Source organism: Streptomyces sp. NPDC017993 (assembly GCF_044328065.1).
GTDB lineage: Bacteria > Actinomycetota > Actinomycetes > Streptomycetales > Streptomycetaceae > Streptomyces.
This window is the reverse complement of the sequence record NZ_JBIRGO010000008.1, coordinates 279,199-335,109: the sequence shown is the minus strand read 5'-3', so window position 1 is coordinate 335,109 and position 55,911 is coordinate 279,199. Positions and strand designations below refer to the sequence as shown.

Below are 55,911 nucleotides of genomic sequence, written 5' to 3'. Positions count from 1 at the left end.
CCGGCTGCGTGGGGTGCATACGCTGCGAACCCTCGACGACGCGCGACGCATCCGCGCCGCGCTCGTCCCCGGAGCCCGGCTCGTGGTGGTCGGAGCCGGGTTCGTGGGCGCTGAAGTCGCCTTCACCGCCAAGGAGTCGGGGGTCGACGTCACCGTACTCGAAGCCGCGCCGACGCCGCTGGTCCGCGCGGTGGGCAGCGAGATGGGCGCGGTACTCGGCGGTCTGCTCGGCCGCCGCGGGATCGCGCTGCGTTGTGGCGCCGCCGTCGAGGAGCTCCAGGGCACGGACCGGATCGAGTCGGTCCGCCTCGCCGACGGCACCACCCTGCCCACCGACCTGGTCGTCGTCGGGATCGGAGCCGATCCGGCCACGGACTGGCTGGCCGGATCGGGCCTGGAGCTCGACGACGGCGTGGTCTGCGACCGCCACCTGCGCACCAGCGCACCCGGCGTGTACGCGGCCGGCGACGTGGCCCGCTGGTTCAACCCCGTCCTCGACCGCACGGTCCGCCTGGAGCACTGGACGACCGCGGCCGAACAGGGTGCGCTGGCCGCTCGTAACGCCGTGGAACCCACGACGGACACCGTGTGCTCGACCGTCCCGTACTTCTGGTCGGACTGGGGCGAGCACCGCATCCAGTTCGTCGGGGACCCGCGGGCCGACGAGGTGAGTGTCGTCCTCGGCGACGCCGGTTCCGACAGCTTCCTCGCCCTCTACCGGCGCGGCGAGCGAGTGATCGGCGCGCTCGGAGTGGACCAGCGGCGCGCCGTCATGAGGCTGCGCACCGCCATCGCCCGACGGGCCACCTGGGCCGAGGCCCGGGCCGACCTGGTCGACTCCGCCCGCGCCAGGGACTGACCCGCACGATCCGAGGGATCCACGGTCCCGGCCGAGAGTGATCCGCAAGGCCGAAGGAGACATCAGTGCCCACGCGTCAGTCAGTCGACCATCCTCCCGGCGCTTCCCGGGCCGGGAGGCGCGAGTGGATCGGCCTCGCGATGCTCACCCTGCCCGCCATGCTCGTGTCGATGGACCTCACCGTGTTGCACCTGGCGGTCCCCGCGCTGAGCATGGAACTGGGCCCGAGCGGCTCCGAACTGCTGTGGATCGTCGATGTCTACGGCTTCATGATCGCGGGCTTCCTGGTCACGATGGGCACCCTCGGGGACCGGATCGGCCGCCGGCGGCTGCTCCTCATCGGCGCCGCCGGGTTCGGCGTGGCCTCGGTACTCGCCGCGTTCGCCACCAGCGCGGAGCTGCTCATCGCGGCCCGCGCCCTGCTCGGCATCTCCGGCGCCACGCTCGCCCCGTCGACGGTCTCCCTGATCCGTCACATGTTCCACGATCCGCAGCAGCGGACGAGGGCGATCTCCCTGTGGTTCATGAGCTTCATGGCGGGCTCGGCCATCGGGCCGCTCATCGGAGGCGCGCTCCTGGAGTTCTTCTGGTGGGGCGCGGCGTTCCTGATCGGCGTGCCGGTGATGCTCATCCTGATCCTGGCGGGGCCCATGGTGCTGCCCGAGTACCGTGACCCGGCGCCCGGGCGGCTCGACCTGACGAGCGCCATGATCGCCCTGGTGGCGGTGCTCAGCGGGATGTACGGCCTCAAGAAGATCGCGGAGAGCGGACTGACCCTGTGGCCGGTCCTGGCGATGGCCGTCGGTGTGCTCGGCGCTCTGCTCTTCGTACGGCGTCAGCGCACCACCGCGAACCCGCTGATCGATGTCACGCTGTTCCGCCGGAGCACGGTCCGCGTCTCGCTGCTCGCGCTCACCGTCGGGGCGGTCGCCATCGGCGGAATCGGCTATCTGACGTTGCAGCATCTGCAACTCGTCATCGGCCTGACGCCGTTCGAGGCCGGTGTGTGGACGCTCCCGCCGTTCCTGGCCGGTGCGGTGACGACGGTACTCGTCCCGAACCTCGCGAAGCGGACGGGCGAGGCCCCGGTGATCGCGGGCGGCATGGCGTTGGCCGCGCTCGGACTCGCCGTACTGGCGCTGCTCGGCGGAAGCGGTTCCGGGCTGGTGACCGTGATCGTCGCCCTGGTGTTCCTCTTCGGCGGTCTCATGCCCGTACTGGCCCTCGGCGTCGACGTCGTGGTCGGGGCCGCACCGGCCGAACGCACGGGCGCCGCCTCCGCGATCTCCGAGACCACGCAGGAACTCGGTATCGCCCTCGGCATCGCACTCCTCGGCAGCAGCGCGAGCTTCGTCTACCGACGGGGCATGGACGGCGTGCTGCCGCACGGCGCCGAGCGGTCGGAGGCGGCGGAGGCCGCCCGGTCCACGCTCGGCGGCGCCAAGGGGGCGGCCGGTGAGCTGCCCGCCGAGGTCCTGACGGCGGCCGGGCAGGCGTTCACGGACGGACTGCGGGTGGCGGCGGCGGTGGGCGCAGTGGCGCTGGTGGCCGGTGCCGTGGCGGCCGCGGTCGTACTCCGCCGGGCCGGGGCGGAGCCGGTGGCGGAGGAGCCGGGGCCGGCGAGCCCGGCCCGCACCTGACGCCCCGGACGCAACGGCAGTCATCGGACCACTCGATCCCCGATCCTTCACCCTCGATTCGTCGATCTCCCCTCGACGAGGCGAGCCTGGCCAAAAGCCGTATACCACACGCGAGTTGGAGCAGATCATGACGTTTTCACAGCTGAAGTCCGTGGACGAACGCGTAGAGCGGCTCGTCCACCGCACGGAGGTCGCCGAGCTCCTCGACCGCTATCTTGTCGGCCTCGACGAGCAGCGCCTCGACGACGGCTGGGCCGAGTCCCTCTTCACCACCGACGCCTGTGTGGAGTTCCCCGTCGGCCGGCACGAAGGGATCGCCGGGCTCGCGGCGTTCCATCGCACGGCGATGGCGAAGTTCGCACGGACGCAGCATCTGAACTCCGGCGCGGTCGTGGACATCGAGGGGGAGCGCGCCACCGTGCGCGCCAATCTGATCTCCACCCAAGTGCTGTCGTCGCAGGCGCTGTTCACCACGGGCACCTTCGCCCGCGGCGAGGCCCGGCTCGGCGCGGAGGGCTGGCGGTTCCAGCGGCTCTCCTTCGCCCTGGTGTGGTCCTCCGGAGAGCCCCCGGCGCTCCGCACCTGACAGGCCGTCGGCGCCGAGCACCCCAGGAGACCCATGTCCAGTCCCACGCCCCTTTCCGATCCCGGTCACGCCCCGCAGGGCCGGTCCGGGGGAGTACGACGCATCACCCTGGACGCCGCCGGCGCCACCCTGTCGGGCCTGCTCGCCGAGCCCGAGGACCGCACGCCCCTCGCCGCGGTGATCGCCCTGCACGGCGGCGGGATGACGGCCGGCTACTTCGACGGCCAGGCCGGCCCCGGACTCTCCCTGCTCACCCTCGGAGCGCGCCTGGGCCTGACGGTGCTCGCCCTCGACCGCCCCGGCTACGGAGACTCCGCTCGCACGTTCCCCGAAGGGCAGACCCTCGCCGAGCAGTCCACGACCCTGCACGCGGCTCTCGACGCGTTCGCCTGCCGGTATGAGACGGGCGGCGGCCTGTTCCTCCTCGCCCACTCCTACGGCGGCAAACTCGCTCTGACCGCGGCGGCCGACGACCTCCGCGGCCGGCTGCTCGGCGTGGACGTCTCGGGCTGCGGACACCGCTACGCCGTCACCCCGGAGGAACTCCCGGGCGCCCACGGCAGGGTCGACTGGCGCCGGAGCTGGGGCCCGCTGCGCCTCTACCCGCCGGGCACCTTCCGCTTCAGCCAGGACCTGGTCGCCCCGATGCCCGCCCGCGAACGGGCGGAACTCCTCACCTGGCCACGGCTCTTCCCCGAGGTCGCGGCCCGTATCCGGGTCCCGGTCCGGCTGACCTTCTCCGAGCACGAGTCGCTGTGGCGGCACGACGACGAGGCCCTGGCCGAACTCCGGGCGCTGTTCGCCGCGCCAAAGGTGGTCGTCGAGCGGCAGAGCGGAGCCGGGCACAACATCAGCCTGGGCTGGACGGCGCGTGCCTACCACCTGCGCGCGCTGGCCTTCCTCCAGGAGTGCCTCGTCGCGCACGAGACTGCGGCCGCACCCTGCTGACCATGGACAAGAAACCCACCGGCACCTTCCGCGCCCTGTCCGTACGCAACTTCCGGCTCTTCGCGGCCGGACAAGTGGTGTCCGCGGCCGGCACCTGGATGATGGTCATGGCCCAGGACTGGCTCGTCCTGTCGATGACCGACGATTCGGGTACCGCGCTCGGCGCCGTCACCGCGCTTCAGTTCGCCCCGCTGCTGCTGTTCACGCTCTACGGCGGCCGGCTTGCCGACCGTCACGACAAGCGCCGGCTGCTGATCGCCGCCAACCTGGTCTCCGGCACCCTGACCTGCCTACTCACGCTGCTCGTGCTCTCCGACGCTGTCCAGGTCTGGCACATCTGTCTGTTCGCCCTGGGCCTTGGCACCGTGAACGCCGTCGAGGTCCCCACCCGGATGTCGTTCGTCGGCGAACTGGTCGGCGCCGAGCTGCTTCCCAACGCCTCGGCGCTGAGCGCGGCGTACTTCAACATCGCCAGGGTCGTCGGCCCGGCGGTCGCCGGGCTGCTCATCAGCGTGGCCGGCATCGGCCCGGTCATGCTGCTCAACGCGGTCAGCTACCTGGCCACCGTCCTCGTGCTGCGGATGATGCGGCCGGCCGAACTGCACCTGACGGCCAAGCCGTCCGCGAGGCCCCGGATCGTGGACGGCCTGCGCCATGTGACGGGCCGCCCCGATCTGCTGCTGCCGATGGCGCTCGTCGGCGTGATCGGCCTCTTCGGACTCAACTTCCAGCTGACCCTGCCGCTGATGGCCAAGACCGAGTTCCACACGGACGCCTCCAATTTCGGCCTGCTGACCACCGCGTTCGCCGCCGGCTCACTGCTCGCCGCCCTCGCGACCACCGCACGACGCGGCCGCCCCTCCAGCCGTACGGTGACCACCGCTGCCCTCGCCTTCGGCCTGGTCACCACGGCCGCCGGAGGGGCTCCCGACCACCTCACCGCCGCGGTGCTGCTCGCCCTCACGGGCTTCGCCGCCCTCTACTTCGCCCAGGCCGCGAACCATCGCGTGCAGCTCGGCAGCGATCCCGCCTACCGCGGCCGGGTCATGGCCCTCTACACCCTGGTGCTCCAGGGCTCCACACCTTTGGGCGCCCTCCTGGTCGGCCGGCTCTCCCAGGAGTTCGGCGCCCGGTCCGGGCTGTACGTCGGAGGGATCGTCTCGCTGACCGCCGCGGCCGGCGCGTACGCCGTGCAACGCACCCGGCGCAGGCGCACGGGGCCCGCGCTTCCGCCGCCGTCCCCCCGGCCGTCGAAACCCGAGGGGCCGGGCACCGCCGACGTATCCCGTGCTCCTGAAGAGAGGCAAGGTTCCCATGGCAGTTGAGCCCTTACGCCGTGGCGGCGCGGCCCTCACCGTCGGCCCCGGCGAGCTGCACCTGTGGGCGCTGCGCAGGCCCTGGACAGGGGAGGAGCCGCCGCCGATGGCGACCGGTGAACTCGACGCGAACGAACGGGAACGGGCCGCCTCCTTCGTACGGCCCCAGGACCGCCTGCTGTACGTATCGGCGCACATCGCGCTGCGCCGCGTCCTCGCCCGCTACCTCGGGATCGAGCCCGCCCGGATCGTCTTCGGCCGGGCCCCGTGCCCCGGCTGCGCAGGACCGCACGGCAGACCGGTGCTGCTCAACGCCCCGCGGCCGCCGCACTTCTCGCTCTCGCACAGCCAGGGACTCGCGCTCATCGCCGTCGCCGGGGTGCCGGTGGGCGTCGATGCGCAGCGCGTTCCGTCGCTGGAGACCACCGACCTCTGTCTGCCCGGCATGCATCCGCGGGAGCAGAAGGAGATCGCCGAACTGCCCCTGGAGGAACGTCCTTCGGGGTTCGCCGAGCTGTGGACCCGCAAGGAGTCCTACCTGAAGGGCCTGGGCAGCGGACTCGGCCGTGAGCTCACCGCCGACTACCTGGGCTGCGACATCCTCGCCCGGCCGGCCGGCTGGACCGTGGCCAACGTGCCCGGCGGCCCCGGACATGCTGCCGCGGTCGCGCTCCTGACCGGCGCCGACCACCGAGCCACGGCACGCACCCTGCCCACGCGATGTCTGTACGCCGACGACGCGACCGATCTGATCGCCACCGCCGGGCCCGCGGAACACCTCCCGCTGCCGGCTTCGCGGACGCGGCGGCCCGCCAGGGAAACGAAAGGGAACGAGTGACGCCATGACCACGACCTCTTCTTCCGCCGGGGTCCAGGACCGGCTGCGGGAACTGCACCAGCTGAAGCAGCTGGCCCACGAAGGACCGGACCCCAAGGCGACCGAGCGGCAGCATGCGAAGGGCAAGCTGACCGCCCACGAGCGGATCGAACTCCTCCTGGACAAGGGGAGCTTCGCCGAGGTGGAATCGCTGCGGCGACACCGCGCGAGCGGCTTCGGCCTGGAGGGCAAGCGGCCGTACTCCGACGGTGTCGTCACCGGATGGGGCACCGTCGAGGGCCGCACGGTCTTCGTCTACGCCCACGATTTCCGGATCTTCGGCGGCGCGCTCGGCGAGGCGCACGCCACGAAGATCCACAAGATCATGGACCTGGCCATCGCGGCCGGAGCCCCGCTGGTCTCCCTGAACGACGGCGCGGGCGCTCGCATCCAGGAGGGCGTCTCCGCCCTCGCCGGCTACGGTGGCATCTTCCAGCGCAACACCAGGGCCTCCGGCGTGATCCCGCAGATCAGCGTCATGCTCGGCCCGTGCGCGGGTGGCGCCGCCTACTCACCCGCCCTGACCGATTTCATCTTCGCCGTCCGGGATATCTCGCAGATGTTCATCACCGGCCCGGACGTCGTGAAGGCCGTCACCGGCGAGGAGATCACCCAGAACGGCCTTGGTGGCGCGGACGTGCACGCGGGAGTCTCCGGGGTGGCCCACTTCGTGTACGACGACGAGGAAACCTGCCTCGCGGAGGTCCGCTATCTGCTGTCCCTGTTGCCGTCCAACAACCGCGAACTGCCGCCCGGCGTGCCCGGCCAGGACCCCACCGACCGCCCCTGCGACGCCCTGCTCGACCTGGTCCCGGCCGGCGGGAACCACTCGTACGACATCCGGGCGGTGATCGACGAACTCGTCGACGACGGGGAGCACATGGAGGTGCACGCCACCTGGGCGCCCAACCTGGTGTGCGCGCTGGCCCGGCTCGACGGACACGCCGTGGGCATCGTGGCCAACCAACCCGCGGCCATGGCCGGTGTGTTGGACATCAAGGCCAGCGAAAAAGGCGCGAGGTTCGTGCAGTTCTGCGACGCGTTCAACATCCCGCTGATCACCCTGGTCGACGTGCCGGGCTTCCTGCCGGGCGTGGACCAGGAGCACGAAGGCATCATCCGGCGTGGCGCCAAGCTGCTCTACGCGTACTGCAACGCGACCGTGCCGAGGATCTCGGTGGTGCTGCGCAAGGCGTACGGCGGTGCGTACATCGTGATGGACTCGCGCTCCATCGGCGCGGACATCGCCCTGGCCTGGCCCACCAACGAGATCGCGGTGATGGGCGCCGAGGGCGCGGCCAACGTGGTCTTCCGCCGGGAGATCGCGGCGGCCGACGATCCCGAGGCGATGCGCGCCCAGAAGATCGACGAGTACAAGCGCGAGCTGGTCCACCCCTACTACGCGGCCGAGCGTGGCCTCGTCGACGACGTCATCGACCCCCGCGACACCCGCTCCGTCCTGGCCCGCTCGCTGTCGATGCTGCTCTCCAAGGACGCCGATCTGCCGCGCCGCAAGCACGGAAACCCACCTCAGTGACAGGAGACAGGCACATGCAGGACACGTCCCTACTGCGCGTCGAGAAGGGCAGCCCGAGCCCGGAGGAACTGGCCGCGATCACCGCGGTGCTCCTGGTCCGCTCCGCCGCCGGGGCCGAGCCGGACGACGACTCCCGCCGCGAACGGGCGGTGGCCACCTGGCGCCGCCCGGAGCGCGCGCCGGGTTTCCACGGCCCGAGAACCTGGCGCCGCGGCACCTGACCCGACGCTCCCCAACGCTGAGCCCCCGTAGCCGACGCACGGGTGCGGGGGCCAGCCGCGTCAGCCGACGTGCTGCTGCGCGTCCCAGGGACTGTCCGGGCGTCCCAGGGACTGTCCGGCGGATCATGCGACTGGTTCGGGCCGGGGTCGTTGCGCCCGTCGGGATCTGCCTGCACGTCTCGGCAAGTGGTAGACCGTCCACGAACCCGTCCATGGCCGGCGGAAGAGGTATCTCAGCAACTTCACGGATGGGCACAGCACTCGCTGCGCCCATCCGTGTGTCGTACCACGGACCGGTCGGACGCTGTCGCCTGCGACGAGGACGGGAGCCGGAAGCGACGCTGGTCTGCTTCTCCCCGGAAACTTCCCAGAAGCCTCAGGGCGCCTGGGAACGCGCGCCGGGGCGCCGGCCCGAGCAAGCGGCTTGGGTGGCCGCGCCGTCAGCCGAGGGAGACCGAGCCTCCCTTGACGTTCACCTTGGCGGCCGACAAGGCCCTGGTCGCAGGCCCGTCCTTCACGCTGCCATCGGTGATGTCGAACTTGCTGCCGTGGCACATGCAGTTGATGGTGCCCCCGGAGATCTCGCCGACGAGGCATCCCGAATGGGTGCAGACCGCGGAGAACGCCTTGAAGTCCCCGTCCTGCGGCTGGGTGACCACGACCTTCTCGGCCTTGAAGATCTTGCCGCCGCCCTTGGGGATGTCCGTGGTCTTCGCGAGTTCGCTGCCGCCGCCCCCGGCGGTGCCGCCATCGCTCTCACCCGCGGCACCGTCGCCCGCCGCACCGTCGTCCGCGCCCTCGTTGGCCGAGGGCGCGTCCTGGCCGGAGTCTTCCGCTCCGCCGGCAGCCGGGACCTCCGGTTGGCTCCCGGCCTCCTTCGTGCCGCCGCCGCAGGCGGCGAGGGCGGCGGTCAGTCCGGCCGCGCCGACCGCCGCGACGATGGCGCGCCGCGCCGTGCCACGCCCTGTCCCCTGTCCCGCCCCGGGTACGGCCACGGGGAGCCTTCCGGGTGGGGCTTGCGCCGCGGTCGCCACTTCCTGGTCCGGCCCCCGCTCCGGCTCCGTCTCCGCTGTCACGGCCGTCTCAGCCGTCACATCCGTCCGCACCGATGCTGCGTGTCGAGCCATGGTGTGCCTCCGGTTCGGGTCCTCGTCCGCTTCTGCTGCCTTGTGCGTGGTGCCTGTTGCCTGTTGCTGTCGGCGGTGTGCGGGTGCGCGGCCGGCGGTCCTCATGCCGTCACGTGCAGGCCGTACGGCCCGGTGCCGTATGGCCTCACGGCTTCACGGCCCTGAGGAGCCTGTCGCCGGTCGCCTGGCGCTTGGCGACTTGCCGCGCACCCGCCACCCAGCGCCCATGAGGGTGTGCGCTCCCCGGGGTGCTGAACGGGGCCGGCCTCAGCCGTGGGCGCCATGGACGCTGCGCAGATGAATACGGCCGGCCCGTCGCCCGTGTTCAATCCGGCTTGAGGAAAACCGGATCGGCCGGCGAACGGGACCGCGACGGGGAGCGTAGGGAGTGGGGCGACGGGGCGGACGGCGAAGCGGCAGAAGCGTGCTCGCATCGAGCCGGTTGCCACCGCGCGCGCTGTCCTGGCACGCGGCGGGTGGTGCATCCGTCGGCCCCGTCTCACCCCTCGGCGCCGCTCTCCTCGATCTCCCCCTCGGATGCCGCTCGCGCCTCCGGGCCGGTCAGGCCGCCCAGCGCCTCGCGCAGGAACATCAGCTGGTGGTGCAGCAGGTTCTCGTTGACGGCGTCGTCGGAAGGCGAGTGCGTCGCGCCGGGCAGCGGCAGCACGCTGTGCGGCTTGCCCGCCGCGAGCAGCTCCGCCGAGAAGCGCAGGGTGTGCGCGGCCGCCACGTTGTCGTCCGCGAGTCCGTGGACGAGCAGCAGCGGCCGGCGCAGCAGGTGACCCTGTCCGACCAGGGAGGAGCGTGTGTAGTTCTCCGGCTGTTCGTCCGGGTGGCCCAGATACCGCTCCTTCCAGTGGGTGTCGTAGAGCCGCTGATCGGTGGGCGGGGCGCCGGCGACCGCCGCGTGGAAGACATCGGGATGGTGCAGTACGGCGGCTGCCGCCAGAAAGCCGCCGAACGACCAGCCGCGGATCGCCACCCGCTCCAGGTCGAGATCTCTGAACCGGTCGCCGGCTGCCCGCAGCGCGTCCACCTGATCCTCCAGGGCGGGCGTGAGCTGGTCGCCGTGGATGGCCTTTTCCCACGCGGGGCCCCGCCCCGGAGTCCCGCGCCCGTCGACCACGAGAACCGCGAATCCCTGCTCGGCGAACCACTGGGACACACACGCGAACCAGCCACGGGCCCGCACCGCGAGCTGCATGGCGGGCCCGGCGTACGGATCGAGAAGGACCGGCAGTTTCCCGGAGCCTTCCTTGTGCCAGGACGGGAGGTAGAGAACGCCGCGCAACTCGCGCTCGCCGAGCGTCAGATGGAGCTGCCGCGGAGTGAGGACGGGCTCCTCGGCGAGCGAGGCGAGGACGCCGAAGGGGGTGCCGTCGGCGTCTGCGTCGCGCGCCAGGAGCACTTTGTCGCCGCGCGGTGTCATGCCCTCCAGTACGACCGTGCCGCCGCGCCCCACGCCCCGATACACGCCGGGGTCCCGGCTCAGCCGGTGGATGCCTTGCACGGGGTCATAGCGCCAGACATGGGTCTCGGTGGGGTCCTCGCTCGCCGCGAACAGCACCTGCTCGCCGTCGACGCCGAGCACCTCGCGCAGCTGCAGCCCGTCCGGGGTGACCCGCCGGCCGTCGACGGTCAGATGGCGGGTGCCGTCCGTGTCCTCGGGCAGGACGAGGGCTCCGGACGCGGTACGGGCCGGAGTGCCGGGTACGATCTCCACCCATGCCGGGTCGGTGCGCTCGTGCAGCACCTCGGTGGCACCGGTCGCGGGGTCGACCGTGAGTGTACGGAGCGTGCGCTGGTCACGGCTCTGGACCGCGAGGTACGGGCCGTGTGCGTCCCATCCCGCGTCGACGAGGTATTCGTATGCCTTGCGGTCCCATTCCACGTCGACACGGTCGCCGTCGAGGGACAGCAGCTGGAGGGTGACCTCCGCGTTGGCCGTGCCCGCGGCCGGATAGCGGATCGCCTGCGGCGGCTTCGTCGGGTCGGAGGGGTCGCTGATGAACCGCCGTTCCACCGGGCCGGTGTCGACCCTGGCCACCAGGACACGGCGGCTGTCCGGCGCCCACCAGTAGCCGCGCGACCGGTTCATCGACTCGGCCGCCGTGTATTCGGCGAGCCCGTAGGTGATCTCCGGGCCTTCCGCGCGGGCCGGCTGCCGGTCGGTGCCGTCCAGGCTGACGATGTGGAAGGACCGGCGGCTCACATAGGCGATGTGCCGGCCGTCGGGGGAGGGCCGGGGGTCGACCACGGGACCGGCCGCCGATACGGAGAACGGCGCGCCGCCGTCGGTACGCACCGCCCACAGGGCGCCGGACAGCGCAAAGGCCACGAGGCGGGCCGCGTCGTCGGCCGCGTACGTCACCACGCCCACGGACCGCTCGCGGGCGCGCTCCCGCCGTAGCCGCTCCTCCTCGGGTACCGCCCCCGGACGGGCTCCCACCAGGAGCGTCGGATCGGCCAACAGGCTTTCCACACCGTCTTCGTACTGCCACAGCCTGCCCACCGGATCCGTGCCGGACCCCGTACGGACGAAGAGGACGCGGCGCCCGTCCGGGGAGAGGGTGACATGCCGTGGGACACCGAGGGAGAAGCGGCGGCTGCGCGCGAACTGACGGGGAAAGGCGGCGGCGTTCGGGATGGGCTTTTCCAAGGTGCGGTCCTCCGAGGTGGTGGGTCCATGGGGCGGTATGGCGTCAGGTACGGGTCAGGCGTGCAGCGGCATCGGGTAATGCCTACGCGAAAAAGAAGGTGCTGCAAAGACTTCTTCTGTGCAGCGCTACGTGCCGGTACGGGACCGGGTGAAGTGGAAGGGTGCGAGTGGTGCCGCCGCAGCCCGGGGGCGGGCCGAACTCGCCGTGACGAGCGGTGTCACGCCCTTGCGCGGGCGGATCGCTGCCGGCGTCGCCGAAGCTGAGCTCCGGGTACGCGGTACATATATCACGAAGGTTGGTGTCATGCCCGTGACCTGTGGCCCGTGACCGGTGGCCCGCTCACCCACGGCCCATCGCCCCCCGCCGCCCCTTCCGTCCCACCTCGGCGGCGCCCGATCGGCACTCCCCGCGCACCGGTTCCTCCCGCCGCGCAGCGTCTTTTGTTCGAACCATTGACGAATTACCAGGGCGGTCCTAGCTTCATCGCGTCGTACTTCGTACGTCATATATGAGACGCGATACGCCAGATCTGAGGGTGCCCATGACGTTCGCCCCGAGTCCGATTCCTTCGCGGACCCAGTACGTGCTGGAGGCGATCAAGCACGCCATCCTGACCGGGAGTCTCCGTCCGGGGCAGGCACTGGTCGAGGTCGAACTGGCCGCGCAGTTCGGGGTGTCCAAGACTCCGGTGCGGGAGGCGCTGAAGACTCTCGCGGGCAGCGGGCTCGTCGTCATGAGCCAGTACAAGGGGGCGACCGTGCGCACGGTCGACGCCACCATGGCGCGCGAGGTGTATGACGTCAGGCTGCTGCTCGAACCCGAGGCGCTCAGGCGCACCGTGCGGCGCAAGGTCTCCCTCGAATCCGCCCAGGAAGCATTGATCCGCGCCGACGGAGCCGAGGACCGGGCCGAACGCTCGCTCGCCAACCGCGAGTTCCACCGCGCGCTCTACATGCCCTGCGGGAATCCGCTGCTGGCCCGGATGCTGGACGAGGTCCGTGATCAGGCGGCCCTCGTCTCCGCGGTGGCGTGGGCGGCGGAGCCGTCCTGGGAGCGGGAGGCCGCCGAACACCGGGACATTCTGCGCCGGGCGCTCGAAGGCGATGCCGAGCGGGCGTCGCTCGCCCTCCACCATCACATCGCCGGCTTTGTCCGGCGGGCCTTCCCGGAAGGGGACGAAGAATGAACCATCAGCGCCTGCGGGCCGCCCTCGCCGACGTCGTCGCCATCCCCGTCACACCCTTCGGCGCTGACGGCGCCATCGATTTGAGTGCCTGTCGCGCGCTGCTGCGCAGGCTTCTCGACGGTGGTGTGCGCACCCTGACGCCGGGCGGCAACACGGGTGAGTTCTACGCCCTGACATCCGAAGAGCGCCGCACCGTAACCGAGTTGACCATCGAGGAGGCGGGGGAGCGGGCGGCCGTGCTGGTCGGTGTCGGGCACGACCTGCCCACCGCTGTCGCCACCGCGAGGCACGCCCGTGCGGCAGGCGCACAGATGGTGATGGTCCATCAGCCCGTCCATCCGTATGTCTCCCAGGACGGCTGGGTCGACTACCACCGCGCCATCGCCGATGCGGTGCCCGAGCTGGGTGTCGTTCCCTATCTCCGCAACGCGCAGCTCGCCGGTGACCGGCTGGCCGAGCTCGGCGCACTGTGCCCCAACGTGATCGGCGTGAAGTACGCCGTCCCGGACGCCGCGCGCTTCGCCGCCTTCGCCCGGGAAGCCGGCCTCGACCGGTTCGTCTGGGTCGCCGGCCTCGCCGAGCTGTACGCCCCCGCCTACTTCGCGGGCGGTGCGACCGGCTTCACCTCGGGCCTGGTCAACGTCGCCCCTGAGGTGTCCTTGAACATGCTGGACTCGTTGCGGGCAGGGGACTACCCCTCAGCGATGAAGGTCTGGGAGCAGATTCGCCCCTTCGAGGACCTGCGCGCCGCCCAGAACTCGGCGAACAACGTCACCGTCGTGAAGGAAGCCCTGGCGTCGCTCGGCCTGTGCCGCCGCGACGTCCGGCCGCCCAGCCGTGTCCTCGAAGAGCCGCAGCGCGCCGAGGTCGCCGCACTCGTGGCGGGGTGGGGGATATGACCGTCTCCCGCAGAAGCCCCGAGCAGCTCCGCAGCCATCAGTGGTACGGGACCGACGGCCTCCGCTCCTTCAGCCACCGGGCGCGTACCCGGCAGCTCGGCTACCTCCCCGAGGAGCACCTGGGCAAGCCGGTCATCGCCATCCTCAACACCTGGTCCGACATCAACCCCTGCCATGTCCATCTGCGCGACCGGGCGCAGGCGGTCAAGCGCGGGGTGTGGCAGGCAGGGGGCTTCCCGCTCGAATTTCCGGTGTCCACCCTCTCGGAGACCTTCCAGAAGCCGACGCCGATGCTCTACCGCAATCTCCTCGCCATGGAGACGGAAGAGCTGCTGCGTTCCTATCCCGTCGACGGGGCCGTCCTGCTGGGCGGCTGCGACAAGTCCACCCCCGCGCTGCTGATGGGCGCGGCCAGTGTCGATCTGCCCGCTGTCTTCGTCCCCGCCGGACCCATGCTGCCGGGCCACTGGCGCAATGAAGTGCTCGGCTCCGGCACCGACATGTGGAAGTACTGGGACGACAAGCGGGCCGGGCTGATCGGCGACTGCGAGATGACCGAGCTGGAGAACGGGCTCGCCCGCTCGCCCGGTCACTGCATGACCATGGGCACCGCGTCCACGCTCACCGCCGCGGCAGAGGCCCTCGGCGTCACCGTGCCCGGCGCCTCCTCCATCCCGGCGGTCGACTCCGGGCACGACCGGATGGCCGCCGCCTCCGGGCTGCGCATCGTCGAACTCGTGCACCGGGACCTGAAGTTGTCGCAGATCCTCACGGCCGACGCGTACGAGGACGCCGTCGCCACCGTCCTGGCTCTCGGCGGCTCCACCAACGCCGTCATCCATCTCATCGCGATGGCCGGCCGCTCCGGCGTACGGCTCACCCTGGACGACTTCGACCGCGTCGCCCGCACGGTTCCGGTGCTCGCCAACCTCCGACCCGGCGGCCGCTACCTGATGGAGGACTTCCACTTCGCGGGCGGACTCCCGGGCCTGCTGTCCCGTCTGACGGATCTGCTCCACCTCGACCGTCCCACCGTTGCGCACGACACCTTGCGCGAACAGCTGGGCGGCGCCCTCGTCCACAACCCGGACGTGATCCGTCCGCGCGAGAACCCGCTCGCCGAGGAGGGCGGGGTCGCCGTCCTGCGCGGCAACCTCTGCCCGGACGGGGCGGTCATCAAGCACATCGCCGCCGAACCGCAGTTGCTCAAGCACACCGGGCCCGCCATCGTCTTCGACGACTACCGGGCCATGCAGCAGAGCATCGACGACCCGGCCCTCGGCGTCACCCCGGACCATGTGCTCGTGCTGCGCAACGCGGGGCCCAAGGGCGGACCCGGCATGCCCGAATACGGGATGCTGCCGATCCCCGGGCACCTTCTCCGGCAGGGGGTCCGCGACATGGTGCGGATCTCCGACGCCCGGATGAGCGGGACGAGTTACGGCGCGTGCGTGCTGCACATCGCGCCCGAGTCCTACGTCGGCGGCCCGCTCGCGCTGGTGCGCACCGGAGACCTCATCACGCTGGACGTCGAGGCCCGGTCGCTCCAACTGCAAGTGTCTGAGGAGGAGTTGGAGCGACGCCGGGCCGAGTGGAAGCCGCCGCAGGCGCGGTACGAGCGGGGTTACGGCGCGCTCTACAACGACCAGATCACCCAGGCCGACACCGGCTGCGACTTCACGTTCCTGGCTCGGCAGGGCACGGTGCCCGACCCGTACGCCGGCTGAATCGCCGGCGCGGCTGAACCGGCGGCAGCGACCGAGCCGTCGGAAGGGCTTCATGGCCGGGCGTGTGGCCGGCCGCCTCACCGATCCGCTCCACCCGATCCACCTGTGATCCGCGCTGTCCGCGGCACCTGTCCCACCTGAGCGAACCGTTCTCCCGCGTCACCCGTGCTGCCTGCCCCATCCGTGCACCACTCTCGCGCACACCACCCGGCCCCTTCTGTTCGATACCTCGAATGCCATGCGGTAAGCGCTGTGCAGCTGCCACGCTCCTCCGCCCCACGCCCGCCCGGCCGCACCAGCCCGCTCACAGCACGGAGATGCGTCCTGGCCCGAGCCGCAGCCGTGGTGAAGCCGTCGCGGGGTCGGCCGCGTGGCCGCACCGGAGCCGTCCTCCGGCCGACGGCGCGCCCTGAAGGGTGAAACGGGCAGCGCACGACCGCGTGTCGCGGGGCAGGATCCACGCGGCGACCTAACGTTCTAATCACCCCCATGTGTTCAGGGGGAACCGAATCCAATGTCTCTGGTGAAGGTGAACCCCTCCGCACGCCGGAGATGACGCGCAGAGCGCCCCCGCACCGGAACTCCGGTGCGGGGGCGCTGCCGTACTCCCGCACAGGCCATCGCCACCCGATGACCTTCCGCCTCAACACGGCACGTCATGCCGCACAGCTTTCGGGCCACGACGTCGAGAGGGCCCGCTGCGCGGCGCATCCCCGAGCACGGCCCGCGAAGACCAGCACTGAGGAGGAGAGTCCCATGGACGTCGGTACCCCGCGCCCGGAAAGGCCGTTCAAGGCAACCGTCCGCCGCCGGTGCGCTCGCCGCCGGACGGCTGAACCGCGTCCGAGTCCGCTGTGGCACGACCTGGTGCGCGGCGCCGCGTACACGGCTGGTTGCAGCCTGGTCACCCTGCTCACGGCATGGATCCAGACCTGGCGCTGACATCTGACGCAGGGCGGTCGGGCTGCACGGGGGTGGGGGAGTGGTGGGCGACGGGGCCCAATTTGCTTCTGAGGAACGGTGGTTGGAGGAGTCGCTGTCAGGTGATCGAGGAGCGGGCCCGGGGGCGTAGCCTGCCCCCGAGCCCTCGAATGCCACCGCACTACGCACGCCGGCTCGGTGAAGAGCGCGGGTCAGTCATCATGTCGTCGTGTTCTGCCTTTGAACTACCGCGCATCGAAAAGGAGCTGCACGGGCCGGACTTGAACCGGCATCCGACGACGCGGGCCCGGCCCGGTCGATCCGGCGATCGGTGGCGAATACTGAGACTGGAGCAAGAGTCTGAGATTGATCGCGGTCTGCCTCTGCCGAGTTGGGCTACCGCGGCCTCGTGAATGCCGCGGGGAGGACTTGAACCCCCACTGAAAACCGCGTTCGTCACGACAAGCTTCAGTTTCAGCTTGCGCTCCTCGCGCACCCCGGCCGCGCGTAGGCGCCCGGGGAGTTGTAGACGCTACCCGAACAGGTAGCCGAAGACGAGCTCACCCACCCGCTCATCGGTGATCTCGATGGAGTTCGCCTCCTCGCGGGCGAACTTCACCGCCTGCTGCAACTTCTCCACCCTGTCCAGCAGCTCGTTCACCCGCCGAGCGGGAAGCGCGCCGGAGAACTTCACGGTCGTCCAGTAGCCGACCGGAACGTCCTCGTAGTAGACGTCGACCTGGGCCGGGTGCTTGTCGGTGGCCTCCGCCTTCACGTGGTTGCGGGGGACCTTCTTCGTCCGCACCGTCCGGACCGGCTCGGTCTTCCAGGCATCCGTCGAGGGGTCCTGCACCCAGGATTCGGACGCGTCCAGCACCGGCAGTTTGCGTATCAAGGTGTTGACGTCGGTGAGCTGCTTCTCCAGGAACAGCAGGTACGACACCGGTACCTGGCTGAGCAGCGTACGGCCGTCCACCTTCACGTCGGCACGCGCAGTGCAGTTGGCCCAGTCCTTGGTGGCGGTCACGTCGAAGAGCCGCGTCAAGGTCGCGGCCGTCTCGCGGAGCACGTCCTCCGCCTTCACCTGCACCCGGGTGGACTCGGGCGGCAGTTGCTCGCCCTCCTCGTCCTTGGGCTGGTACGTACGGGAGATCCCGGCCAGCAACGCCGGCTTCTGCAACCCGTGCTGAGCGGACGTCAGGTCCTGGTGGGTCTTGGACTTGACGCCCTTCTCCACGGCAATGATCTGGTTGAGTTTCGCCACTCCGGCAACGTACCAGCGGTGATCACCGCCGGCCGAATGCTTTTTCGAGTTCGCCTCCCGTGCCGCGGGGCGACGCCCGTGGGCCGGCTCGGACGCTCCGCCGGAGCGACGCGCGGCGGAGCGTGGACCAGCGTCGGCAAGGGGCCAGCGTCGGCAAGGGACCAGCGTCGGCAAAGGATCAGCGGCGGCAAAGGATCAGTGACGACAAGAATCGGTGCGCCGGTCAGGAATCAGCTCCGACGAGGATCACCGGCGGGAAGAACTCCCCCTACCGGTCCGGCGAGCATTCCCGGATTCCCCCTTTCCACCGGAGGAAACAAGCAGGTTTTCCGGAGTATGCGAAGTCGGTGGGGGCACAAGGCTGCTCGGAGGTTGATAACTATGGTTCCCCTGCTACTCGTCCTGCTTCTCGCCCTGCTTCTCTTCGGTGCCGGCTTCGCACTGAAGGCCCTGTGGATCGTCGCGGTGGTGGTCCTGGCCATCTGGCTGCTGGGCTTCGTGATGCGCTCCGCCGGTGCCGGCGGCCGGCGTGGCCGGTGGTATCGCTGGTAGCCAGGCGCCGGACGGTGCCGGGCAATACAGGAATCCAGGGGTGTGGCAACAGAAATTGTTGCCACACCCCGTTTCCCTTTCCGACTCCGCACTATTACCGGCCCGCGCCGGGGGCAGGTGACGCCGGTACCGAATGGCGATTTGATAACGTCGCTCGTGCGGCGAAGCCCCGTTTGTCCCGTCCGCGCAGAGCGATTTCCGGTGGGAATGTCGGATCGAGAGGCGGAGTTCAGGTGAGGCTAGGCACTGTCCGCGACGCTGTCGTCCCGGACGGACGGGCCACCCTCGTCGGCCGCGAGCCGCGCGAACGCCGCGTGAAAGGCTTCCAGGCCGGCCGCGAGCTTGGCGACATCGGCGGGTTCCATCCGCTCCAGGGTCGCCGTGACCTCTCGGCTCCGTGCCGCGCGGTACTCCTCCAGCAGCACCCGGCCGCGCAAGCTCAGCCTCAGCTCGACCTCGCGCCGGCTCGTCGCGCTGGGGCCCCGTTCGGCCAGACCCATCGCTTCCAGGCGGTCGCAGAGTCTGCTCACCGCCGGTGGACGCGAGGCGAGCGCTTCGGCGAGCGTGCGCAGATTCGTACCTTCCCGCTTCTCGATCACCAGGAGGGCGCGGAGCTGGGAAGGGGACACCTCCGCCGAGCGCGCCGCTTCCTGTCCGCGTCCCCACAGAACCTCGAGCAGCTCCGAGGCGGCAAGAGCCGCCGCGCTCGCTTGCTCGCGGGAAGGGGACCGACTGGTGAAACGGGACACACGAACACTCTGTCACCCTGTGCGTCCCGTTGTCAGACCGACCCTGCCCTTGGCCCGGCACGAAGGGGTTCCGCGAAACCATGACTGAGCGTCTCGACGCGGGGAGGGCGCTGCGCGCGTCGGCCCCCCACGCCCTGCTCGACACCGTGCGTGACCACCTCACCACCGTCTACGGGGCCACTTCTGTGTGCCTGTATCTGACGGACTACGGCGGAACGGTCCTCAGCCCGTGGGACCCTTCGGCGGACGGGGGCGGCCCGCTGCCCATCGCCGGCAGTCCGGAGGGGCGTGCGCTGGGCAGCCAGGAACGGCGCGAGCAGCAGGTGCCGCACGGTGACGCCGTCGACCACCATCTGCCCGTGACGGTGCGTGGCGACCGGATCGGCATTCTGACGGTCCGGCTTCCCGGTGACCGTTCCACGCCCGCGGTCCTCGACGAGCTCAGACAGGTGGTCGACCAGCTGGGGCACGAGATCCTCGTCGCCGAGCGGGACACCGACGTCTATCAGCGGGTACGCCGCGTCAGCCGCCTCACCCTGGCGGCGGAGATGCAATGGCAGCTGCTTCCTGCCCGGGCGTGCACCACCGCGCAGTACGCCCTCGGTGCCCAGCTGGAGCCCGCCTACGACGTGCACGGCGACAACTTCGACTGGGCCTCGGACGGCGACGAGCTGACCCTCACCGTCACCAACGGTATGGGGCAGGGCGTCGACGCCTCGCTCCTCACCCACCTTGCCGTTAGCGCCCTGCGCAACGCTCGGCGGGCCGGCGTCAGCCTCGCCGACCAGGCGGCACTGGCCGACCAGGCGGTCTACGGCCACTACCAGGGTGCGTCCCACGTATCGACGCTGCTCGTGCGCGTGGAGCTCGCGACGGGGCGGATGGAGGTCGTCGACGCGGGGTCGCCGCAGTTGTGGCGGCTGCGGGGGAAGTCCGTCGAGCGGATCGAACTGGACAGGCAACTGCCCCTGGGCATGTTCGAGGAGTCCCACTACGCGGCGGAGAGCTTCGTGGTGGCGCCGGGGGACCGGCTGCTCTTCGTGAGCGACGGGGTGTACGAGGCGCCCTCACCGGGGGGCGGAACGTATGTCGAGGCGGCGCTCGCGCGGTCGTTGCACTCCACGCGTCTGCTGCCTGCCGCCCTGGTGCCGGGTGCGGTCCTGCGTGATGTGGCCGAATACCGTGAGGCGGAGACGTTGGATGACGCCTTGGTGCTGTGTTTTGACTGGTTCGGCGACGGTCTCGACTGAGTGCGGGGCGTGGTGCGTCCACTGTCGGTGTCCTTGAGTTCGCCGCCTCCGTGAGCCCCGCCTGCCGGGTCACTCCGCGGGAGGTGGCCTCCGGCCGTGGCCCGGGTCCGTAGCCGCCGACCTGCTACGGACCTTGTCGCCGGTCGCCGCCGTGAGATCACCCACGACGCGCGGCCCGCAGCCGACGACCGGGCCGCCGTACTGCCGGATCTCCGAAAAGTACGGGTCTCACATCCGCTCTCCGGCCGCAACATCACCGCGCTGATCCGGCCTTCCGGCCATTCCCCGCCTCGGCGGGTGAAGAGGGGGCCCGCGGGTTACCGGGCTTGATCGCGCTCGATAACATTTGCCCGAAGGCAACTATCGACGAGCGTGGTCGGCCCGGCCGCACCGCAGGGCGAGCAGTCCGACGGGCACCGAGGGCCGGCCCAGGACCGAGAGGACCGAAGAGTTGGGTTCCGCTGAGGCTGCCGCACGCGAGCGTGTCACGAGCGTGCTGCGCGAAGAGGCCGATGAGATCTCGGACCGCTGGGTGCAGTTGCAGCTGGCGCAGCCGTCGCTGGACGGGGAGGTGAGCGAGGCCGAGCTGGGCGAGGAGGCCGACGCCCTGGTCGGCGCCCTGCTGTCCGGCCTGGAGCTCGGGCTCCCGGTGGAGCGCGTGGTCACCTCGCACGAGCAGATGCACCGGACGGTGTCCGAGATCTCCATGCGCCGGGCCCGCAGAGGCGTCTCCCCCACCGCAACCTCCCTGGCGGTGCTGTCGCTCAAGGAAGCCCTGCTGGAGGCCGTCCAGCGGCGGACCCGCGAAGGGGACGACCTCTTCCGCAGCGCGGTGCTGATCAACCGCCTGCTGGACAGCGCCGGTGCGCTCTCGTTCGAGATCTTCGTCGAGGGCCGCGAGGAGATCATCCGCCGCCAGAGCCAGCAGCTGCTGGAGGTCTCCACGCCGGTCGTCCGGTTGTGGCGCCAGGTCCTGGCCGTGCCGCTGATCGGCACGCTCGACACCGCACGCACTCAGGTGGTGATGGAGAACCTTCTCCAGGCCATCCAGGAGCACGAGGCGCTGGTCGCCATCATCGACATCACCGGCGTGCCCACCGTCGACACCGCTGTCGCCCAACACCTGATGCACACCGTCAACGCGGTGCGTCTGATGGGCGCGGACTGCGTCATCAGCGGCATCCGGCCGCCCATCGCCCAGACCATCGCGCAGCTCGGGATCGACTTGTCGACGATCCTGACCCGCGCCACCCTCGCCGACGCCCTCGGAGAGGCCGTCAAGCTCACCGAGGCGGCCGCAACGGACCACGCGCCGTTGGACAAGCGATGAGCACGCCGGCCTCGGGCGGCGTCCCGATCCTGCGTCTGGGGGACGTGCTGGTCACGGGCCTCCTCAACGAACTCGACGACAAGACCGCCGTGGCGTTCACCGAGGAGCTCACCAGTCGAATCAGCAGCGACGGAGCGCGCGGTGTCCTCATCGACATCTCCCGGCTGGAGATCGTCGACTCCTTCGTGGCCCGTACGTTGATGGAGCTGACCACCATGGCGCGGCTGCTGGGCGCCCGGGTGATCGTTGCCGGGATGCGGCCGCCGGTCGCCATCACCCTCGTCGAGCTGGGGATCCAGCTCACCGGGGTGGAGACGGCACTCAACGCCGAGCAAGGAATGGCTGCGATGGGCTGGCGTCAGAGCCCACGGCCGTCCGGAGGGGGCCGGGGTGAGTTCCGCCCGGAACACTGACAACGCGGTGGCTCTGGCCACCACGGCGCTCGACGCCGCCAACCGGGACGCGCGGACGGACCGGACGGTCCAGGACGTGCGCACCGAAGAAGACCTGCTGACCGTCCGCCACGCGGTGCGGGCGGCCACCCTGCGCGCCGGATTCAGCATCGTCGACCAGACACGGGTGGTCACCGCCGCCAGCGAGCTGGCACGCAACGCCTACATCCACGGCGGCGGGGGAACCGTCACCATCGACCAGCTCACGCTGGGCGGAAACGCCGGGCTGCGGCTGACGGTCAAGGACGACGGCCCCGGCATCCCGGACGTCGAGGCGGCGCTTGCCGACGGCTTCACCACCGGCGCGGGACTCGGTCACGGCTTGGGGGGCGCCCGACGCCTGATGAACGACTTCGATCTGCACACCGTGCCCGGGCAGGGCACGACCGTGATCGCCACGCGATGGGCGGGGCGGTGACTTCCCCCGAGGCCCTGCCGACGGCACACATCGCGGTGGACCACTACAGCGCCGTTCATCTCGCCGCCGAGACCGCCCGTGCGGTCGCCGGGCGCTGCCGCCTGCCGGGTGCGCTGCCCGACCAGGCCGCCGTCATCGCCTCGGAACTGGCCAGCAACCTGGCCAAACACGCGAGCAGCGGGTCGTTGTTCATCCAGCCCCTGCCCCTGGGTGGCGGGATGGAGATCGTCGCCGCGGACCACGGTCCCGGCATCGGCGAACTGCGGCAGTGCCTCGCCGACGGTTACACCACCAGCAATACCCTCGGTGCCGGGCTGGGAGCCGTGAAGCGGATAGCCACCGCCCTCACCATCCGTACGCAGCCCGGGGCCGGCACCCTCGTCTGCGCCCGCCTCGCCGAGCCCGACGCCACACCGCCGGCCGGCCAGGAGGTGGGCGTCATCTGCCTGCCGGCGGATCGCGAGCAGCTCAGCGGCGACGCCTGCGCGGTCGTCGATCAGGGCACCGCCCGCACCGCGGTCGTCGTCGACGGCCTCGGCCACGGCCCCCAGGCGGCCGAGGCCGCGCAGACGGCAATACGGTCCTTCCACCGGGCGCCGGACCTTCCGCTGCCCGATCTGCTCGCCGCCATGCATCGGGCGCTGCGCCGCACCCGGGGGGCGGCGGTGGGCGTGCTGCGCCTACATCCCGGCCGCGCGGAGTACAGCGGCATCGGTAACGTCCGTGTCCTGACACTGTCCCCACTGGAGGTGGGGCACCGCCTGACCGGCCAGCCCGGCATAGCCGGTCTGAACATGACAACGCCGCAGGTGCGGGCCTTTCCCGTACCGCCCGGCGCCACCGCGGTGCTGCATTCCGACGGCATCGACCAGCGATGGGCCCAGGCGCCCTCGGCATTCGTGCACCGGTTGCCGCCGCTCCTGCTCGCCGCGTCCCTCGCCCACAGCCACCGCCTCAGCCGCGACGACGCGACCGTGATCGCCGCCCGACCCAGCCAGAGACTCCCGTGAGCCCCCACACCTTCCACACCCTGCCGGGCCTGCGCCGCGCCGTCCGGGGAATCTGCGAAGCGCACCGGCTTCCGTCCCACAACGGAGCGCGTCTGCTGCTCTCCGTGTCCCGGATTGCCACCGCCGCCTTCGACGCCGGCGGTCCCGTCCGCCTGGAGGCCGTCGAGCACACCGTGCCCGGTGGACAGACGCTGCTGGCCGTCACGCTGCATGCCGGACGGACGCCGGCGTCGCCGAGCACGGCCGACCTGCCGCTGCCCGGGCAGGCCGCGCCGGACGGCACCGTTGCCTGGCGCCTTCCGCTCGACGTACCCGACGAAGGGGAGGGCGTGACGCGTGTCGCCGCGCTGCCCGCGCCACGCGGAGCCGCGTCCGCCCCGGGCGGTACCCGGGAGGCAGCGGGCGCCGAGGCGTACGAGGCGGAGATCGCGGCCCTCGAAAGCGATCTCGGCGTCGCGCTCTCCCGGGTCGACACCCTCAGCACCGAACTGCACCGGCTCAAGGACGAAATCGCCGAGACCAACAGCGGCGTGCTCGCCCTCTACGTCCAACTGGAGGAGAGGGACGAGCAACTGCGCCGGGCGCACGGGCAGATCCTGCGCGAGCTGGAGGACGCGCTGCGGCCCCCGCCGATCACCGTCAGCGGTGTGGATCTCGCCGTTCACTACGCGCCGGCCGATCCGGACGCACCCACGGGAGGCGACTTCTACGACTGGCTCCTGCTCCCCGACGGCTCGGTGCACATCACGGTCGTGGACGCGCTGGGGCACGGCGTGCGCAGTACCCGCAGCGCGCTCAATGTCACGCACGCCGTGCGCACACTGGCCCTCGAAGGCCATCCGCTGGAATCCATCGTGGCCCGTACCCACGACATCCTCGCGCCGTTCGACCCCGACCTCATGGCCACCGTCCTGCTTGCCCGGATTCACCCGGAAACCGGCGCACTGCGGCTGGCCAACGGCAGCCACCCGCCGGCCCTGGTCGTCCGCGCCGACGGGACCGCCGACTATCTGGAGGTCCGCGGCCGGGGCATCGGGTTTCCGCTTCCCGGGAGCGAGTCCGTGCTGCAGGACACGCTGCACGCGGGCGACCTCCTCGTGCTCTACACCGACGGCCTGACCGAGAGCCGACGGGACCCCGTCGAAGGCGAGGCGCGGCTCGTCAAGAGCGCCCAGGCCCATGCCGGACGCCCGGTGCAGGAGATCCCCGGTGCCGTCGCGGAGGACATGCACACCGTCATCCTGCATCCGGACGACACGCTTGCCCTGGCCGTTCGCCGGGCGGAGAATCCGCAGGGCGGGCACCCCTGGCGCGGCAGCCTTGAGCGGCGCACACCGCAGCCGACCGAACACGCTCTTTTCCCGATCGATTGTCTGGGTAGACGCGTCACGGACAGCCGATGAGAACGGGAACCTACGAGTGGGGGGAAGAAGGCCATGCAACGCCAGCTAGCGATTGACGACCATCCGTCACAGCCGGTGCAGCGTGTCTGCCGGCCGGACTCCGCGGCGGACGCCCGCGATTTCGTCCGGAGCTTCGCGGCCCTGCTCCGCCCCGAGCCTCCCGCGCTGACCACGCAGAACCTGCTGCTCCTGGTGTCCGAGCTGGTCGCCAACGCGCTACGGCACGCCGGCGCCGTCACGGCCCTGCACCTCCGCGCGGACCGCGAGAGGATCGAGGTTTTCGTCGAGGACCCCAGCCCCGCACACCCACAGAGGCGCAGCCCCGACCTGTCCGGCAGCGACGGCGGCTTCGGATGGCCCATGGTGCACACGCTGGCCCTCGACGTCGCGGTCCTCCCGGGCCCCGGCGGCGGCAAGACGGTACAGGCGGCTCTGTCGCGCTGAGGCGCTGTCCGCCCGCCGCCGTGCCACGGGCGGCGGCAGGGCCGGGTGATCCGGGCAGCGAGAACGGGATGCGCTCATGCAAGGCGACGGCGCCGAACCGCCGAGCGAGGCGCAGCGCGAGGCTGCGGGAAAGCTGGCTGACGCGGGTGAGGCGATCGCGGACCTGATGAGAGAGGCGGCCGCCTCGGTGGAGCCGCGACTGACTCCTCCCGGTCTGAAGGTGATGTCCGTCGTCTCGGACTCTCCCGGACGGACTCTGACCGCGGTGGCCGCTGCCGTGGGACTCAGCCTGCCGCGCGCCAGCCGCGTCTGTACCGCCTTGGAGTCCGCGGGTCTGCTTCTGCGCCGGCCGGCGGCCACCGACCGGCGTGAGATCGGGCTGGAGGTGAGCCCTGGGGGCCGTGCGCTGCTGGAGCGGTTCCGGGCGAAGCGGCGGGAGCGGATGGCTGCGGTGCTGCGGCGGATGCCGGAGGAGGAGCGGTGCGCGCTGGTCGCAGCGCTGGGAGAGCTAGCCTTCGCGGTCGCCGCCGTCGGCTCCGAGGGGGGCTGACGGATCGGCGTCGATGGCCTTCGCCACGGACTCGTGGAGCGGCAGGACGGTGTCGAGCCCGGTGAGGGTGAAGAGCCGTTCCAGGAAGTCGGAGGGGGCCGCGAGGCGCAGGGCCGGGCCGAGCGCGGCGTGCGCCTGGAGCAGGACGTTGACGGTGGTGGAGTCGGCGAAGGTCACTGCTGACAGGTCGACGACGACCGGGCCGGCACCGTCCTCGGCCGCCTTCCGCAGGGTCTCGCCCAGTGGCGCGATGTTGTCGAGATCGAGATGTCCCGAGACGGCGACGACGAGAGCGTCGCGCTCCTGCCACACGACCAGCATTCTCTCGATCGGTCGGCCTCCACTGGGCTGGGGCGGCACGGTGAACCTCGCTGTCGGGGCTGACGGTTTGAGCAATGCAGCGGTCGGGGCGTTCCACACGGCCACGTGACCAGCTCGGACCAGGATAGAAGCGATAGTTGCCGTTTGACAACATTCGCCATAAGGCAACAATCTGTTCTCGTCACATCGCAAGGCGGCTGCGCCTGGCGTGGCTTGGGACGAAGAAGCGGCCTGAGATCCGCTACACGCTGTCAGAACATGAGCGTGGCCGCCGACCTGCGTGGGCTGTCACCCTCGTTTGCCAAGGGGGAGGAGGCCGCCGCGTGGAACGCATCGAGCCCCGCCACCACGCTGTTGACCGCCTACGGCCCCCTGCGCCCGGCCAGAGCTGCCAACTCCCGCGTACGCGCCACCGGGTGCCACCGGCAGCCGGTGTCCGCCACGCCGCGACATCTTCCGCCGCCGAGCCTGCCGCGCACCGGAAGGGCACGCGGCTGTGACTGCAAGGCCCCCTCCTGGCGGGAGGACTCCCTACCCACCCCTACGCGCCCGCACCGCTTCAAGGCGCGAGGGGCACCCGCCCTATGCCCTCGTCCACGGACGAAGAATGCCTGAGAGACCGTGACCATACGTCGTGAGGTAGAACGAGCTGTGCGGGCCTCGGCCCCGCACGCTCTGGTGGACACGCTTCGTGACGTGCTCGCCGAGCACTACGGGGCCCTCTCCGTGGAGTTGCTGCTCGCGGACCACGGGGCGACGGCACTCGCTCCGTTCGGTGCGGTGGGGGCCGCCGCCGCGCCGATCCCGGTCGCCAACAGCGCCGAGGGCAGAGCGTTCGGCAGCCGGCAGCCCCACCAGCAGACCCGGCACGGAGACGTCGTCGAGCACCACCTCCCGGTGACCGTCCGCGGGGAGCGCACCGGCATCCTCACGGTGCGGCTGCCTGTCGAGCGGTCCGTTCCGGACACCGTCGACGACCTTGTCCACGCGGCCGGCCTGCTCGGCCACGAACTCCTGGTGGCCGAGCGCGACACCGACGTCTACCAGCGGGCGCGACGCATCAGCCGGCTCACCCTGGCCGCCGAGATGCAGTGGCAACTCCTCCCGGCCAGAGCCTGTTCCGCCGACGAGTACGCCATCGGCGCCCAGCTCGAACCCGCCCATGCCACCCACGGCGACAACTACGACTGGGCCTCGGACGCCGACGAGCTGACCCTCTCCGTCACCGACGGCATGGGCACAGGCGTCAACGCCTCGATGCTCACCCACCTCGCCGTCAACGCGCTGCGCAACGCGCGCCGGGCCGGCATCAGCATCGAGGACCAGGCGGCACTGGCCGACCAGGCCCTCTACGCCCAATACCGGGGCGCCGCACACGTATCCACCCTGCTGCTGCGCTTCGACTTTGCGACGGGCCGGGCCCAGGCCGTGGACGCCGGGTCGCCCCAGCTGTGGCGGATGCGCGGACGAGCGATCGAGCGCATAGAACTCGATCCCCAGATGCCGCTCGGCATGTTCGAGGAGACGCACTACAAGGCGCAGGAGTTCGAGGTGCTGCCCGGGGACCGGCTGCTCGTCGTCAGCGACGGCGTGTACGCGGCGCAGTCGCCGCAGGGGGAGGCGTACGCGGAACGTGCCCTGGCCCGGGCCATCCACGCCGGCAGGCTGCTGCCGGCCGCCGCCGTGCCCCGCGCCGTACTGCGTGACCTGACCGACTTCCGTGCCGCGGGATCGCCGGACGACTCGGTGGTGCTCTGCGTCGACTGGCTGGGGAAGCCCGGAGACCGGACGCGCGGGGCGGCGAACGCCGGGGGCGGCGCCCGTTAGAAGCCGAGGATCCGGGTACCAGGGCCAAAGCACCGCTCCGAGGGCGCAGTTGGTGCCGCCAGCAGGAGCCTCGAGCGCGTCGGCAAGCCGATGCGCCGGCTCCCTGCCGTCCCCCATACGGAAAGGCGGAGCATGCTTTTCTTGGTCGTAGCCCTGTTTCTGTTCGGCGCACTGGTAGGGACCGCGGGGCATGTTCCCGTGCCCGTCACGGTCGTCGCCGGAATCGCCATCGCGGCCTGGCTGGTGATCTTCTTCACGAGGGAGCGTCGTAAGGCCGGCAGCACGACGAAGGGAGCCGGCCGATGACCTCCGCTCGCATCCCCCTGAAGACCGGACCGCACCCTCAGGCCGACCGTATGGCGGTCGCCGCGTTCGTCTGCGGCCTGCTGGGCCTCCTGGTGTTCAACATCGTCTTCGGCCCGTGCGCCCTTTTCTTCGGCGCCGCGGCTCTCTACCGCGGGACCATCCGGCGCCTGCGCGCCTACCTGGGGCTGCTGTTCGGCACCGTCGACATCGTGCTGTTGGTGGTGCTGTCCGCCCACAACGGGACCATCAGCTGGCACCTCTGAAGGCCGGCCGCCGGGTCGGGGCCGGGCCCCGTACCCCGGAGCCTCGATCCGCGGGTGGCGACAAAGCACGGCGGCCCTGGCGCTCTGCCAGGGCCGCCGTCGTCGACAGGGTCCGCTTGCGGTCCGCCCCAAGGGAATCGGCCTCCCCTGGAGGTGACCTGGCTATGCAGTGGCCTTGCGCGCCCGGTTACGGGCGGCGCGGCGCCGCATCGCATGGCGCTCGTCCTCACTCATGCCACCGCACACTCCGTACGCCTGACGGGATTCGAGCGCCCACTCCAGGCACTCCTCCATGACCGGGCAGCGTTGGCAGACGGCCTTGGCCTCCTCGGCCTGGAGCAGGGCCGGGCCGGTGTTCCCGATGGGGAAGAACAGCTCGGGATCTTCGTCACGGCAGACGGCGTGTTGACGCCAGTCCATGAGGGGCCTCCGTTCTCCGCGATTACGCGCGGTCATATGTGGGTTGCTGGAACGCGGCGACGGCGTTCGTCGGCTGTCTTTCATTGGACCTGCGGTACTCGCGTGCCCCACAAGGCGGTTGGGATGCGGATCGGGTGGGTGCTTTCTGTCTCGATCCGAGCAAAGGCGGAAGCCGCGGGAGTGCGCAGCCGAGTCTGCGGCACACTTCAGACCCGCAGCCGCTTGGCCAGCCGCTTGAGCCGCTCCGGGCCGAGTGCGACGAAGGCGGCCAGGTAGACCACCGCGAGCCACGGGCGGAGGTTGAGGTACATCCCCTGCGTCAGGGGTGGTCGGGACGAGTGGGTCCGTACGGGTCACCCGGCCGGAATCGGTGGGCGAGCCCCCCTCTCGGGCTGTGGGTCCGGGCCGCGGCCCAGGTGTACTCGGCCGCGGGAGCTCCCGCGACGTGCCGTTCAGCTCGTCGTGGACCCCCTCCGCCGCTCGTGACGCGCCTGTGCGAGGCCATGGGCCTCGCGGAGCAGGTCGCGCACTGCCGACTCGGTCCGCGGGCCCGGGTTCACCACCGCGAGCCAGCCGACGGAGCCGTAGACGGGATGTGCCGTCACGGCATCGGTGACGGCGGGGTCGTCGTCGGGGGCCGACTCGCGCGGCGCGTGGCCGGTCCAGTTGATGAAGGCTTCCTTGCCGGCGGCGATATTGACGCGGAACGTGTCCGGGCGCTCCAGGCGCGATCGCTCGTCGCCGGGGTAGTTCTTCGTCACGATCGTCGCGAAGGGTTGCGCCGCGGTCGGGGTGACGCCGTCAGGAGAGTGGAAGAAGTAGGTGTCTCCCCAGCTGATCTCCGGTGAGCCGTCGCCGGGGCCCGGCGTGACGGCCAGGACTCCCTCAAGGCCGGCCACGAATTCGATGATCTCGTCGATGGTCATGTCCTCAAGCGTCTTATTAAAGTGCTTGTGGAGACTTCGAGCCGGAAGACGGAGGATCAGTGGGTGTCAACTCTCAAGTCATCGGCCCTGCGCACAGTTGATGTCGCGCGACGTGCCGGGTACTCCGTTCAACAGGTCCGCAATCTCGAACGGGCCGGGGCGCTGCCGCCGGCGACACGCACGGCTGCGGGCTACCGTGCCTACGAAGAGGTTCATCTGCACTCCGTGCTGGCCTACCGGGCCCTCGCGGCCGGCACGGGGCCGGTGGAGGCCAAACGGATTCTTCGGGCCGTGCACGAGCGCCCGGCCTCGGAGGCCCTCGCCCTTCTCGACGCGGTCCACGCCCGGCTCGACCGAGAGCGAACGGACCTCGCGCTCGCCCAGGAGGCGGCCGCGGCGATCCGTGCCGAGGCGATCGAGGGCGTCCGCCCTTCGGATGCGATGAGCGTCCGCGAACTTGCCGCCGCGCTCGGAGTGCGCCCGTCGACGTTGCGGCACTGGGACGCCGAGGGGCTCGTTGTTCCTGACCGGATCTCCCCGCGGGGCACGCGACGGTACTCACCGGCCCATACTCGGGACGCCCGGATCGTCCACCAGCTGCGCAGCGCCGGGTATCGCATCGACCCGCTGCGAGCCCTGATGCCGGGCCTGCGGCGCGGGCACCGGTCGGCGGACCTCGCAGCCGCGCTGGCGGCCCGGGACGCGAGCATCGCGGCGCGCTCCCGTGCCCTCCTGGACGCCGCCGTCGCACTCAGCGCGGTCCTCGCCGCACGGAAGCGCGACTGATGCCGAGCCCGGCGGCAGGACGGGCTTCGCCAAGCAGGGCGGCAGGTGCCCTCACCAGCGACGATCCCGCCCGTGTCGACTTCCGGGCGCTCGGCACCACGTCGCGCATATGCTCAATTCCGCCCACGATGTTCTCCTGGACTCTGGAGCACACCATGACCGATCCCTCGCCCACGGACGCCTCCGCCACGCGGACGGACCCGCTCGTCCAGCTGTCGCTGAAGCAGCTGCGACAGCGCACCAGCATGAAATGGCGCGCGTACCCCGAGGACGTCCTCCCGCTGTGGGTGGCAGAGATGGACGTGCAGCCGGCCCCGGCCGTTGCCGAGGCGCTGCGGGCCGCGATGGCTCTCGGTGACACCGGCTACCCCTACGGCACGGCCTACGCCGAGGCGTTCGCCGCGTTCGCCGGTGCACGCTGGCAGTGGAACGACCTGCGCGTCCAGAACACGGCCATCGTGCCCGACGTCATGCTGGGCATCGTCGAAGTGCTCCGGCTGATAACCGACCCGGGCAGCACCGTGGTGGTGTGCTCACCCGTCTACCCGCCCTTCTATGCCTTCGTCGCGCACGATGGCCGCGAGGTCACCGAAGCCCCTCTCGGTCCGAACCTGCGTATCGACCTCGACGCTCTGGAGGACGCCTTCACCCGGGCCCGACGCCACGGCCGCCGCGCGGCGTTCCTGCTCTGCAACCCGCACAATCCCACCGGCGTGGTCCACACCCGCGCCGAACTCGAAGCGGTCGCCGCCCTCGCCCGACGGCACGGCGTGCGCGTGGTCTCCGACGAGATCCACGCCCCCCTGGCGCTGCCCGGGGCCACCTTCACGCCCTACCTCAGCGTCGCCGGCTCCGAAGACGGATTCGCGCTGACCTCCGCGTCCAAGGCGTTCAACCTCGCCGGCCTCAAGGCCGCCCTGGCCATCGCCGGCACCGAATCCGCAGCGGACCTGAGCCGGCTGCCCGAAGAAGTCGGCCACGGCCCCAGCCACCTCGGCATCCTCGCCCACACCGCGGCGCTGCGCGACGGAGGCGAGTGGCTCGACGACCTGCTGCGAGGACTCGACGCCAACCGGCAGCTCCTCGGCGGCCTGATCGACGAGCATCTCCCCGGCGTGGGTTACACCCCGCCCGAGGGCACCTACCTCGCCTGGCTCGACTGCACCCACCTCGCGCTCCACGACGACCACGCCGAAGGGCCGGGCATCGTCAGCGACCTGGCCGGGCCGGCCAAGATGTTCCTCGACCACGCCCGGGTCGCCCTCAGCTCCGGACACGTCTTCGGCACGGGCGGCGCCGGACGCGTGCGCCTGAACTTCGCCACCTCCCCGGACATCCTGCGGCGGGCCCTCACGCAAATGGGAACCGCCGTACGCCGGCTGAACGACGCCCCATAGATACCCGCTCAGCCGCCGCCGGTGCGCAGCCGGAAGCCGACCCCCCATTCCGTCGTCAGGGTCGCGGCCGGTCCTGGCCCCAACTTCCGCCGGATACGGTGGACATGAAGGTCGACGGACCGGCTGTGGCTGCCCGCCCAGTCACCGATGCAGGCCCGCAGTTCGTCCCGCGAGACGACCCGGCCGCTGCTGCGCAGCAGTTCGGCCATCACCTTGAACTCCATACGGGTCAGCGGTATCGAGCGGCCGTTGACCACCATCCGCTGCTCGCCGTGGTCCAGGGTGATGGTGCCGCCCTGGGCGCCGACATACGAACCGGTCATGGTGACACTGTGCGCCACCGGACAGTCCGTCCGCTGCCACGCCTCGAAGCCGCCGATGACATCGGTCGTCCGGTGCAGTCCGAGGTCGTGCAATCCGGCAGCGGCCAGGCTGGAGACATAGCCGCGGGTGCACAGCAGGATCACCCGCAGGTTGTGGTCGGCGGCCTCCGCTATCCGCCACTTGCTGCACGGATCGAGCCGCCATTCCAGGTCGTTGCGGTCGAGCAGGAGCGCGCCGGGGATCTCGCCGGTGAGGCGGCGCGTCGGTTCATGGCGGAGGTCCACCAGGAGTGCGCCGTCCGCCAGTTCGTCGGCGGCCTGTCGTGGGGTGAGCCGGTCGAGCCGGGATCTGGCCGCCGTGAGCAGGTCCTCCACGGAGGGGAAGCGACCTGAGGCGGGGGTGCGGTCGGTGAAGTGGCGCTGGGCGTGGGTGTGGGCGTGCGTCTGGGTGTGGGTCGTGGTGTGACTCGGGGTGTGCTGCATGGTGGTTGCCCCCTGGGGCCCTGGAAACCCGCGGACGACGGGTGGAGCGTCGGTGATGACGGATCAGGGACAGGCGTCAACAACAGCGGGCGGGGCGGCAGATGGCGCCTGCTCCGGACCGCGGTGCGGTGGCGTGAATGCGTCGGTTGATGGCCACCGGCACAGCGTAGGCGACCCGAGTGACGACGGAAGCGCACGTACCGGACTCGTCACGCCACCGTCTCGAAGCTGAAACAGCCCGGCCATTGCGGGCCGTCAGCCGCGGTCGGTAGGAATGACGGCGTGACCGCCGCGACCCCTTTGCTGACGACGCGCAGGCTCCATGTGGACCTGCTGCGGGTCGGCGCGTCCATGTGTCCGGCCGGTCCGGTGGGTACGACGCGTACCGCCGGTATGGCCTCGGTGGCCAGCTGACCCGCCAGGCCCTCCTCGCGCGCCCCACTGTCGCGGCGCGCCCTTCCCACCCCAGCAGGTAACCGCACCACGGATCCCCCCGCCCGGCCTTCGTATGCCGTGTGTCCGTGCGCTGTTCGCCCGTCGCCGGGATGCCCCGATTTCCGCTCCCCCTCACCGCGCGTTCCCCCGATCCCGAAGACACGGAGACACCGTCATGCCCGGACCGGCCATCGGTTCCGACCAGGACAGCCCCGCTGCCCCGCCTGCCCGTACCTGGCGCGAGGCGCTCCCCGACACATCGCGCCGGCGCTTTCTGAGCGCGGCCGGCGCGGGCGGGCTGGCCGTACTGCTCGCCGCCTGCTCGCCAGGCTCCGACGAGTAGAGAAGTTGATGGACGGGGGGAAGGAGATCGCGGAGGCGCCGTCGGAGCAGCGAGCGCGCAGCACCTGAAAAACCGGGTGGCCGGCAGCCGTGCTGCTTCCCTTGGTGCACAAGCCGGTCGGGAAAACCCAGCCTCCTTGTGCGGAGGTGAACGCCCTCACTCACGAGGACGGAGCGCGCCGGACATCGGTGGTGTGACCCGCACCGTGAGAAGAACCACCATGGTCGCGCGCCTGTGCAACGGAACCGGGACGCCTCAGTCCGCCTCTGACCCCACAGAAGTGGCGGGGGTCGCGGACAGGAGGCAGGGTGCTCAACTCAATCCGGTCGACACACGCTTGTACATACGGCACCGCCGTGCCGCCGGCTCGGGTTCTCGTGGTGGTGCCCGCCCGCGTGGTGAAGCGGCGTCAGCCGACGTGCCGATTACGTCTGTCGTACCTCGTGGCGGCGTGGACGAAGCGCCCCGAGGACGAACACCGCCTCCTTTCCGCCGCGTTGGCCGGTCGGGAACCGGAAGCACAGCCACACGCAGTGCGCGATGATCTCCACCGGGTGGCGGTGGTCGGTGTACGACGGCGACGCGCTCTCCACGACAAGCCCCTCCCGCCAGGACCAACGCGAAGATCATCTCGCTCACCGGTCAACTTGACAGCACCCTTTGGCGCCTTCCTGGCCGACGACAGACGGCGGACCACCGCCTGCTCGCCCTCGTCACGTCGCAGCGCCTGCCCCCAAGTGCCGCACCCGCCCCGTCGCCTGCAGCTGCACCCACCGAAAGCGGAACCTGGCACCAAACTTATGGCGGAGATCGTCATGTTTGTGTCCTTGCCGCCAAATGACACGGCGGGCCAAGATGCACAGGTGACACAACGGCGCGTCGTCTTCCTCGTCTATCCGCAGTTTCAGGTGCTGGACCTGACGGGACCGCATGAGGTGTTCGCGCAGACGCAGCGGTGGGTGCCCGAGGAGGATGGCTATGCCGTTGAGATCGTCGCGGGCCGGGCCGGAGCGGTGCGGGCCTGTCACGGAATCGACGTTGCGGCCGGCAGTGGCGTCCAGCAGTGTGAGGGACCGGTTGACACGCTGGTGGTCGTCGGTGGACCGGGCGATCGGGAGGCGGTGAACGATGAAGAGCTCATCGGCTGGCTCAGGGCGGCGGCCGGCCGGGCCCGGCGGGTCGCTTCCGTGTGTACGGGCGCGTTCCTGCTCGCGCGGGCCGGGCTGCTCGACGGACGGCGCGCGGTCACGCACTGGGCGGCCTGCGAGCGGCTGGCCCACGACCACCCGGACGTCACGGTCACCCCGGACCAGATCTTCGTACACGACGGGACGGTGTGGACCTCCGCCGGAATCACGGCGGGGATGGACCTGGCGCTCGCCATGGTCGAGGAGGACCACGGGCCCGAGGTCTCCCGGGCCGTCGCGCGGATGCTGGTGATGTTCGTCCAACGCCCGGGCGGCCAAGCCCAGTTCAGCACCCAGCTCGCCGCGCAGCGGCCCACGCGTGAGCCGCTGCGGGAGGTTCAGGCATGGGTCACCGACCACCTCGCTGACGACCTGACCGTCCGGGTGCTCGCCGAACGGGCCGGTATGAGCGAGCGCAACTTCACCCGGGTCTTCCGCGCCGAGACCGGACTCACCCCGGCCGCCTACGTGGAGACCGTCCGCGTCGAGGCTGCCCGGGCTCTTCTGGAGACGACGGACACCACCATCGACGCGATCGCCCGAGCCTGCGGCTTCGGCTTCGCCGAGACCCTGCACCGCCGCTTCAAACGCACCCTGGGCGTCACTCCGGGCCAGTATCGCCACCACTTTTCCAGAGCCGGGTGAAGGAACGCCTGGGCCTGGCCGTCGCGTTGAGAAGCCCGAGTGCCACCGGCACGTCTCCTCGGTCGCCTTCGGGCACTGCGGGTTGTGGAGCACCGTCAGCCCTCCGCTGACCCGCACGCCGACCTGGTCGTGGGACTGCACGTCACCGGCCGGACCTGGCACGAACAGCACATGGAGCGCACGTTCCGGGCCAGCGACGCGCTACACCACGACCTCGGTCTCATCCAGCCGCGCATACCGCACCCTTCCTTCCGTCCCCCGTCCCGGTACACCGCTGATCGGAGCAGTCTCGATGAACGACACCACGTCGGCGGAGCCCTCCCCGCCCCGGAACGCAACGGCGGGTGGGCATCCGTGGGACGGCAAGTCGAAGGCGGCTGAACACACGCCGGGCCCGGCCCCGGCCGAACCGGCACGGCGACGGTCGGCGACAGCCGGGCTCTTGGAGGTGCTTGGCGACGCTGCCAACGGCTACAGCTGAGTAGCCAGGTCGGTATGAGTTCCGTCCAACTTTGCAAGCCGGACCACTTCGCCTGGCTGATACCACAGAAGCAGGTTATGCAATGGCAGTCTCGTCAGGTTACGACGGCAGCGGCGTAGCGGCAGCTCCTTTCCGGGTGCTCGGGCCGCTTGAGGTGAGCGGCGAGCTGGGGGCCGTATCCGTGGCACCGGGGCGTCAAGAGATCGTCCTCGGGGCGCTGGTGCTCGAACTGAACCGGGTGGTGGAGACGACCCGGCTGGTGGACGTCATCTGGGCTCACCATCCGCCGAAGACCGCACGCGCCCAAGTGCAGATCTGCATCTCCCGGCTCCGCAAGGCACTTTCGGACGGGGGAGTTGACGCCACCATCGAGACCCGTGCTGGTGGCTACATCCTGAGGGCGCCGGCGGATGCGACCGACGTGGGCACCTTCCGTCGCCTGGTAACAGAGGCACATGCGCTGGCCCGTGACGGTCTGAAGATGCCTGCGGTGGACACGCTCCGCTCGGCGATTGGCCTGTGGCGGGGGCGGTGCCTGGCCGGTGTACCCAGCGAAGTCCTGGCCGGTACGGCAGCGCAGTGGGACGAGAGCCGCCTGGAAGCGGTGGAGACCTGCATGCGGCTGTTGCTGGAGCTGGGCCGTCACGAGCACCTGGTCGGCGAGCTGATGCAGCTCGTCGCCGACCATCCGCTGCGCGAGCGGCTGCGGGGGCACCTCATGGTGGCGTTGTACCGTTCGGGCCGGCAGGCGGAGGCGCTGGATGCCTACCACCAGGGCCGCGCGATGCTCACAGAAGAACTGGGCCTGGATCCAGGAAGGGAACTACGCGACCTGGCACAAGCAATCCTGACCGACGACGCTGACCTGGCACTGGCCGAACCGGCCGAACCACGTTCTCTCGCGGCGACGCCGCTCCCCGAGGTGGTGCAAGAGCGCAGCGCCGATCCCGACCCGGTCGTCACCCCAAGGCAACTTCCCGCCGACATCGGCGACCTCGTGGCCGACGACACGATCGTCTCAGCGGTCTGCGAAGCCGTCACCGAGGGACAGGAAAAGGGGCAACTGAACGTGGTCCTGGTGCTTGGCAGACCTGGCGTCGGCAAAAGCACGTTGGCCAGGCATGTGGCGCACCGACTCGCAACCGAGTACTTCCCGGACGGACAGCTCTACTGCGACCTCCGAGGGCCGGGCGGACAACCGGTGGGCCCCGCACAGGCGTTGGGGCGGTTCCTCCGAGCGCTGGGCGTACCGGGCCAGGCCATACCCGACGCGCTTGACGAGCGCGCGGAGATGTACCGCAGTCTGCTGGCCGGTCGCCGGATCCTGGTGTTGCTGGATGACGCGGCGAGCGAGTCGCAGGTGATGCCGCTGCTGCCCGGAACCGGCAGCAGCGGCGTGCTGGTCACCAGCCGCGGCCAGCTCACGGCGTTGCCGGGCACACGCCGGTTCGACTTGGAGCCGCTGTGCCCGGAACAGGCCATCCAGCTCCTGGGGCGGATCATTGGAGAGCGCCGGGTGGAGAGCGAGCGGGAGGCAGCGCGGGTCGTCATACGCTTGGTGGGCGGGCTGCCCCTCGCGCTGCGTATCATCGGCGCGCGCCTGGCCGCGCGCCCGCACTGGTCACTGACCTCCATGTGGCACCGGCTTGAGAACGAGCAGCGCCGGTTGGACGAGCTGGCACACGGCGAGCTGTCAATCCGGGCAAGTCTTTCGCTCAGCTACGACGGCCTGGCGGCGGCCGACCGTCGCCTGTTGTGCCTGCTCAGCCTGGCCGAGGGGACGGAGGCTCCGAGCTGGCTGGGTGCCGCCCTCATCGACGACCGCACGCCGAACCCCGCTGACCTGCTGGAACCGCTGATCGACATGCGACTCCTCGACATCACCGCCATGGACCGGGGCGGGGAGTTCCGATGCGGACTGTCGCAGATCGTACGGATGTTCGCGCATGAACGGCTGCCCGCGGAGATTCCCGAGGCGGAACGCGCCGGAGCGGTGCGGCGTATGGTCGGCGGCTGGATGGCGCTCGCTGAGGGGGCGCACAAAGAGATCCACGGCGGTGCGTACACCATCGTGGCGGGCCGGGGCGAGCGGTGGCATCCGCCGGAGGACCATGTCCAGCGGTGCCTCCGCGACCCGCTCGGCTGGCTGGAGAGCGAGCAGACCAACCTGTTGAACGCGGTCGAGTTGGCGGCCCGGTCCGGGCTGGACGAGTTGTGCTGGGAGCTGGCCACGACTCTGGTGACGCTCTTCGAGGCCCGTGGCTATCCCGAGCTCTGGGAGCGCACACATCGGATAGCGCTGACCGCGGTACAGGAAGCCGGCAATGAACGGGGCCGGGCCGCGGTACTCGGCTCGTTGGGGACCCTGCACCTGTACCGGGGCGAGCACGAGGCAGCAGGCCCCTACCTCAGCACCGCTTTGGAGATCTTCGAGCGGGTCGGGGAGCTGAGTGGCCAAGCGCTGTGTCTGCGTGACCTGGCGCGCATCGAGCGGCACAAAGGTGACGACGATCGGGCGCTGGCCCTCTACGAGAGCGCCGAGCGCAACTTCCTGCGGGCGCAGGACGTCATCGGCCGGGCCTACGTGCTGGGCGAGATGGCACACATCACGATGCGGCGAGCCGACTTCGTGCGAACCCGTTCGTATCTCGACGAGGCTCTCGGGATCTGCCGGTCAGCCGGCTTCGACCGGGGCCAAGCCCTCGTACTGCGGCGGCTGGGCCAAATGCTGATGTACCAGCAGCGGTACGAGGCGGCGGAACGGACCCTGCTCGAGGTCCTCGCCATGGTCGGGGCGAGCGGCGACCTGGTCGGAGAGGGGTATGTGCTGCACGACCTCGGCCGGGTCAATGCCCACCTGCGTCGCGTGGAACAGGCCGTCCAGTACTACTCGCGATCGGCCAGGATTCGGGAGCGGATCCTGGACCACGGCGGGGCCGCTGCCGTACGGGCTGACATCGTTGCCATCCTGGGCAGGTCGATGACGTCGGTCGGCTGATACCAGGAGGCATGCCGGCCCGTCACGTCCACGGTGTGTTGCGGGCGGGTGTTTCGCCGGCCGGCGTCATGGCGACCGGGCCCTGCTCCACGCCGTGCTGATTTCCTAACGCGCCCAGGACCAGCACGACGACGGCTCCTGCGGCAGCCAGCGACTTCTTGATGGCCATCTCAGTTCTCCTCCCTTCGCAACCCGTTTCGCAATCCGTCCGGGTATTGCTGAAACCAGCGTGAACCAGCTGCCCATCGCGGCCGCATGCTCGCGCTATCACCGCCTTATCCCGGCCCCGTCCCGTGGTGGATGCGCCGTGATGCCGGGCCGATAGGGCGACACCGGAGATTGGGTCCTGCCGACCTCGGCGCCCCTTCAGGGGACGGCCTCAAGGAGTGGTCCGAATGACCGTAGTGACCCGGGACGCGGTGACGCCCGCCGCGTTCGGCGTCCCGGAAACCGAATCGCAGCGCAGCACAACCGTGGTTCAGAGGAAGGTGCACGGCTGATGACGATGGACGCGGAGTTCTACTCCCGGGTGGCCGAGCGGTTCGGCGGGTACTTCAGCGATGCGCGGAGCACCGACGTATTCCCCGACGGCCGCCCGGACACCGTCTTCGATGAACTGGCGACTGCACTGGGAGCGCCGCACGCCCGACTGCTGGATGTCGGCTGCGCCGACGGCCGCAGTTTGTTGCGCATCTCTCGTACGTACGGCGCCGTGACCGGGATAGATCTGTCGCCGTCGATGCTGGAATGCGCCGCGGGGTACCGAGCGGAGGCAGGCCTGCCGCACGTCTCGTTTGAGCTGTGCGATGCCGCCCGCACAGGGCTGCCCGATGGGTACGCCGATGTGGTCACTTCCCGCCGCGGTCCGCTGATCGCCGGCGAATTCGAGCGGGTGCTGCGGCCCGGTGGGGTCGTGATGTACATGGGGATCGGGGAGCAGGACGCGCGCGAGCTGAAGGAAGCGTTCGGTCGCGGCCAGAACTTCGACAGCTGGAACGGCACGCCCTTGTCGGAGGAGATTGCTCAAGAACTGTCCGATGCAGGCTTCGTAGTGACAAGAAACCAGGCGTTCCGGTTCGAGGAGTTCTACCACTCGGCGGGAGATCTGGACACTTTTCTGCATCAAGTGCCGATCGTCGACAACTACGATTCCGCGGCGGACCAGGAGGCATTCGATCGGTATGTCGCCGCGGTGACCGTCGATCAGGGCGTCCGGCTGAGTCGGCATTGGTTCATTGTGCAGGCGCAGAAGCCGGCGGCCGTCGAGCCGTCCCACTCCTAGGAAACGGTGCGCCATGGAGCAGGATCTCGTAGTGAACGAAATCTTCGGTCCGACCGTCCAGGGCGAGGGCCGTTCCCTGGGACGCAGGTGCGCGTTCCTGCGACTCGGCGGGTGCAACCTGTCGTGCTCGTGGTGCGATACGCCATATACGTGGGACTGGACCGGAGCCGGTGACAGCGGGGTCGCCCACGATCCGCGTAAGGAGCTGCACCGCCGCCCGGTCGAAGATGTCGTCGCAGAATTGCTCGAATTCGACACCGAACTGATCGTGATCTCCGGCGGTGAGCCCCTGGGTCAGCAAGAGCGACTGATTCCTCTGGTGGCAGCACTGACCGGACGCGGCAAAGAGATCGAGATCGAGACCAACGGGACGCACGCCGCGCACCCCGAACTCATCGCCGCCGGCGTCAGGTTCAACGTCTCGCCCAAACTGTCGCACTCGGGTGACGCCCTGCGGCGCAGGATCGTCCCGGCCGCACTCACCAGTCTTTCGGCACTGCCGGGAAGCACGTTCAAGTTCGTCTGCCAGAACACCCGTGATCTCGACGAAGTGGCCCAGCTGGTTGCCACCTTCGACCTGACATCGGTATGGATCATGCCGATCGGGCGAACCGCCGACGATGTCACCAAGCACATGAGCGAGTTGGCCGACGCGGTGGTACAGCGCGGCTGGAATCTGACGACCAGACTGCACACCTTGTTGTGGGACGAAAAACGCGGCGTGTGAGCAACGGCACGCGCAAAGGAGAAGGGAACTCGCCTCGATGGCATTTCGCATCACGAAGAAATTTGAATTCTCGGCCAGTCATCAGCTCGCCGGCCTTGCTCCTGAGCACCAGTGTGCCCGAATGCACGGGCACAACTATGTGATCGAGTTGGAGCTTGGAGCTGATGATGCGGATCTGTTGCCCGTGGGCTTCGTTCGAGACTACGGAGAATTGTCCGCATTCAAGGTCTGGCTCGACAAACATCTTGATCATCGGCATCTGAACGATGTGATGGACGAAAATCCGACGGCTGAGAACATGGCGGCCTGGGTCTACAAGACATGGTCGATGGAGTTTCCCGAGTTGACCTGCGTGCGTATCTCAGAAACTCCCAAGACTTGGGCCGAGTACCGGCCGTCAGGTCAGTAACTCCGAAGCCCGGACGAAAGGTGACCGCATGTCGGTGACAAAATTGGACCTCGATGGTGACACGTCGGCGTCGAGGACGACCGAGGACCCACTGGTCGAACTCGCCCGCCAACTGCTGAAGGAGATCGGCGAGGACCCGAATCGCGACGGACTGCGCGACACACCTGCGCGGTTCGCCCGCTGGTGGCGAGAGTTCATCAACTACGACCCGGGTTCGCTGGGCACTCTCTTCGAATCCATCGGCACGAGCCAGCTCGTGGTCGTCTCGGACATTCAGCTCTGGTCGCTGTGCGAGCACCACCTCCTGCCGTTCAACTGCTCCGTGACGATCGCTTACCGCCCGACGGGGCAACTGCTCGGCCTGTCGAAGTTTGCCAGGGTCGCCCATCAGTACGCGCACAAACTGCAGGTCCAGGAGCGCCTCGTGGACCAGATCGCGCTGGAGATCAGCACCCTGAGCGGCACCCCGGACGTCGCGGTCATAGCGAAGGGCGAGCACCTTTGCATGTCGATGCGCGGCATCAAGGCTGCCGCGCAGATGACATCGACCGCATATCGGGGGGAGTTCAGCACGGACCCCGAGCTGCGGCGCGAGCTGTTCGACCTGCTCCGGGCGTGACGAGCCGTCCGTCTCGGAAAGTCTGCTCGCGTCGCCCGGGTACTCGGCGGCCGGCACGGCGCTCGGGATGGCGTGACGGTGACCGCGAGCTCACTCTCCGGACCGCCGCGGGGCCGCATTCGGCTTGCTCGCCGTGCCGGCGATCGTGACAGCCGTCGGCCGGACCCGGGTCGGAGAGCGGCGAACGGAAGCCGTTCTCTTCGACACCCCCCATGGGAATCCGGTCCGGTCGACATGAAAGGACAACGATGAACGTAGATGATTCCTCGACGCCTGCGGAAGCGGTTCGGCTGCTCCCCGTGCTGGACGCCGACCGGCTGGTGGCCGACCTCATGACCGCGCGCGACCACCTGTGGGATGAGCAGAGCTCGTACGAGAACGGGCGAGTGTCCAGGTGGGCCGAGCAGGACTGGCGCTGCCTCCCGGTGCGCAGCCCCGATGGTGACAAGACACGCACCGACCCAGGGGGCCCTGGCAGTGCGGAGTTCGCCGACACCGAGTGGCTGGACCACATGCCGTACGTGCGGGAGGTCCTCCGCTCGATTCCCGGACCCCTCTACGCAGCCCGATTCCTGGATCTTGGCCCCGACACCGTCGGATACCCCCATTGCGATGCCAAGTTCGCCCCGGACTGGGGCGTGGCCCGGCTGCACATCCCGGTCATCACCCACGAGGCAGCCTCGCTGGACCTTGACGGAGAGACTTATCGCTGGCAGCCCGGTGAGTTCTGGTTCGGCGACTTCAGCCGCAAGCACCAGATCCAGAACCTCGGTCCCGAGCATCGGGTGCATCTCGTCGTGGACGTGCTCGTCACACCGGAGCTCGCGCAGCTGTTCCCGGCTGACTGGGCCGACTACTTCAACGGCTCGGATGTGCTGTACAACCGTCCGGCCGTGGCCACGACCGACCGAGAGCGGGAAACTGCGCGGTGTTCGTTCGACGCGCCGGCGCACCTGCTGGAGATAGAGGTGTTCGGGTCGCTCACCGGCCCGCAGCCGCAGGCCACCTTCAGCATCGTCGACACCGGCACGGGCCTTGCCATGCGATCTCCCCAGGACCACCTCTTCCCGCTGGTGGCCCTCGGCGGACACGAGTACCGCTTGGTCGGGTGGAGCGAGGAGCGAACAGTCACCACAAGGCTGGACGGTCCGCGGCCCGAAGTCGAACTGACCTACCGCAAGGGCCACCGATCGACCCGGCTGCTCGTCCCGGCCACGCCGGCGCCGTGACGGACGCCCGCACGTCCGCAGCTGTTTCTGTGCACAGCCGACCGCTGCCCTGATCGCTACGTACTGACCCTCCCTCCATTTCCGTCTGCCGGAAGGCGACGCATGCCGAAAACTGTCGCAATCGTGTCCGGCGGCCTGGACTCGGTCACCATGGCCTACCACCTCCAGGCGCAAGGACACACACTCCACCTGCTGTCCGTGAACTACGGCCAGCGCCATCTCGTCGAGCACGAGTTCGCCGCGAAGGCGGCCCGATCGCTCGGGGTGCCGCACCACGTCGTCGATCTCAGCCCCGTCGGCAAGCTCCTGAGCGGCTCCTCGCTCACCGACCCGACCGTCGACGTGCCGGATCACAAGAGTGGGTCGTCCGGTGAGAGCCCGAACGTCGTACCCAACCGCAATGCCCTTCTGCTGTCCGTCGCCTTCGCGGTCGCCGTCGCCGAGAAGGCGGAAGCGGTGGCCGTCGGGGTGGTCGACGACCTGCAGGCCGCGCCCGACAGCAATGCCGCGTTCATCGATTCCTTCCTCGCCATGGAGCGGATCGCGACCCGCGGATACGCGCACCCTGACCTGACCCTGACAGCGCCGCTGGTCAGGCTGCGCAAGAGCGACGTGGTGTCGCTCGGTGAGGAACTCGGCGTCCCCTGGAACGAGACCTGGAGCTGCTTTCGTGGCGACGCGCTGCAGTGCGGACGGTGCGCCGCCTGCAGGGAGCGGCAGGAAGCGTTCCGGGACGCCGGCGTGACGGACCCGACGACCTACCAGACCAGCGATGCGAAGGAGCTGCCATGACCGACCCGTTTCCCGTGCTCGACCTCCGTGACGCCGCCGGTTCGGAAGAAGCCCGGGCAGAGTTCCTGTACCGGTTGCGCAAGGCCGTGCACGAGATCGGCTTCTTCCAGCTCGTCGGCCACGGCGTCGAGGACGCCGACGACATGCTCGAACTCACCCGCCGGTTCTTCGCCCTGCCCGAGGCCGACCGGCTCGCGCTGAACATCCTCGACTCGCCGCTCTTCCGCGGCTACTCCGAACTCGGCCGCGAACACACCCGGGGCATACCCGACCAGCGCCGGCAGCTGGACATCGGGCCGGAGCAGCCCGCGAGTCCGCCCGCGCCCGGCGAACCCGCCTACCGGTGCCTGATCGGCCGGAACGAGTGGCCCGAGGCGATGCCCGAGCTGCGCCCGGCCATCGAGTCCTGGATCACCCGGCTGACCGATCTGTCACATCAACTGCTACGGCTGATGCTGGAGTCGCTCGACGCCCCCGCCGGGTTCCTGGACGACGTGGTCGATCCGGATCCACAGATCCACCTCAAACTGCTGCACTACCCCGGCCCCACGCAGACGAGCGAGAACGCCGGCTCCGACCAGGGGACCGGCCTTCACAACGACCTCGGGCTGCTCACCCTGCTCGTCCAGGACGACAACGGCGGTCTCCAGGTCGCGGTCGAGGACGGCCAGTTCGTCGACGTGCCGGTGATCCCGGGGGCATTCGTGGTCAACCTGGGAGAGCTGCTGGAGGTGGCGACGAGGGGCTACGTGCGTGCCACCCTCCACCGGGTGGTCCGGCCCGCCCCGGGCGTCAACCGCTACTCCATCCCCTTCTTCTACAACCCTCGGCTGGACGCCACGATGCAGCCACTGCCCAGCCCATATGTGCAGGGCGCCGGCGGAGTCATCGACGTCGCCGGCAACCCGTTGTTCGCCCTCTACGGCGACAACGTCATGAAAGGGCTGATCCGCTCCTTCCCCGACATCGTTGCCCGACACCACCCGAACCTGGCCGCGGGAGCCGGGTCCAGGAGTTCCTGACACCGGGCGGCCGGCACATCCTCACCGCCCGGCCCGAGTGGTCGGGCCGGGCGGTGGCGTCGCCGGCCGGTGTGACGGGGACCGAACGAACATGAGGCAGGGCGAATTTCATGAGAATCAACCTTCTCGGGCCGCTCCAGGCCTACGGGGACGATCACCGCGTCGACATGGCGCCGGCCGCCCAGAAAGTACGTCAGACACTGGCAATGCTCGTGCTGAACCCGGGCCGGGTGGTGCCCTTCGAGCAACTCATGGACGAGCTGTGGAACGACGATCCGCCGGCCAGTGCGCACACCGCGCTGCAGACGTACGTGTACCAGCTCAGGAAGCGCTTTTCCCTCGGCAATCCGAGGAGCGGCGGCACGGTAGGGGCGGCCGGGCCGCTGCTGGGCACGGTCGACGGCGGCTATCAGCTGTCGCTGCCCGCCGACCACGTGGACGTCTTCCGGTGCGAGCCGCTGCTCGCCCGTGCCCGCGCGGAGTTCCGTGACGAGGACTTCGCCCGGGCACGTGACACGGCCGCCGCGGCGCTTCAGCTGTGGCGGGACGATGCCTTGGTGGACGTGCGAAAGGGGCCCACGCTGCAGGCCGAGGCGGCCCGCCTGAAGGAGTTGCGCACCAGCGCACACCACCTTCGGATCGAATCCGACCTGCACCTCGGCCGGCACCACGAGGTGCTCGACGAACTCACCTCGATGGCCGGGCGGGAACCCACGAACGAGCGGGCCCAGCGCAATCTGATGACGGCTCTCTACCGCATGGACCGGCGGGCGGAGGCGCTCCAGGTCTACCGGCGGGCACGCGAGCGGATCGCCACCGAGCTGGGCCTCGACCCTTCGCCCCAACTCCAGGCCCTGCACACGGCCGTGCTCACGTCGGACGAGGCGCTGCTGCGTCCCGCCGGGCGGCCTACAGCCGTGACCGCCGCCACCCGGGCGCCCTGCCATCTGCCCGCCCCGCGCGAGCGTCTGACCGGACGCACCGGCCAGCTGGCGCGCCTCACCGCGGTGCTGGCCGGCCGGGCGCGGGAGGACCGGCCACTCGTGATCGTGGGGGGTGCCCCCGGCACGGGGAAGAGCGAGCTGTGCCTGCACGCCGCGCATCAGGTGAGCGGTCACTACCCGGACGGACGGCTCTACGCGCGTCTTTGTGACGGCGCCGGCCGGCGGGTGCGGCCCGCCGAGATCCTTCGCTCGTTCCTGCGTGGACTCGGCGCGACGGAGGAGCAGTTGCGACTGGGCACGACCGACCTGAGCCTGCTGTTCCGTACCTGGACCGCCGACCTCCGCGTCCTGGTCGTGCTCGACGACGTGTGCGACGTACGGGACTTGACGCCGCTGCTTCCGTCAGGCGCCGGCTGCGGCGTGGTGATCGGCAGCCGTCGGCGGCTGTTCGTGTCCTCGTCAGCGGTCCACGTCGAACTGGCCGGACTGCCCTTCGACGACTGTCTGCACCTGCTGGCATCCTCGGTGCCGAGACACCGCATCACCATGGACCCGGAGGGGCTGCGACGACTGGCCCGGTTGTGCCGGGGTCTGCCGGGCGTGCTCTTCACGGTCGCTTCGCAGTTGCGCCGCCGCCCGCACTGGACGGCCCGGCAGGCCACTGCCTGGGTCCTCGCGTCCGGGGGGGCCGGCAGCGATCCGCTGGGCGTGCGGGCCGGATTCGAACGGACGCTCGCGACGCTGCCCGCCGCGTCACGGCCCCTGGCGCACGCGCTGTTGTCTCCCGGCGTCCCTGATCGGCTCACGCCGGCGTTTGTCGCAGCGGCCCTGGGGATCAGCGACCAGCAGGCCGAGGACCTGCTGGAGGAGCTGGCGGAGAACTACCTGCTGCGCGCTCAGCACCCGTGCGTGAACGGCCGGTTCTCCTACGAATGGGAGCCTGGGATACGCCCGTTCGCAGCGCTGCCGAGCAGCGCGCCGGTCATGTGCTCCGCCTGACGGTCACGGCTCCCGTACCACCTTGCCAGTCGTGGCGCGCTGCGGCGTCCGCAACGGCTTGGAAGAAGAGCGTGACTCTTTCCGCGGGCTGACAGCGCGCTGGGTCACACCCCGGTGCAGTTCGAGGAATTCACACGAAACGTGGAGACGTACGCCACCGATGTGTTCCGCGGCTCCGTTGCCCGGACCCGCCCACGCAGCCGAACCTTGGAGAACCGCCATGTCAAAACGCCCGAAGCTCGTCCTCGTCGGTCAGCTGTCCACATACCCCTGGGTGTTCGATGCCGCCAAGCGTGCCGACATCGACTTGATCCTCGTCCCCAGGGGGGACGACACGGAGGAGTCCGCCGGGCGGGCCGCCGCGGTGGTCGAATTGCTGCCGCTGGACATCGAAGGAAACCCGGAAGCCGCGCTGTCCGTGCTCGCCGACCACTACCGGCGGGAGCCTTTCGACGGGATCATGGCGGGCAACGAGCAGGCCGTGCCGTTCGTGGCGCGCGCCGCTGGGGAGTTGGGCCTCATCGGCCTGACCGAGGAGGCGGCGGCCGTGGTGCGCGACAAGCGCAGCATGCGCCATCACCTGCTGGAGGCGGGTCTGGGGGCGCCCGGCTTCGTGGCCATCGAGGATCCGGACGGCTGGACCGACGCGCTGACCTTGCGGTTCCCCGTCGTGGTCAAGCCGGCGAACGGCCACTCCAGCTTCGGTGTGATCCGTGTGGATGACAAGGACAGCCTCGAACAGGCCGTGGCCCGCACCTGCAAGCTCGTCGAAGCCCACCTGGGCGCCGACGACGGATTGGCCGCGGAAGCCGGAGTGTTGGTCGAGGAGTACCTGGACGGTCCGGAGATCTCCGCCGAATCCCTCGTGTACCACGGGCAGGTACGGGTCTGTGCCATCAGCTGGAAGGGAGAGCTGACGGGGCCCTACTTCCAGGAGACCACGTTGCGGGCTCCCGCCCAACTGCCCGCCGAGATACTCGCCGCGATCGAGGCGGAGGTGATCGGTGCCCACCACGCCTTCGGTGTCACGGAAGGCACTACGCACACCGAACTGCGGCTGGTCGGCGGGGTGCGCCCGGTGTTGTTGGAGATGGGCGCGCGCATCGGCGGCGGGGGCTACATGGCCCACCTCGCCCACCTCAGCAGCGGGATCGACGTGGCCGCCGAGGCGCTGCGCATCCACCTCGGCCGGGAACCGCTGTGCTGGCGTGAGGAGCCGGTGCCGGCCGGTCACGCGGCGGCCTATCAAGTGCCGGTCGGAAGCGGCGGACGGATCAAGCACATACACGGCTTGGACTCGGTGCGTACCGACCCGCGGGTGGACTACCTGGTTCAGACCATGGGTCCCGGCGCACTGTTGCACCCCTACCCGGACTTTTCCGGATACCCGGTGATCGTGCTCTCCCGCCACGGGTCGGACGCCGAGGCCGAGGCGTACCGCGACCACCTCGCCCGGACGCTGCACGTCGAGTACGAGGAGCAGGGTTGAGCACGCGCCAGCCCTTCTTGCATCGCACTTGAGTCGCGGTTGAGCCGCCTCGACCGATCCCGTGCCACACTCGGCGCATGCTTCACAGGCATGCTGATAAATCCCTGCTCGAACGGGCAAGGTAAATCCGCAAGGGCCTCACGGGAACCCCACTGATTCCCCTGGCGGAGGAGCAGTGCGACATCGTCGCCAAGCTGGAATTCTGAATCGACTGTCCTGAATGCAGGAAGTGCCTGTCGAACTCGACTCGGTATATCAGCCCGACCAGTAGGCCAATCCGGATGGCCTCACGCGCATTTCCGCTTCAGCGCGGGCGAGTTGAGCGCGCGGGCCGGCTCGCTGTGCCGCACTCGGCTGAACTACTCGGGCCGCGATTATATGTCCCGCATCAGCCGCCTTATCCGCTACGGCGCAGCATGACCGAAACGGTTACGTGGTGGCGGTGACCTTCGTGACCCGGCGGGTCCGGGGGCTTTGAGCCGTCGGCCCTCTGCCGGCCCCGGCTCCGTGAGAGCAGTGGTGTACAAGTGAAAGAGAGAGAACAGATGCAGCAGAGCAAGATGCGGCTGAGCGGACAGCAGGCCGATCCGGAGTTCTTCCGCTTCGAGGAGCGCGGCGAACTGGACTACGAGCTCGTTCTGGACGTCCTTCACGGCCGCAGGCTGGGTGTGATCTTCCGGGACGTCATACCACCGGCGGCACGCAAGGACCTGACCGAACGATTCTGGGCCAGCCCCGCCCGGGAGCATCGCGAGGGCGAGCCCTCGCACTACGTCGGCGCGTACCACTGGAATAAGGACGTCGACACCTATCTCGACGAGTCCGCCGTGGTCGCCGAGCACGTCCGGCGGGTGATCGACGCCCCGGACTCGCCCTGGCAGGTGTTCCGCCAGGGTGTGGACGAGGCCCTGCGGCAGGAGGGCGCGTCCCTGCGGGTGGCGCGGATGAACGGCCGCCCGGCGTGCGCCGCGCTGATCCGCGCGTGGGACAAGGAGGGCGACTTCTCCCTCGACCCGCACGAGGACGAAGCGCAGTGCAAGGATCCGCGGCAAAACGGCTTCGAGATCCAACGGGTCCTGGACCACCAGATCTGCGCGGTAAACATGTGCACCGAACACACCGCCGGAGGACGGCTGGTGATGTGGAACATCCGCCCCGACGACGCGACCCGGCGCTCGCTCGACATCGAGCTGACGGGACTGCCCTACCAGGCCGAGGCCCTCGCGGACTTCGAGGAACTGCGCCTGGACATCCGGGAAGGTGACGTCTACGCCTTCAACGGTGCTTTTGTGCACGCGGTGGACGCCAACGCCGGCAACCGCACGACGGTGTCCTTCATCATGGGGTTCACCGATCCCCGGACGGTCGTGAGTTGGACCTGAAGCCGACCGAGCCGGCGGCGTGACGACCGCCGCCGACGTCCAGGGCCCGCCTTGCCCGAGCGTTCGCCGACTCTCTGCGACGCCGTCGATGCCCCGACGCGGGAGGCAGGCCCTGGCAACGCCCACGGCGCGCAGGTGTCTGCGGGCATGGCCTCCTGCACCGAGGACTTCGACAGTCACGGACCCGGCCTTGGCCGAGAGCCCCTTTCCGGCCCTGCACACGCCTGCGGTCCTGGGGCCCGGTTCCAGGAGCGGGGTCTCGGGCGAACCTGGACACCATCATGGCGAAGCAGCGCAAGACCCATCCCGCCAACTCAACGCGGGCGTGATGTCAGGCATCTCGCTGACCGACACCGTGCTGCCGCCCCACATATCGTGCAGTGGCACGAGGAACTGGGGGCCGCCTGCCCGTGTCCTGGCCGAACAGGCTCTCCACACTCGCCTTCGCGACTGTGGTCGAGACGTCCATCAGCGCGTGCCTGCACATGCTCGCCGACGACGCGGACATCTGGCACTACAGCCGGACTTCGGTTTGGGCCGTCCCCGGTCTTACGACGGTCACGTAGGTGCCCTGATCCGTAGCGGAGACCAGACCGTGGCGACGCGGCGACACTTCCAGGGCTCAACCGATCGTCGAAACACCTCGGTCTGGAGGTTGGGCGAGAGCCTGGTTGGGGTGCGTCGGCGGCTGGTCGCTCGCCGGTGTGGTCACCGGCTCGTCCGCCGGTGGCGCGTGTCGAGCACCGTCGGTTGTTCTGGTCGGCGATCGCGCGTGGGACCACGAGTGTCGATGCCGGGGTCGAGGCCGGTGTGTGACCGGTCGTGGGAAGCCGCTGGTTCCGCGAACGTGGCGGCGTGACACCGCGAGTGGTAATCCAGGTCGAGACCGGTCGGTAGCTGTCGGTACCTGTCGTTCGCCGAGCGGGAGCAGATCGCGCTGTGGCGCGCCCAGGACGTCGGTGTCCGTGAGATCGCACGGCGGCCGGGGCCGCTAGGCCTCGACGATTGCGAGGGGGTAGCCGGGCTCGGGACTCCGGCCGCCGCTGGGGCCAGGCCTGGAACCCGGGACGGATCGCGGCGCGGCTGCGTCTGGACCATCCCCGACGATCCCACCATGCGGATCTCGCACGAGGCCATCTACCAGGCGCTCTGCATCGCCAAGCGCGGCGGCCGGTTTCTGGAGGGCGGGTTCGTCACCGTTCCACGCCGTCGCCCTGGCAGGCCACAAGCTCGACCTCTGACGCCAACGCGTCCAGCACATACCCGCGGCCACCGCGGCCGCAGCGGTGTCCCGGTCTACGGGGTGCGCCGGCCTATCAACAGCTCATGGACACCTACGCCGACCAGAAACCGCAGCGCGGAAAGACCCTGCTCACGACACTGATCGACCTGCTCCGCAGCGGGCTACCCGCCGGGCTCGACGAGCTCGCCCAGCTCGGGCGGACCCTGCATCGGCGCCGCGAAGACGTCCTGGACCACTTCGAGCACCGAGCCTCCAACGGACTTACCGAGCCATCAACGGCCACCTCGAAGCGCTGCGCCCCAACGCCCTCGCTTTCGCAGCATGATCAACTACCGGATCAGGCCTCCGCCGCACTGCGGGCAGCTCGCACTCCAGATCCGGAAGAGCCAACAAAACTCTAGTACTGCGGCGGTAGTTGGCCTCAGCTGTACGGCTCCCAGAGCTCGCCATCCAGGGCGTCGGAAATCGCGGGCGAGGAGTCGCGCAAGCGGGCGAGCAGGGCGCGGTTGTGCTCGCGGATCTCGTCGTCGTATCCGGCGAGCGGGCTGTCCTCGGACAGGTCCAGCAGCCACAGCGGCCGGAGCGTCGCGCCGCGCAGGGCCTTTCCTTCCGCGGTCCCGGCGCCCGCGTGCAGCCGGCGCACTCCCGGGAGCCGCGCCGCCATGTAGTAGGTGAGGTTGAAATACTCGGCGGCCGAGGCGAGTTGGTCGTGATCGAGGCCGTGCGCCCGCAGGTAAATGGTGTCACCCCAACGGTAGTACAGGCAGAAGCCGACGGGCGGTTCGCCGGGGCGCGAGCACAGCGCCACTTCGGCGCGTGAACCGGCGAGTTCACCCTGCTTGCGGAAGGACTCGGCCATCGGGGCCACGTCGACAGTTCTGCCGTAGCGCAGCAACGAACGGGCCAGCAGCCGGGCGACGTCCTGCCAGCACTCGGCGAGCGTCCGGTGCTCCACCTCGTATCCGGCCTTCTCGAACTTCCGTATCTCGCTGCGGATACTGCGGGCCCGGCGCGCCGACAGCGATTCCAGCCAGGCGTGGTAGCCGCCGGGCGGGATCTCGATCCAGGCGTCGGTCGTCAGCGCGACCGGCGCGGTCCTTACCCCCGCCGCGCGCAGCACCCCCACGTCCTCGGTGGTCAGGTACATCGCCACGCGGGCGATCTTCGACTCCTCGTGCAGGGGTGAGCGCAGCGCGCGGACCGCGTCGAGCACCTCGGCGGCAGCCTCGGTCCGATCGGTTCCCTCGCCGGTCAGCAGGTGCGCCAGATAGCCGCGGCGCTGGCCGATGAGCAGGCCGCCCGGCTCGGGCGCCGGCAGGCCGCGCGAGGCGAGCAGGTCGTGCCACCGCAGGTCCGGGGTGGGCTCGTCGGTCACCGCCGCCACGGGGATCGCGGCCCGGCCGCCGCCCGGGGTGTCCACGTGCAGTCCGCCGGAGACCGACCCGGGGTCGAGGGCGCACACCCGCAGCCACAGCGCCGACGAGTAGAACCTGCCGTCGGCGAGCCGGTCCCATTCGGAGTCCCCGAGCCCGCCGGTGGCGTCGGCGAAAGTGTCCGTCGTGGCGGTCATGGCGCCTCCCATAATTTCTGTCCGACCGTGCCCGCGAGTTCGCTGCGCGATCGGACGCTGAGTGTGCCGAGCATCTTGCGTAGGTGATAACTGACCGTGTGCGGCGCGTGGTTGATGCGGGTGGCGATCACCCGGTCGATCTCCCTGCCAGCCGGCCAGGGCTGGACGGCCAGGGCGCCCGCGGCGGAGCGGGCGGGCTCGCCGGGCCGTACGGACTCGCCGTGGGCCCCGCCCGCATCGGTTCGGGCAGCGACTCCAGGACGGTGCCGCCTTCCCCCACCGACAGGATGCGTCCCACGGGCGTTCGCCACTCTTGCGGCATGGCCGAAAAATAGACGTTCCCCATGGCCGCAGAACTATTCCTTTTTTCGGGTGTTCAAGCATTCTAGTCATAATGCAGATGTTCAGCGTCCACAGGGGCCGTTGGCCGAGAATTGAGCCGCAATTGAGCCGCAATTGAGTCGCACCGGAAGTCGAGGTGAAACAGTGACCCCTGCGGGCCGAAGGGCCCAGTCACCATCGAGCGGGAGCGGAGACTTCATGTCGGCGGAGCGGGTAACGGCCCAGTACAACGAGGAGTTCCGCACACCGGGCAGCTCATTGCCCACGGTCGCCCAGCACGTCAAGGGCTTCCCGACGCTCGCATTTTGGCATAGCGAGTATTTGGCCAGACCCCTCTTCGTCGCCGAGCGTGAGATTCGTCAGTTCGCCGATGATCTGCAGCACCTCATCGAAACACTTCTTTCCTTGCCGGACCGGATGTTCGGCGGCGATCTGGACGCATTCCGGTCGGTGCTCGGCATCAGCGACGGCCGCTGGGAAGCGATACGGGGGTTCGGTGACGTACTGCCACCCCTTTATGGCCGGGCCGACATGTACCACGACGGCACCTCATTCAAACTCCTCGAGACCAATCTGGGGAGCGAGTCCGGCGCCTGGGGCGTCGCGGGTGAAATCTCCCGGGCGACGATGGAGGTCGACGCCTTCGCCGACTTCGCGCGCAGGAACCGGCTCGGCTACGCGGATCCCGCTCGCGCCGCGGTGGAGGTGCTGCGCCGCTTCGGCGCCCGGGTGGCCCCCGGCCGCGAGCCGGTGGTGGCCGTGCTGGAATGGCGTGGCGGTCTGAGGGACTACGGCGAGCTCTGGCTCAACTTCCAGTCCGCATTGCGCTCGGCGGGCCTGGACATCCTGGTGGCCGAGGTCTCCGACGTGCACGAACGCGGCGGGGCGCTCTACCTCGGGGACACGAGGATCGACGTGGTCTACCGCGCCTTCGTCCCGGACCAGATCGCCGAGGAACCCGACGGCTGGGACCTGGTCGCACCCCTGCTGCGTGCGCACCGGGCGGGCGGGACGCTGATGTGGACCCCGCTGTCCAGCAACATGTTCGCCAACAAGGCGTGTATGGCGCTGCTTTCGGACCCGGCGCGGCGGCGAGACCTCAGCGAGGACGAGTGCCGGCTCATCGACCGGGTTCTTCCCTGGACCCGACTGATCAACACCGACGTGCTCAAGACCGACACCGACCTTGTCGACGAATGCCTGGAGCGGCGCGAGCAGTTGATCCTGAAGGTCAACGCGCGCGGCGGCGGAGCCGGCGCCGTGGTCGGCTGGGAAACGGACGACGCCACGTGGCGGCGGGCTCTGGAGAACTCCGCCGCCGAAGGATGTGTCGTACAACAGCGAGTGATTCCCCGGCCTGAGGTTGTGGTGGACCCGGTATCCGGGAAAACCGAGGAATGGCATGCGGCCTACGGCATGTTCTACACCCCGCAGGGTTGGGCAGGAACATGGGCCAAGGCGGTGCCGGCCGGTTCGGCCAGTATCATCGGCATCATGGCGAATGCCAAGGCGCGCAGCGCAGCCGTCTTCCATCAGAGTGAGCTGCCCGCCTGGGGCGAAGTGCCTGCCAATGCGGCGAAGTAAAGAGAAGTCATGATGCCGCAGCATTCCCCCGCGCCTTCGGCGTGGCGGCGGATTCAGACAGCCTGGGGTCTGCCGGACCTCGCGGGGAAAGGCCGATTCGTCACGGCCAATCTGATCGACAGCCTGGGAAACGGGTTGGTGATGGCGTTCACCGTCGTCTTCTTCGTGAAGACGACGTCGCTGTCACTGGTCGCCGTCGGCGCCGCGTTGACCGTAGGCCAGCTGCTCGTCCTGCCCGTTCCGCTCTTTATCGGGCGCCTGTTGGACACATGCGGTCCACGCACCGTGGTCGCTGCGGGTAATTGGATTTCGGCGGTCGGGTTCATCGGTTTCCTGTTCTCGCACGCGGCCTGGCAGATCGTGCTGTGGCAGTTCGTGGTGCAACTGGGCTCCACCGCCTTCTGGATGGGCAACAGTCCGCTCACCGTGCTGGTCGCCCAGGGTGTCGAGCGGGCCCGCTGGTTCGGCCTCGTCCGTGCCCTGCGCAATGTCGGCGTCGGTGTCGGTGGCGCCGCGTCCGCGGTGGCCCTGAGCATCGGAACCGTCGCCGGGCTGCGGGCGGTCATGGTGATCAACGTGGTCACCTTCGCCGTCGCAGGCTGGCTCGTGATCACCCTGCGGGGCGCGGACACGAGGGAGGCGGCCGGCGCCGGGCCGGCGGAGCCGAAGCCCGCCGAGCCGGAGCAGGCGGCGGGCGAGAGCACCGGACAACCCTCGGGCGGCTATCGCACCGTGCTGAAGGACACGCGGTATCTGCGGCTGGTCGCGACGAACGTCTCCTTCGTCTTCGCCTCCACGGTGCTCTCGGTGCTGCTCGCCGTCTACGCGGTGGACAACCTCGATCTCGGCGCCTGGATCGTCGGCGCGGTCGTCGTGCTGAACGCGGCCATGGTCGCGCTGCTCCAGACGCTCGCCAGCCGGTGGATCGAGGCCCGCAGGCCGGTGACGGTGCTGGTGCTGGCCCTGCTGTTCAACGCGGCGGCGTTCGTCGTCTTCGGCACGCTGCTCGTGCTGCCCGGCTGGGCGGTGATCGCCGGGCTGCTTGTCGCGATGGTGCTCTACACCGTGGCCGAGATCCTCAGCTCGCCGCCGACCAGCGAACTGAGCGTGGTGATGGCGCCCGAGCATCTGCGGGGCCGCTATCTGGGCGTCTACCAGCTGTCCTGGTCGGTCGGCGGTGCCGTCGCCCCGGCGCTGCTCACCGCGCTGTT

The 55,911-nt window shown here is 69.9% G+C and carries 55 protein-coding genes and 1 pseudogene (2 of these 56 cut by a window edge); 45 read left to right on the top strand and 11 right to left on the bottom strand.

The features are described 5' to 3' along the window. From ACH4FH_RS17565 to ACH4FH_RS17530, 8 genes are all read left to right on the top strand, one after another. Positions 1–859 carry the 3' portion of an NAD(P)/FAD-dependent oxidoreductase gene (locus ACH4FH_RS17565; RefSeq protein WP_398556720.1) on the top strand. Its footprint begins 374 nt before the window's first position, so the window shows 859 of its 1,233 coding nt (coding positions 375–1,233); the start codon falls outside the window, past its left edge; its stop codon occupies positions 857–859. A gap of 140 nt (positions 860–999) precedes the next feature. After that, positions 1,000–2,499, top strand: coding sequence for an MFS transporter (locus ACH4FH_RS17560; protein WP_398556789.1), 1,500 nt, complete (start codon positions 1,000–1,002; stop codon positions 2,497–2,499). Positions 2,500–2,626: 127 nt separating this feature from the next. After that, a complete protein-coding gene (locus ACH4FH_RS17555; RefSeq protein ID WP_398556719.1) occupies positions 2,627–3,085 on the top strand; it encodes a nuclear transport factor 2 family protein in 459 nt (152 codons plus the stop codon). A 33-nt stretch (positions 3,086–3,118) separates the two neighbouring features. Continuing rightward, positions 3,119–4,033: an alpha/beta hydrolase gene (locus tag ACH4FH_RS17550; RefSeq protein WP_398556718.1), complete on the top strand. Its 915-nt coding sequence runs from the start codon at positions 3,119–3,121 to the stop codon at positions 4,031–4,033. A 2-nt stretch (positions 4,034–4,035) separates the two neighbouring features. Continuing rightward, on the top strand, positions 4,036–5,358 hold the full coding sequence (locus ACH4FH_RS17545) for an MFS transporter (protein WP_398556717.1): 1,323 nt from the start codon (positions 4,036–4,038) through the stop codon (positions 5,356–5,358). Continuing rightward, positions 5,348–6,187 (top strand): 4'-phosphopantetheinyl transferase family protein, encoded by an 840-nt coding sequence (locus ACH4FH_RS17540; protein ID WP_398556716.1) that lies wholly within the window; start codon positions 5,348–5,350, stop codon positions 6,185–6,187. The genes ACH4FH_RS17545 and ACH4FH_RS17540 overlap by 11 nt, the downstream gene beginning before the upstream one ends. 4 nt (positions 6,188–6,191) lie before the next feature. Further along, positions 6,192–7,763, top strand: coding sequence for an acyl-CoA carboxylase subunit beta (locus tag ACH4FH_RS17535; protein ID WP_398556715.1), 1,572 nt, complete (start codon positions 6,192–6,194; stop codon positions 7,761–7,763). A gap of 14 nt (positions 7,764–7,777) precedes the next feature. Further along, complete coding sequence (locus ACH4FH_RS17530; protein WP_398556714.1) at positions 7,778–7,984, top strand: acyl-CoA carboxylase subunit epsilon; 207 nt, start codon at positions 7,778–7,780, stop codon at positions 7,982–7,984. A 440-nt stretch (positions 7,985–8,424) separates the two neighbouring features. Here ACH4FH_RS17530 and ACH4FH_RS17525 read toward each other — a convergent pair whose 3' ends face one another. Together ACH4FH_RS17525 and ACH4FH_RS17520 are read right to left on the bottom strand one after the other, a co-directional pair. Next, positions 8,425–9,111 carry a Rieske (2Fe-2S) protein gene (locus ACH4FH_RS17525; protein ID WP_398556713.1) on the bottom strand — a complete coding sequence of 229 codons (687 nt, stop codon included), beginning with the start codon at positions 9,109–9,111 and terminating at the stop codon, positions 8,425–8,427. 499 nt (positions 9,112–9,610) lie between these two features. Beyond that, a complete protein-coding gene (locus ACH4FH_RS17520; protein ID WP_398556712.1) occupies positions 9,611–11,770 on the bottom strand; it encodes a prolyl oligopeptidase family serine peptidase in 2,160 nt (719 codons plus the stop codon). 542 nt (positions 11,771–12,312) lie between these two features. Here ACH4FH_RS17520 and ACH4FH_RS17515 point away from each other — a divergent pair. Genes ACH4FH_RS17515 through araD form a run of 3 tightly spaced genes read left to right on the top strand, consistent with a single transcriptional unit; the run spans position 12,313 to position 15,583 of the window. Next, positions 12,313–12,957, top strand: a complete 645-nt coding sequence (locus ACH4FH_RS17515; RefSeq protein WP_398556711.1) for a GntR family transcriptional regulator — start codon at positions 12,313–12,315, stop codon at positions 12,955–12,957. After that, positions 12,954–13,856 (top strand): dihydrodipicolinate synthase family protein, encoded by a 903-nt coding sequence (locus ACH4FH_RS17510; RefSeq protein WP_398556710.1) that lies wholly within the window; start codon positions 12,954–12,956, stop codon positions 13,854–13,856. The genes ACH4FH_RS17515 and ACH4FH_RS17510 overlap by 4 nt, the downstream gene beginning before the upstream one ends. Beyond that, positions 13,853–15,583, top strand: coding sequence for an L-arabinonate dehydratase (gene araD, locus ACH4FH_RS17505; RefSeq protein WP_398556709.1), 1,731 nt, complete (start codon positions 13,853–13,855; stop codon positions 15,581–15,583). The genes ACH4FH_RS17510 and araD overlap by 4 nt, the downstream gene beginning before the upstream one ends. 1,453 nt (positions 15,584–17,036) lie before the next feature. Here araD and ACH4FH_RS17500 read toward each other — a convergent pair. Beyond that, positions 17,037–17,768, bottom strand: a complete 732-nt coding sequence (locus ACH4FH_RS17500) for a hypothetical protein (RefSeq protein ID WP_398556708.1) — start codon at positions 17,766–17,768, stop codon at positions 17,037–17,039. Between the two features lie 381 nt (positions 17,769–18,149). Between ACH4FH_RS17500 and ACH4FH_RS17495 the strand changes: the two genes are divergently transcribed. Beyond that, entirely contained in the window at positions 18,150–18,320 is a 171-nt protein-coding gene (locus tag ACH4FH_RS17495; protein WP_398556707.1) for a hydrophobic protein, read from the top strand. Between the two features lie 239 nt (positions 18,321–18,559). On the opposite strand, the gene ACH4FH_RS17490 is transcribed toward ACH4FH_RS17495, so the two are convergent. Continuing rightward, positions 18,560–19,069: a MarR family winged helix-turn-helix transcriptional regulator gene (locus tag ACH4FH_RS17490; protein ID WP_398556706.1), complete on the bottom strand. Its 510-nt coding sequence runs from the start codon at positions 19,067–19,069 to the stop codon at positions 18,560–18,562. Positions 19,070–19,149: 80 nt separating this feature from the next. Here ACH4FH_RS17490 and ACH4FH_RS17485 point away from each other — a divergent pair, with 80 nt between their 5' ends. The 8 genes from ACH4FH_RS17485 to ACH4FH_RS17450 all read left to right on the top strand — a co-directional run bounded on the left by ACH4FH_RS17485 (position 19,150) and on the right by ACH4FH_RS17450 (position 25,926). After that, complete coding sequence (locus ACH4FH_RS17485; protein WP_398556705.1) at positions 19,150–20,319, top strand: PP2C family protein-serine/threonine phosphatase; 1,170 nt, start codon at positions 19,150–19,152, stop codon at positions 20,317–20,319. A 451-nt stretch (positions 20,320–20,770) separates the two neighbouring features. Continuing rightward, entirely contained in the window at positions 20,771–21,649 is an 879-nt protein-coding gene (locus ACH4FH_RS17480) for an STAS domain-containing protein (RefSeq protein ID WP_398556704.1), read from the top strand. Further along, entirely contained in the window at positions 21,646–22,062 is a 417-nt protein-coding gene (locus tag ACH4FH_RS17475) for an STAS domain-containing protein (RefSeq protein ID WP_398556703.1), read from the top strand. The genes ACH4FH_RS17480 and ACH4FH_RS17475 overlap by 4 nt, the downstream gene beginning before the upstream one ends. Further along, on the top strand, positions 22,040–22,519 hold the full coding sequence (locus ACH4FH_RS17470; RefSeq protein ID WP_398556702.1) for an anti-sigma regulatory factor: 480 nt from the start codon (positions 22,040–22,042) through the stop codon (positions 22,517–22,519). Before ACH4FH_RS17475 ends, ACH4FH_RS17470 begins: the two co-directional genes overlap by 23 nt. Further along, positions 22,516–23,529, top strand: coding sequence for a SpoIIE family protein phosphatase (locus ACH4FH_RS17465; RefSeq protein WP_398556701.1), 1,014 nt, complete (start codon positions 22,516–22,518; stop codon positions 23,527–23,529). Before ACH4FH_RS17470 ends, ACH4FH_RS17465 begins: the two co-directional genes overlap by 4 nt. Continuing rightward, positions 23,526–24,932, top strand: a complete 1,407-nt coding sequence (locus tag ACH4FH_RS17460) for a PP2C family protein-serine/threonine phosphatase (RefSeq protein WP_398556700.1) — start codon at positions 23,526–23,528, stop codon at positions 24,930–24,932. The genes ACH4FH_RS17465 and ACH4FH_RS17460 overlap by 4 nt, the downstream gene beginning before the upstream one ends. A 33-nt stretch (positions 24,933–24,965) precedes the next feature. Beyond that, positions 24,966–25,376, top strand: coding sequence for an ATP-binding protein (locus ACH4FH_RS17455; protein WP_398556699.1), 411 nt, complete (start codon positions 24,966–24,968; stop codon positions 25,374–25,376). Between the two features lie 76 nt (positions 25,377–25,452). Further along, a complete protein-coding gene (locus ACH4FH_RS17450) occupies positions 25,453–25,926 on the top strand; it encodes a MarR family winged helix-turn-helix transcriptional regulator (RefSeq protein ID WP_398556698.1) in 474 nt (157 codons plus the stop codon). On the opposite strand, the gene ACH4FH_RS17445 is transcribed toward ACH4FH_RS17450, so the two are convergent. Next, a complete protein-coding gene (locus ACH4FH_RS17445; protein ID WP_398556697.1) occupies positions 25,885–26,247 on the bottom strand; it encodes an STAS domain-containing protein in 363 nt (120 codons plus the stop codon). The two genes, ACH4FH_RS17450 and ACH4FH_RS17445, sit on opposite strands and share 42 nt — an antisense overlap. Positions 26,248–26,925: 678 nt before the next feature. Here ACH4FH_RS17445 and ACH4FH_RS17440 point away from each other — a divergent pair. The 3 genes from ACH4FH_RS17440 (at position 26,926) to ACH4FH_RS17430 (ending at position 28,643) form a co-directional block, all read left to right on the top strand. Beyond that, the gene (locus ACH4FH_RS17440) at positions 26,926–28,074 is read left to right on the top strand and encodes a PP2C family protein-serine/threonine phosphatase (protein ID WP_398556696.1); all 1,149 of its coding nucleotides are present in this window, start codon (positions 26,926–26,928) and stop codon (positions 28,072–28,074) included. 141 nt (positions 28,075–28,215) lie between these two features. Next, on the top strand, positions 28,216–28,380 hold the full coding sequence (locus ACH4FH_RS17435) for a hypothetical protein (protein WP_398556793.1): 165 nt from the start codon (positions 28,216–28,218) through the stop codon (positions 28,378–28,380). Continuing rightward, on the top strand, positions 28,377–28,643 hold the full coding sequence (locus ACH4FH_RS17430) for a DUF4190 domain-containing protein (RefSeq protein WP_398556695.1): 267 nt from the start codon (positions 28,377–28,379) through the stop codon (positions 28,641–28,643). Before ACH4FH_RS17435 ends, ACH4FH_RS17430 begins: the two co-directional genes overlap by 4 nt. A 162-nt stretch (positions 28,644–28,805) precedes the next feature. On the opposite strand, the gene ACH4FH_RS17425 is transcribed toward ACH4FH_RS17430, so the two are convergent. Both ACH4FH_RS17425 and ACH4FH_RS17420 read right to left on the bottom strand, forming a co-directional pair. After that, positions 28,806–29,063, bottom strand: coding sequence for a WhiB family transcriptional regulator (locus ACH4FH_RS17425; RefSeq protein WP_398556694.1), 258 nt, complete (start codon positions 29,061–29,063; stop codon positions 28,806–28,808). Between the two features lie 452 nt (positions 29,064–29,515). Continuing rightward, positions 29,516–29,989, bottom strand: coding sequence for a DUF6194 family protein (locus ACH4FH_RS17420; protein WP_398556693.1), 474 nt, complete (start codon positions 29,987–29,989; stop codon positions 29,516–29,518). A gap of 63 nt (positions 29,990–30,052) precedes the next feature. On the opposite strand from ACH4FH_RS17420, the gene ACH4FH_RS17415 reads away from it, so the two are divergent. Further along, positions 30,053–30,775 carry a MerR family transcriptional regulator gene (locus ACH4FH_RS17415; protein ID WP_398556692.1) on the top strand — a complete coding sequence of 241 codons (723 nt, stop codon included), beginning with the start codon at positions 30,053–30,055 and terminating at the stop codon, positions 30,773–30,775. Between the two features lie 155 nt (positions 30,776–30,930). Then, positions 30,931–32,172, top strand: coding sequence for a MalY/PatB family protein (locus ACH4FH_RS17410; RefSeq protein ID WP_398556691.1), 1,242 nt, complete (start codon positions 30,931–30,933; stop codon positions 32,170–32,172). A gap of 8 nt (positions 32,173–32,180) precedes the next feature. On the opposite strand, the gene ACH4FH_RS17405 is transcribed toward ACH4FH_RS17410, so the two are convergent. Then, positions 32,181–32,978 carry a winged helix-turn-helix domain-containing protein gene (locus tag ACH4FH_RS17405; protein ID WP_398556690.1) on the bottom strand — a complete coding sequence of 266 codons (798 nt, stop codon included), beginning with the start codon at positions 32,976–32,978 and terminating at the stop codon, positions 32,181–32,183. 282 nt (positions 32,979–33,260) lie between these two features. Here ACH4FH_RS17405 and ACH4FH_RS17400 point away from each other — a divergent pair, with 282 nt between their 5' ends. From ACH4FH_RS17400 to ACH4FH_RS17390, 3 genes and pseudogenes are all read left to right on the top strand, one after another. Beyond that, positions 33,261–33,392, top strand: a complete 132-nt coding sequence (locus tag ACH4FH_RS17400) for a hypothetical protein (RefSeq protein WP_398556689.1) — start codon at positions 33,261–33,263, stop codon at positions 33,390–33,392. A gap of 196 nt (positions 33,393–33,588) precedes the next feature. Then, on the top strand, positions 33,589–33,756 hold the full coding sequence (locus tag ACH4FH_RS17395; protein ID WP_398556688.1) for a twin-arginine translocation signal domain-containing protein: 168 nt from the start codon (positions 33,589–33,591) through the stop codon (positions 33,754–33,756). Between the two features lie 308 nt (positions 33,757–34,064). Continuing rightward, positions 34,065–34,208: pseudogene (locus ACH4FH_RS17390) on the top strand (hypothetical protein); the annotation flags it as partial. Here the strand turns inward: ACH4FH_RS17390 and ACH4FH_RS17385 are convergent. Further along, a complete protein-coding gene (locus ACH4FH_RS17385) occupies positions 34,182–34,349 on the bottom strand; it encodes a hypothetical protein (protein WP_398556792.1) in 168 nt (55 codons plus the stop codon). The pseudogene ACH4FH_RS17390 and the gene ACH4FH_RS17385 sit on opposite strands and share 27 nt — an antisense overlap. A 270-nt stretch (positions 34,350–34,619) precedes the next feature. Between ACH4FH_RS17385 and ACH4FH_RS17380 the strand changes: the two genes are divergently transcribed. Both ACH4FH_RS17380 and ACH4FH_RS17375 read left to right on the top strand, forming a co-directional pair. Then, on the top strand, positions 34,620–35,588 hold the full coding sequence (locus ACH4FH_RS17380) for a GlxA family transcriptional regulator (protein ID WP_398556788.1): 969 nt from the start codon (positions 34,620–34,622) through the stop codon (positions 35,586–35,588). Between the two features lie 563 nt (positions 35,589–36,151). Beyond that, positions 36,152–39,067, top strand: coding sequence for a BTAD domain-containing putative transcriptional regulator (locus ACH4FH_RS17375; RefSeq protein WP_398556687.1), 2,916 nt, complete (start codon positions 36,152–36,154; stop codon positions 39,065–39,067). A 22-nt stretch (positions 39,068–39,089) separates the two neighbouring features. Here the strand turns inward: ACH4FH_RS17375 and ACH4FH_RS17370 are convergent, their stop codons facing one another. Further along, positions 39,090–39,236: a hypothetical protein gene (locus ACH4FH_RS17370; protein ID WP_398556686.1), complete on the bottom strand. Its 147-nt coding sequence runs from the start codon at positions 39,234–39,236 to the stop codon at positions 39,090–39,092. 330 nt (positions 39,237–39,566) lie between these two features. Between ACH4FH_RS17370 and ACH4FH_RS17365 the strand changes: the two genes are divergently transcribed. The 13 genes from ACH4FH_RS17365 (at position 39,567) to ACH4FH_RS17305 (ending at position 51,605) form a co-directional block, all read left to right on the top strand. Beyond that, positions 39,567–40,349, top strand: a complete 783-nt coding sequence (locus tag ACH4FH_RS17365; RefSeq protein WP_398556685.1) for a class I SAM-dependent methyltransferase — start codon at positions 39,567–39,569, stop codon at positions 40,347–40,349. 13 nt (positions 40,350–40,362) lie between these two features. After that, positions 40,363–41,076 (top strand): 7-carboxy-7-deazaguanine synthase QueE, encoded by a 714-nt coding sequence (locus ACH4FH_RS17360; RefSeq protein WP_398556684.1) that lies wholly within the window; start codon positions 40,363–40,365, stop codon positions 41,074–41,076. A gap of 37 nt (positions 41,077–41,113) precedes the next feature. Continuing rightward, entirely contained in the window at positions 41,114–41,485 is a 372-nt protein-coding gene (locus ACH4FH_RS17355) for a 6-pyruvoyl trahydropterin synthase family protein (protein WP_398556683.1), read from the top strand. Between the two features lie 28 nt (positions 41,486–41,513). Then, positions 41,514–42,104, top strand: a complete 591-nt coding sequence (folE, locus tag ACH4FH_RS17350; protein ID WP_398556682.1) for a GTP cyclohydrolase I — start codon at positions 41,514–41,516, stop codon at positions 42,102–42,104. Between the two features lie 248 nt (positions 42,105–42,352). Beyond that, the gene (locus tag ACH4FH_RS17345) at positions 42,353–43,333 is read left to right on the top strand and encodes an aspartyl/asparaginyl beta-hydroxylase domain-containing protein (protein ID WP_398556681.1); all 981 of its coding nucleotides are present in this window, start codon (positions 42,353–42,355) and stop codon (positions 43,331–43,333) included. 102 nt (positions 43,334–43,435) lie between these two features. Then, the gene (gene queC / locus ACH4FH_RS17340; RefSeq protein WP_398556680.1) at positions 43,436–44,125 is read left to right on the top strand and encodes a 7-cyano-7-deazaguanine synthase QueC; all 690 of its coding nucleotides are present in this window, start codon (positions 43,436–43,438) and stop codon (positions 44,123–44,125) included. Then, positions 44,122–45,147 carry an isopenicillin N synthase family dioxygenase gene (locus tag ACH4FH_RS17335; protein ID WP_398556679.1) on the top strand — a complete coding sequence of 342 codons (1,026 nt, stop codon included), beginning with the start codon at positions 44,122–44,124 and terminating at the stop codon, positions 45,145–45,147. The genes queC and ACH4FH_RS17335 overlap by 4 nt, the downstream gene beginning before the upstream one ends. 110 nt (positions 45,148–45,257) lie before the next feature. Continuing rightward, a complete protein-coding gene (locus tag ACH4FH_RS17330; protein WP_398556678.1) occupies positions 45,258–47,090 on the top strand; it encodes a BTAD domain-containing putative transcriptional regulator in 1,833 nt (610 codons plus the stop codon). A 220-nt stretch (positions 47,091–47,310) separates the two neighbouring features. Continuing rightward, positions 47,311–48,579, top strand: coding sequence for an ATP-grasp domain-containing protein (locus ACH4FH_RS17325; RefSeq protein ID WP_398556677.1), 1,269 nt, complete (start codon positions 47,311–47,313; stop codon positions 48,577–48,579). A gap of 545 nt (positions 48,580–49,124) precedes the next feature. Then, positions 49,125–49,961 (top strand): hypothetical protein, encoded by an 837-nt coding sequence (locus ACH4FH_RS17320; RefSeq protein WP_398556676.1) that lies wholly within the window; start codon positions 49,125–49,127, stop codon positions 49,959–49,961. 410 nt (positions 49,962–50,371) lie between these two features. Beyond that, positions 50,372–50,527, top strand: a complete 156-nt coding sequence (locus tag ACH4FH_RS17315) for a hypothetical protein (RefSeq protein ID WP_398556675.1) — start codon at positions 50,372–50,374, stop codon at positions 50,525–50,527. A 341-nt stretch (positions 50,528–50,868) separates the two neighbouring features. Next, a complete protein-coding gene (locus ACH4FH_RS17310) occupies positions 50,869–51,345 on the top strand; it encodes a helix-turn-helix domain-containing protein (protein WP_398556787.1) in 477 nt (158 codons plus the stop codon). Continuing rightward, positions 51,288–51,605 carry a transposase gene (locus ACH4FH_RS17305; protein WP_398556674.1) on the top strand — a complete coding sequence of 106 codons (318 nt, stop codon included), beginning with the start codon at positions 51,288–51,290 and terminating at the stop codon, positions 51,603–51,605. The genes ACH4FH_RS17310 and ACH4FH_RS17305 overlap by 58 nt, the downstream gene beginning before the upstream one ends. Positions 51,606–51,625: 20 nt before the next feature. Here the strand turns inward: ACH4FH_RS17305 and ACH4FH_RS17300 are convergent, their stop codons facing one another. Continuing rightward, entirely contained in the window at positions 51,626–52,774 is a 1,149-nt protein-coding gene (locus tag ACH4FH_RS17300) for a GNAT family N-acetyltransferase (protein WP_398556673.1), read from the bottom strand. Positions 52,775–53,314: 540 nt separating this feature from the next. Here ACH4FH_RS17300 and ACH4FH_RS17295 point away from each other — a divergent pair. Next, positions 53,315–54,700, top strand: a complete 1,386-nt coding sequence (locus tag ACH4FH_RS17295; protein WP_398556672.1) for a hypothetical protein — start codon at positions 53,315–53,317, stop codon at positions 54,698–54,700. A 9-nt stretch (positions 54,701–54,709) separates the two neighbouring features. Beyond that, positions 54,710–55,911, top strand: partial view of an MFS transporter gene (locus ACH4FH_RS17290; RefSeq protein WP_398556671.1) — the 5' portion only. 163 nt of this gene lie beyond the right edge of the window; the window shows 1,202 of its 1,365 coding nt (coding positions 1–1,202); the start codon lies at positions 54,710–54,712; its stop codon lies off the right edge, out of view.

Coding starts and splice junctions, on each gene's coding strand:
- ACH4FH_RS17560 (WP_398556789.1), top strand. CDS start 1,000: ATGCTCACCCTGCCCGCCATGCTCGTGTCGATGGACCTCACCGTGTTG.
- ACH4FH_RS17555 (WP_398556719.1), top strand. CDS start 2,627: ATGACGTTTTCACAGCTGAAGTCCGTGGACGAACGCGTAGAGCGGCTC.
- ACH4FH_RS17550 (WP_398556718.1), top strand. CDS start 3,119: ATGTCCAGTCCCACGCCCCTTTCCGATCCCGGTCACGCCCCGCAGGGC.
- ACH4FH_RS17545 (WP_398556717.1), top strand. CDS start 4,036: ATGGACAAGAAACCCACCGGCACCTTCCGCGCCCTGTCCGTACGCAAC.
- ACH4FH_RS17540 (WP_398556716.1), top strand. CDS start 5,348: ATGGCAGTTGAGCCCTTACGCCGTGGCGGCGCGGCCCTCACCGTCGGC.
- ACH4FH_RS17535 (WP_398556715.1), top strand. CDS start 6,192: ATGACCACGACCTCTTCTTCCGCCGGGGTCCAGGACCGGCTGCGGGAA.
- ACH4FH_RS17530 (WP_398556714.1), top strand. CDS start 7,778: ATGCAGGACACGTCCCTACTGCGCGTCGAGAAGGGCAGCCCGAGCCCG.
- ACH4FH_RS17525 (WP_398556713.1), bottom strand. CDS start 9,111: ATGGCTCGACACGCAGCATCGGTGCGGACGGATGTGACGGCTGAGACG.
- ACH4FH_RS17515 (WP_398556711.1), top strand. CDS start 12,313: ATGACGTTCGCCCCGAGTCCGATTCCTTCGCGGACCCAGTACGTGCTG.
- ACH4FH_RS17510 (WP_398556710.1), top strand. CDS start 12,954: ATGAACCATCAGCGCCTGCGGGCCGCCCTCGCCGACGTCGTCGCCATC.
- araD (WP_398556709.1), top strand. CDS start 13,853: ATGACCGTCTCCCGCAGAAGCCCCGAGCAGCTCCGCAGCCATCAGTGG.
- ACH4FH_RS17495 (WP_398556707.1), top strand. CDS start 18,150: ATGGTTCCCCTGCTACTCGTCCTGCTTCTCGCCCTGCTTCTCTTCGGT.
- ACH4FH_RS17485 (WP_398556705.1), top strand. CDS start 19,150: ATGACTGAGCGTCTCGACGCGGGGAGGGCGCTGCGCGCGTCGGCCCCC.
- ACH4FH_RS17475 (WP_398556703.1), top strand. CDS start 21,646: ATGAGCACGCCGGCCTCGGGCGGCGTCCCGATCCTGCGTCTGGGGGAC.
- ACH4FH_RS17455 (WP_398556699.1), top strand. CDS start 24,966: ATGCAACGCCAGCTAGCGATTGACGACCATCCGTCACAGCCGGTGCAG.
- ACH4FH_RS17450 (WP_398556698.1), top strand. CDS start 25,453: ATGCAAGGCGACGGCGCCGAACCGCCGAGCGAGGCGCAGCGCGAGGCT.
- ACH4FH_RS17445 (WP_398556697.1), bottom strand. CDS start 26,247: ATGCTGGTCGTGTGGCAGGAGCGCGACGCTCTCGTCGTCGCCGTCTCG.
- ACH4FH_RS17430 (WP_398556695.1), top strand. CDS start 28,377: ATGACCTCCGCTCGCATCCCCCTGAAGACCGGACCGCACCCTCAGGCC.
- ACH4FH_RS17425 (WP_398556694.1), bottom strand. CDS start 29,063: ATGGACTGGCGTCAACACGCCGTCTGCCGTGACGAAGATCCCGAGCTG.
- ACH4FH_RS17420 (WP_398556693.1), bottom strand. CDS start 29,989: ATGACCATCGACGAGATCATCGAATTCGTGGCCGGCCTTGAGGGAGTC.
- ACH4FH_RS17410 (WP_398556691.1), top strand. CDS start 30,931: ATGACCGATCCCTCGCCCACGGACGCCTCCGCCACGCGGACGGACCCG.
- ACH4FH_RS17405 (WP_398556690.1), bottom strand. CDS start 32,978: ATGCAGCACACCCCGAGTCACACCACGACCCACACCCAGACGCACGCC.
- ACH4FH_RS17395 (WP_398556688.1), top strand. CDS start 33,589: ATGCCCGGACCGGCCATCGGTTCCGACCAGGACAGCCCCGCTGCCCCG.
- ACH4FH_RS17375 (WP_398556687.1), top strand. CDS start 36,152: ATGGCAGTCTCGTCAGGTTACGACGGCAGCGGCGTAGCGGCAGCTCCT.
- ACH4FH_RS17370 (WP_398556686.1), bottom strand. CDS start 39,236: ATGGCCATCAAGAAGTCGCTGGCTGCCGCAGGAGCCGTCGTCGTGCTG.
- ACH4FH_RS17365 (WP_398556685.1), top strand. CDS start 39,567: ATGACGATGGACGCGGAGTTCTACTCCCGGGTGGCCGAGCGGTTCGGC.
- ACH4FH_RS17360 (WP_398556684.1), top strand. CDS start 40,363: ATGGAGCAGGATCTCGTAGTGAACGAAATCTTCGGTCCGACCGTCCAG.
- ACH4FH_RS17355 (WP_398556683.1), top strand. CDS start 41,114: ATGGCATTTCGCATCACGAAGAAATTTGAATTCTCGGCCAGTCATCAG.
- folE (WP_398556682.1), top strand. CDS start 41,514: ATGTCGGTGACAAAATTGGACCTCGATGGTGACACGTCGGCGTCGAGG.
- ACH4FH_RS17345 (WP_398556681.1), top strand. CDS start 42,353: ATGAACGTAGATGATTCCTCGACGCCTGCGGAAGCGGTTCGGCTGCTC.
- queC (WP_398556680.1), top strand. CDS start 43,436: ATGCCGAAAACTGTCGCAATCGTGTCCGGCGGCCTGGACTCGGTCACC.
- ACH4FH_RS17335 (WP_398556679.1), top strand. CDS start 44,122: ATGACCGACCCGTTTCCCGTGCTCGACCTCCGTGACGCCGCCGGTTCG.
- ACH4FH_RS17330 (WP_398556678.1), top strand. CDS start 45,258: ATGAGAATCAACCTTCTCGGGCCGCTCCAGGCCTACGGGGACGATCAC.
- ACH4FH_RS17325 (WP_398556677.1), top strand. CDS start 47,311: ATGTCAAAACGCCCGAAGCTCGTCCTCGTCGGTCAGCTGTCCACATAC.
- ACH4FH_RS17320 (WP_398556676.1), top strand. CDS start 49,125: ATGCAGCAGAGCAAGATGCGGCTGAGCGGACAGCAGGCCGATCCGGAG.
- ACH4FH_RS17305 (WP_398556674.1), top strand. CDS start 51,288: ATGGACACCTACGCCGACCAGAAACCGCAGCGCGGAAAGACCCTGCTC.
- ACH4FH_RS17300 (WP_398556673.1), bottom strand. CDS start 52,774: ATGACCGCCACGACGGACACTTTCGCCGACGCCACCGGCGGGCTCGGG.
- ACH4FH_RS17295 (WP_398556672.1), top strand. CDS start 53,315: ATGTCGGCGGAGCGGGTAACGGCCCAGTACAACGAGGAGTTCCGCACA.